Raw genomic sequence first — 57671 nt, forward strand, 5'->3', positions numbered from 1 at the left:
CGAAGGTTTCTTGACTGTAGCCCAGGACTTTGCGCCGCTCAGCGAGTCTCACGCGCGGCGTGGCCCCGGAGACGTGGCTGCGGGCCGCGTACGCGGATGCTCCGGTGGTGACGCAGATCAACGATGGCGAGGACCCCGACGAGGGGGAGCGCTGGCCTTCCTGCTCGGCCTCTGCTCCCTCGATCGTGCTGCGGATGCTCGACATGCTCAATCCGCTGCCGAGCCATCGCGTTCTGGAGATCGGCACAGGGACCGGATGGAACGCCGGGCTGCTGGCCCACCGCCTGGGCGGTGATCAGGTGATCACCATGGAGGTGGACCCGGCGCTGTCGATGCAAGCGGCGGTCAACGTGATGAACGTTCGCCTGGACCCGCACGTGGTCTGCGGCGACGGATCGGCCGGCTACGCGCCCGGCGCACCGTACGACCGGATCATTTCCACCTGCTCGGTGCGGTCGGTGCCCCCCGCCTGGCTGGCGCAGACTCAGCCGGGAGGAATGATCCTCACTCCGTGGGAAACCCCCTGGTTCTGCTACGGCCTGCTGCGGTTGGAGATGACGCGCGAGAGGAATGCATGGGGGCGATTCCACCCGCACTCGTCGTTCATGCTGATGCGCGACCAGCGCACTGACCTGCGTATCTACCGAGACGTTGTCCGCGATGAGCATGTGCCGCGCGAGTCGGAGACGCGCCTGTCCCCGTGGGCGGTAACCGGGGATGACTGGGCTGCCCAGTTCGCCCTCGGACTCCAGCTTCGCGATGTCTGGCGGACGTGGCACGAAAGCCCCGGTGTGGAGGGGGTGGCCTCGCGCCTGTGGCTGGCGACCACTGATGGGGCTTCGTGGGCGGCTGTCGACTGGGACGGGCACACCGATGAGCGGTTCATGGTGTGGGAGCACGGCCCGCGCGGCCTATGGTCGGAGGTGGAGGCAGCCTACGACTGGTGGAGCCACGTTGGCAGTCCCGGCCCGGAACGCTTCGGCATGTCCGTGACTCCGGACGGCCGGCACACCGCTTGGCTCGACTCCCTTGGCCACCCGGTGCCCGTGCTCGGCTGACTGCCGCATTCCCCACCGGCCATCCAACCAGCCCTGAAGCCCCCGCCCGACCGGCGGCGGCTTGGCCATTCCCAATTCCAACTAGTCCGTCGCGCGCGTAAGCCGTCGCTCCTACCCAGAACGGGCAGGCGCGGGCCTTCACCATAGAAGGGGCCTCCCGGAAGCGGGACGCCCCTTCTGAACTGCTACTTCACCGACTTGGCGGTGGGTGTGGGATTTGAACCCACGGTGACATCGCTGCCACGACGGTTTTCAAGAGGGTGCTGCGGGAAGTGTTTGTGTCGTGCCTGACCTGCTTGTTCCCCGCCCTCGGGGCCCCTCGCCGCTGCTGGCGGTCCACACCTGGTCCACTGGGTCTGGCTCGAGAGAGGTCGCTTATGCCAGCGAATTCCGGACCGCTTCGGCGAGCATAGACGCGCGTACATCGTCAGACCCGCTGATGATGTGGTTCATCGCGTAGCCGAAGGCGATGCCGTGCTCGGGATCCGCGAAGGCAAGTGAGCCACCACGGCCGGTGTGGCCGAAGGCGTTCGGGCCGGTCATGAGGTTGCCCTCGGTGGGGAGCATGTAGCCCGTGCTGAATCGGCTCGGGATCACCAACACCTGGTCCTTCCCGCTGGCCTGCTCCTTCGTCGCCGACGCCAAGGTCTCCGGGGCGAGTAGGCGCACACCGTCGACCTCGCCGATCAGCGCGGCGTACATGCGGGCGAGTGCGTGCGCGGTTCCGATGCCGTTGGAGGACGGGAGTTCTGCGGCCTGCACCTCCGGCGAATCGAAGTCGATCACGGCAGGGTCGGTGACCGCGAACGCCCGGTTGCTGAATGAATTCGGGTCGCGCCAGGCAGCGACCTGTTCGCGGAGTTCCTCGGGAATCGACTCGGCCGGCACCGTCGTAAGGTCTACGGCCGGTCGCCGGTACGCCATGCGGCTCACTCGATCGCGTTCGCTCGCCGGCAGGCCGATGAAGAAGTCCAGCTCGAGGGGGCGCGCGATCTCGTCGGCGAAGAAGCGGCCCGGCGAGCGGCCGGAGACTCGGCGGATCACTTCGCCGACCAGCCATCCCCAGGTCCGTCCGTGGTACCCGTGTGCAGTGCCCGGAGTCCACAGCGGGCGCTGGGCCGCCAGCGCTGCTGCCAAGGGGTCCCAGGCCAACGCCTCCGACAGAGGGAGTGGTTGATCCAGGGCGACCAAGCCGGCCTGGTGGGACAGCAGCCAGCGAACGGAGATGTCCGCCTTGCCGTTCGCCGCGAACTCCGGCCAGTACTTCGCCACCGGCGCGTCAAGGTCGAGCATGCCGCGCTCGGCCAGCATGTGCGCTGCGGTCGCGGTGGCTCCCTTGGTCGCCGAGTAGACCAGTTGCAGGGTGTCCCGTGTCCACGGACGGCCGGTCTCGGGATCGGCGACGCCACCCCACAGGTCGACCACCGGCCGGCCGTGCCAGTAGACGCACACGGCCGCGCCGATGTCCCCGTGCTGGGTGAAGTTCGCTATGAACGCCTCGCGGACCGGTTCGAACCCGGGCGCTACCTCACCGTCGATCGTTGTCATGCCGCTCATCCTGGCAGCTGGGCTGCCCGTTCTGGCAGTGCAAGTGGGCCGTGCTCAAAGGCGTTCGGCATCGGTGCGCACGACAAGGGCGACGCGTTCGCCCCTCGTGATCGGCCGTACGCCGTGGGTGTGGTCGCGGGTGGCCGGGAAGGCGACCAGGCTGCCGCAGGGGGGCTTGATCTCCTGGGCGGGGTTCTCGAAGAACAGCTCGCCGCCGCCGTAGGAGTCCGGCGTGTTCAGCCAGACCACGAGGGTGAGGTCACCGCCGACGATGGGCTGTCCGTTGCTCCTGGCCCGTTCGCGCTCGATGTCGGTGACCTCGTCGTGGTGGGCGACGAAGCCGACGCCGGGGCCGTAGCGGTAGACGACCGCCGGCTGGGTGGGTATCCGCTTCGGGATGACCTCGAAGTGGTCGCGGACATGTGCGGCACAGTGGGAGAAGACCGCCTCCTCCAGGTGCGTCGGGACCTCTACGTACTCGCTCTTGCGCAGCGATTCGTCGATGACGCCCTGATAGGTGCGCGGGCGGGCGGTCTGGTTCTTCACGTGGTCCATCAGCACTCCGCAGAGGCTGAGGGGGATGGCGCTCTCCACGACGAGCGGTAAGCGGCTCTTCCAGGTCACGGGGTGGTCTCCTTCCACCAACGGGTGCCTTCGGGCGAGTCCTCAAGGACGAAGCCCTGCTTGGTGAGCTGTTCGCGGATCACGTCGGCCTCGGCGAACTTCTTCGCCGCGCGAAGCCGGTCGCGTTCCTTGACGAGTTCTTCGACGGCCGTGTCGCTCTGGGCGGCGCCGGGGATGTCGAAGCTTCCGAAGAGGTTGTTCACGTCCTCGATCAGCCGCAGGGCGGCCGGCCCGGCTGGTTCGTCCATGCGGTTCTGCTCGCGGATGTACTGGAAGAGGACGGCCAGGGCGCCAGGGGTGTCGAAGTCGTCGTCCAGGCGCTCGCGCATCTCGTTCCAGGTGTCGGTCGCGCGGGCGGTGTTCGCCGGGCTATCGGTGTGGGCGGGATCGATGGTCCGAGCGAAGTTCTCGACCCGGCGCCGGGCCCCTCGGGCCTGCTCCAGCGTGGAGTCGTTCAGCTCCATGGAGGAGCGGTAGTGCTGGGAGAGGAACGCGTAGCGCAGGGTCCGGGCGTCCGTCCGGGTGAGGGCGTCGCGGATGGTGAGGAAGTTGCCAGTGCTCTTCGACATCTTGTCGCCGTCGACGCGTAGCAGACCGGTGTGCATCCAGTAGCGGGCCAGTGGCTCAATGCCCGAGGCGGCTTCCATCTGGGCGACCTCGGCCTCGTGGTGCGGGAAGATCAGATCCACTGCGCCGCCGTGCAGGTCGTACGAGGGCCCGAAGAACGTCTCGGTGATCGCGGTGTCCTCGATGTGCCAGCCCGGCCGGCCCGGGCCCAGCTCGGTCTCCCAGAACGGCTCGCCGTCCTTGCGCCCCTTCCACAGGGCGAAGTCACCCGGATTGCGCTTCCTGGCGTTGTCGTCGATCCGCGACACCGAGTCCTCGGGACGCAGGTCGGTGCGGCCGGAGAGCTTGCCGTACTCCGGGAACGAGGCCAGGTCGAAGTACCAGCCGTCATCGAGCTGGTAGGCGTGGCCGCGCTCGATCAGCCGCTTGATCTGGTCCACGATCGCGTCGATGTGGTCGTGGGCCCGCGCGTGGACGTCGACGCGGGTGTTCCCCAGTGCGGCCATGTCCTCCAGGTACTGCTTCTCGAAGAGGGCCGCGATCTCCTCCGGCGGGACGCCCTCCTCCGCCGCCCGTCGGATGATCTTGTCGTCCACGTCGGTGATGTTCTGGAGGTACGTGACCTTGTACCTGCTCGCTTCCAGGTACCGGGCGATGAAGTCGAACTGCGTGTACGTCTTCGCGTGCCCGACGTGGCTGGGGCCGTAGACGGTGGGTCCACACACGAACATCCGCACCTCGGCCTCCCGCTCGGGGCGGAACTCCTCGGTCTGGCCGGTCAGCGTGTTGTGGACCTTGATCGACATCATGCCTCCTGTATAAGCGGATCACGCAGCGTACTGACGCCCGGACATAAGCGTCTAACTGGAGCCGCCGCACTCGTCGAAGGGGACGAATCGCGGAGACGGCTGGTCGGCGAAGACCGCCGCCTCGCCCCCGAGGAGGTGGTGGTTGGCCTGCTGGTACGCCTTCCGCACGGCCTCGATCGCCCCGGGGCTGAGGTCCATCCCAGCCGTGCGGCAGAACTCCCCCAGGGCCTCGCACCGCCGCTCCAGGTCGACCATCGACAGCGGGTCGCACTGCTGGGCCTCGATCAGCAGGTTCTCCTGCTCGCCGCCGATCAGACCGAGGGCTCCGAGGGAGTACAGCTTCCACTTCATGTTCGGCAGCAGCCAGCCCGATCGCGCGTACATCCAGTCCACGACCTCATCCAGCGCCCCCGACAGGACGAAGTGGCCCGTGGGAACCCCGACCCGCCGCGCCATGCGCAGCGGGATCTCACGCACGTCCCAGGTGATCCGGTTGTACAGCCGGTGGGTCTCGCCCTCCAGCCGCTCAAGCTGCTCCCGCGTCTTGTGGGAGATCAGCGCGCCGAAGGCGTCCTCGCGGTCGAGCAGCGGCTCGCCCTTGTTCCCGTAGGCATCGCACTTGTCGCTGTTCCACGTCGTGCGCGGGTCGGCCTCGTACTGGAACAGGAGCTGGTGGACGTTGACCTCCATGCGTCCCCAGGGGACCGGCAGGTGGAAGCTGAACTCCGGGATCCAGGCGGGGAGCCGGTCGCGGACCAGGGCGTAGGTGTCCGCCGGCCGCGGCCTCCACTCGTCCTCCTTGAGCGGGACATCGAGGATGACGGCCAGGTCGAAGTCGGAGTCGGTGCTGAACCGGGTGACGTTGCGGGGGGCGACCGCCGAGGAGGACAGGACGTAGAGCGCCTGGACCTCGGGCATCGTCTTGAGTGTGTCGAGCAGACCCCCGGCCGCGGCGCGGGCCTGCATTCTCAGGTTTTCCACGGGAACTCCCTGGTCAGATGATCGGGCGATCCATCACGGAGCGGAGCGCGGGAACGAGCTCCGGCGCGACGCCGCCGTAGGTGCGCTGGATGTGTGCGAGGGAAGGGCTGCTGTTGCCCTCGATGACCACGGGTCCGCCGGGCGTGAGAGCGATGTCCCAGCCGATGAAGGGCACTTGCGGGAACAGACGGGCACAACGCTCGGCCAGCTCTCGGACCTCCGTCATGCGGGAGATCCGGCGGTCGGCGAACGCCACCGAACTGACCCCATGGCGGGTGTGAGCGGTCAAGTACCGGTCGTAGCCATGGCGGTCGAGTCTTCCGTCGGGGTGAACACGGATCTGCATGCCGCCCACGGCCGAGTTGTCCGTGGTGCTCTCGGCGCCGCCGAGCTTCAGCATCACGTAGAGGACCGCGGACGTGCCTTCACGCAGCAGAGTGATCACACGGAACGTGTTGAGGACGTACGGGTTCAGCACGTCCAGGTCGGGGTGCTGCGGCACGTGCTGCTCCACCAGCCACGTACCCCACCGCTGCGCGTAGGCCGGGAGGTCGAAGCCATCCTCGCCAGGCCGCACGATCACGACGCCGGATCCACCGCTGGAGTAGCGGGAGGGCTTGAACACCACGCGCCCGAAGCCGGAAACGCGATCGAGGACGTCCGGCAGCGACACCGCCTCACCGTCGGACGTCACACCCGCGCGGTGATCACCGCTCGCGATCAGTGCGGGCTGCGGGATGTCGGCCGAGGCGAGGATCTTCTTGCAGGACGTCTTGTCGTCCAGGTCGATCGTGTCCCGGTTCACGCGGGGAAGGAGCCGGTGGAACAGGGCCGCCTCCGGCAGGTACGAGCAGGCTCGTTCGGCGGACACCTCGCGCCGGTATCCGCCGTAGCGGAAGTAGTGGAAGGGCAGGCACCGCCACCGTGCGGAGACCTTCATCAGGTCACCCGCGATACGGGCCATGTTCTTCCGGTCCTCGTCGCGCAGCATCGCGGGTAGGTGCTCGCTCCGCATCTGCCGAACCTGGTAGGGAAGAAACCGCACGCCAGATACTCGGGGAAGAACCCGGGTGCGGAACCACTCCTCGGTCACGGCCTGGCTGTGATTGAAGCCGCGGTTCGCGGTACGTCTCACGGTGCTCCTCCCGTTTCTCAGTGGTCCGGGGTTCCGGCGATGGCCAACGTGACGACGAGCGCACTGACGACGATCACGTAGGCCACGACAGCGAGGCGCTGCCTCATCGGGCGGGCCCGATGTTGTCCGCCGCAGTCGACCAGGCGATGCCGCGCGCGGGCTGGATGTGGGCGATGCGGATGAGCCGGCCGCCGTGCGTCTCGTGGACGACTGCCGTCAGCTCACCTTCACCCCGGCTCGCGACGTCACGGACCAGGCAGTGAAGGAGGGGGTGGGCCTCCCGGCCTTCGGCGTCGACCGGATTCACTGCTCGGACTCCTCACGGGCGTTCGACACGCGGCGGAGGAACTTCTCCCATCCAGACTCGGCACGGGCGCGGAGGGCCGGGCTCGGACCGGTCGGCGGCTCGGGAACCGTGTGCTGTCGTCCGCTGGCACCAGGCGTGCGGAGGGGCAGAGGCTGGCTCATCAAGACCTCCTCGGGGCTGGTGCAGCCCGTCACCCACGTCAGGGACGCCGATGACGGGCTGCTGTCCTGGGAGCCGTCCGGAGCAGGGCGGGGGGAGCCGGTTTACCCAGGTGCTCAGCTCCGAACGGCGTGAGACCCAGTGAACGGCCGTGGACCACGGGCTCGGAACGTTTCTCGGGGGTTTCTCCAGCGAGAGAAACCCCCGTTTCTCGCACGCGGAGTAGCCTCCTGACTACCAACCTGAGGGGAGGGGTGGGATGTCTGACCCGACGGCTCTGCATCCGCTGACCTACGTGCGAGAAGGCAAGGGCTGGGGCAAGGCCGAGTTAGCTCGGCGCATGCGCGAACGCGGTGCCGAGATGGGCCTACCACTGGCCACCAACCGGACGACGGTGTGGAAGTGGGAGCAGGGACAGGCGCCCGACGCGGACACGCAACAGGTGCTCGCCGACCTGCTGGGCGTCCCCGAGGACCACGTACGCTCAGCGGCCTGGCCGCGATGGCTGCCTGCCTGGGAGTCGACGGCTCTGGCGGCCCCATGGACTCCGGCCGGCACCGTGAAGGTATTCGCTGATCTGGTCAGGAGTGGCCACATGGATCGTCGGGGCTTCCTGTCCATCACCGGCGCCGCGCTGACGGGTGTCGCGGCCAACTGGGCAGCCGCACCAGAGGCGTTCGCCTCGGCATTCGACGGCGACCGCGTCACCGACGCGATGGTGACCACCATCGAAGCGCGCGTGGACACCCTCCGCTCGCTCGACGACCAGATGGGCGGCGCCCGCCTCCTGGACCAGGCCACCAGCGACCTCGCGCTGATCACCACCCTCCTCGACCACGGGCGCTACACCGACGCCATCGAACACCGCCTGTACGCCACGGCAGCCCGGGTGTCCTACCTGGCCGGATGGATGGCCTACGACAAGGGCCTCCGCTCCCTCGGCCAGCGCTACTACGTCGGTGCTCTCCGCAGCGCCCACAGCGCCAAGGACGACGGCTTCGGCGCCTTCATCCTGGCCGAGATGGGCGTCCACATCTCCGACTCGGGCGACACGGCCGCGCGCGTGAATCTGATCGACACCGCCATCGGCAACGCCCCGTCGGCCCTACCGCCGGCGGCGACCTCGTACCTCTACCTCCACCAGGCCGAGGCCCTCTCCAGGGACACCCAACACGAGGCGGCTGGCAAGTCCCTCAACCGGGCCTACGACCTGTGGGGCACCCACCGCGAAGGCGACCGCCCCGACTGGCTCGGCTGGTACGGCGAGGCCCAGCTCAAGTCCACCGAGGGCAAGATCATGCTGCGCTCCGGCTTCCCCGAACGCGCCACCAGCGCCCTCGCGGTGGCAGTGGACCAGGCAGTCCCGCGCGACCGAGCCGTGCGCTCCGGCCGCCTTGCCACGGCGCGGCTGGCCGCCAGGGACCTGGACGGAGCGTTGGAAGCCGCCACCGTCGGCCTGGAGCTGCTGGAGAGCCGCGTCCGCTCCGACCGAGCGTACGTCCGGTTGACGAAGTTCAGCGCCTATCTGGGGCCGCACGCAACGGTGCCGTCCGTCCGGGAGTTCCGCGAGCGGCTTCGGGCTCTTCCGGCTGTCGCCTGACAGCGTTCCCGTTACGTCTCCGTCCTCGGCGCAGCCCTCCAGCGTCAGGGCCAGCACGCATCAAGTCCCGTCCCTGTCCCAACGGTTGACGATAGGCGCGCGCGTTGACCTCGCGGTCGGCCGGAGCGGCTTTGGCCGGTGTCCTGTTCGGGTTGGGGTCGGGCATGTTCAGGGGGCCGTACGCTGGCCCGGCAACTCGGGCAGGCTTTGGCCGTGCGCGGCCAGGGGCACCGGGGCGAGCACCTGGCCGCGTTCTTCGGGTGCATGTACTACGCCGCCATGCGGCCGGAGGAAGTCTCCGTGCTGAGCGTCAACCAGTGCACCCTTCCCGAGAGCGGATGGGGCCGACTCGACCTTTCGGGCGCCCGGCCGCAGGTGGGCTCTGGCTGGACCGACGACGGAAAGCCGTACGAAGAGCGCGGGCTCAAGCACCGCGCGCGAAAGACCGTCCGCCGCGTGCCGATTCCGCCCGTCCTCGTGCTGCTACTGCGTGAGCACATCGAGCAGTTCGGCACAGGGGACGACGGCCGTCTCTTCCGCGCCGTGCGCGGTGGCCCTGTCCGTTCGCAGGAGTACGGCGCCGTATGGAAGGAAGCGCGCCGCCGCGCCCTCACGTCGGCTCAGGTGGCCTCCCCGCTCGCGCATATCCCGTACGACCTGCGGCACGCCTGTGTGTCTTTCTGGCTCCGCTCCGGGGTGAGCCTGGCAGAGACCGCCCGCCGGGCGGGGCAGAGCATCGCCGTACTTCAGCGCTACTACGCCAAGGTGCTGGACGGAGAGGAGGACCGGATGAACGAGCTGATCGACCAGGGCTTTGCCGAGCAGGCGGACGAACGGCTGGCACCCTGACTTCTCCGGATCCTGGCCCCAGGTTGGCCGTAGCCCTTGTCAACAGTGGGATACCGGCGACACAGGCTGAACGCAGATGGGTGCTTCTCATCGAGATGCACCCCATCTGACCAGCTCTTACGGTGACCTGCGTGGTGGGTGGGATACATGCGCATACTGGAGACACAGCACCAAACAGGATGGTCAATCATGACCCGACTGAAGCGCTACCCCAACGCACCGCGAAGCGACTTCATCATCGAGGTGGCCAAAATTACCAAGACGATCGGCGCCCAATTGCTCTGGGCTCCGTGGAGCTTCACTGTCATGAACATCCGTACCGGCGAGTTCGCCTGTAGCGGTACTGCCCTTACCGAACGCCAGGCATACAAGCAGGCAGAGTACGAGATCAAACGGATCACCAAGCCCCATCGGCAGCCCATACCGAACTGGAAAGGGTGAAGGACCGCTCACCACGGCGCCGGTCCGGGCTCCAGCCGCTCATTCCGTCTAGCAGCGTCACCATCTTCTGGGGGCAGCGAGCGCGGAGTTCGTCGTACTCGACATATCACCCATGTCCGCCAGCAAGGCCAGCACCAGTCCTGGCCACAGGTTGGCCGTACACGCTGGTCAACAGTGGGATACCGGCGAGACAGGGTGAGACAGGCTGAACGCAGAAGGGGTGCCTCCGTCTCGGAGACACCCCTTCTGACCAGCACCTACGCTGACCTGGGCGGTGGGTGTGGGATTTGAACCCACGGTGACATCGCTGCCACGACGGTTTTCAAGACCGTTCCCTTAGGCCGCTCGGGCAACCCACCTCGCGTCACCGGCACGCGGTGGCGTGAGGAACAGCCTAGCCGGTCAGCTGTCGTCGCCCTTGCGCTGGCCCAGGGTGACTTCGGCTGTCGACGTCTTGCCGTCGCGCTCGTACGTGAGCGTGACCTTGTCGCCCGGCTTGTGGGTCCAGATCTCGCTGATCAGGGTCGGGCCGCTGTCGATCACCCGGTCGTCGAGCTTGGTGATGACGTCGCCCGCCTTCAGACCGGCCCTGCCCGCCGGGCTGTCCGACGGGACCGCCTCGGTGCCGCCCGTGCCGCGGTCCGCGATGACCGCGCCGCCGTCGCTCTTCGGGTCCATGGAGACCGTGGCGCCGATCACCGGGTAGACCGGCTCGCCGGTCTTGATCAGCTGCTCCGCGACCGTCTTCGCCTGGTTGACCGGGATCGCGAAACCGAGGCCGATGGAGCCCGCCTGGGACTGGCCGAAGCCGCCGGTGCCGGCCGACTGGATGGCCGAGTTGATGCCGATGACGGCGCCGCGCGCGTCGAGCAGCGGGCCGCCCGAGTTGCCCGGGTTGATCGACGCGTCGGTCTGCAGGGCGCTCATGTACGACGCCTTGCTGTTCTGGCCGTCGCCCGAGGCCACGGGGCGGTTCTTGGCGCTGATGATGCCGGTGGTGACCGTGTTCGACAGGCCGAAGGGCGCTCCGATGGCGATCGTCGAGTCGCCGACGGAGACCTTGTCGGAGTCGCCCAGAGGCAGCGGGGCGAGGCCGGAAGGGGCGCTCTTCAGCTTCAGTACGGCGACGTCGTAGCCCTGCGCGCGGCCGACGACCTCGGCGTCGTACTTCTTGCCGTTGGAGAAGGTGACCGACAGTTCGCCGCCGTCCGCCGCGGACGCCACCACGTGGTTATTGGTGACGATGTGACCTTCCTTGTCGTAGACGAAGCCGGTTCCCGTGCCGCCCTCGCCGTCGCCGCCCTGCGCCTCGATGGTGACCACGCTCGGCAGCGCCTTGCCCGCGACCGCCGCTACGGTTCCCGCGTCGCGCTTGAAGTCCTTCGTGTCACCGGACGCGGAGACGGTGGTCGAGTCGGTCGGGCTGTCGTTGCGCTCGGCGGCCCAGTACCCGATGCCACCGCCGACACCGCCCGCGACCAGTGCGGCGGCCAGCACTCCGGCGACCAGGCCGCCGGCGCGCTTCCTGCGGTGAGCGTGAGGTACGGGCGCCATGTGCGCGCCCCACGCGGGGCCGCCGCCGTCGCCGCTGCCACCGCCGCCGTAGGGGTGAGCGGGCGGGGGCGGCGGCCATCCGGCGCCGCCTGTGGCCGTGGCGGGAGCGGGGGCCCCCGGCCCGGCTGCCTGCGAAGACTGCGGTTGCGGGACCGGCATGTAGCCCGGCTGAGGCTCGGGCGTCGCCTGTCCCTGCGTGGTGGGGTTGTGTACGGGCTGGGCAGGGGTGGGGGACGCCGGCTCCTGGCCGGGGTCCGCCGGATTCGTACCCGTGGAGTCGGAGGCGGGCCCGGGAGCGGCCACCGGCACGGGAGGTGCTGAAGGGGCGGCCGGAACCGCAGTGCCCTCGTTCTCGGTGCTCACAGCTCTCTTCTCCTCGGTCCCACGTCGGTCTCGGTCAACGTCACCACTGTCACTACTGTCACCACTGTGCAAGTGTCCGCTGTCAGCTTTTCCCACCGCGCATCAGAGGACCGTAAGCGGTTCCTGTGCATCCAGGGAACATCCTTTACACCGGACAAAACGGCCGCATCCCCAGAAGGTCCGACCGTCCGTTCCCGGGACGCGTTTTCCCGCCTACCCATCCGCGGTGACACCATGACGCGGTGACTCACGCACGGCAGCACACCATCCAGGTCGTCGCTCACCGCGGCGCCTCCGAGGACGCCCCCGAGCACACCCTGGCGGCGTACATGAAGGCGATCGAGGACGGCGCGGACGCTCTCGAATGCGATGTACGGCTCACCGCGGACGGACACCTCGTCTGCGTCCACGACCGTCGGGTGAACCGCACCTCGAACGGCCGCGGCGCCGTCTCCGCCCTCGAACTGGCCGACCTCGCCGCCCTCGACTTCGGCTCCTGGCGGGACAGCGAGGAATCGCCGGACTGGGACCCGGCGCGCGGACACAGCCCTGGCGAGTTCACCTCCGTACTCACGCTGGAGCGCCTCCTCGAACTGGTCTCGGACGCCGGGCGCCGCGTCGAGCTGGCCATCGAGACCAAGCACCCCACACGCTGGGCGGGCCAGGTCGAGGAACGGCTGCTCCACCTGCTGAAGCGCTTCGGCTTCGACACGCCCGTGGCCGGCGAACCCTCGCCCGTACGCATCATGAGCTTCTCGGCGCGCTCGCTGCACCGGGTGGCGGCCGCCGCGCCCGCCATCCCGACGGTCTACCTGATGCAGTTCGTCTCGCCGCGCCTGCGCGACGGACGGCTCCCGGCCGGCTCGCACATCGCGGGCCCCGGCATCCGGATCGTCCGCAACCACCCCGGTTACATCGCGCGGCTGCACCGCGCGGGCCACCGCGTGCACGTCTGGACGGTGAACGAGCCCGAGGACGTCGATCTCTGCGTGCGCCTCGGCGTGGAAGCGATCATCACAAACCGCCCGAAGCAGGTTTTGTCCCAACTGGGACGCTCATAACAGCCGCCACAGGGAGTGCACCGGCGCGTTCGGGCCGCATTCGATCGTTACGAGTGCGTCACTGACCGGCGCCTGGCCGGTTTCCGGTCCAGGCCATTGGGGCATCCACTCCGTGGCGTGGGGCGAAGGAGGTCTCGGGGGTGGCGTTTGTGGTGGCACGGGAAGTGCCCACGTCGTCGAGCATGGCCGTACCCCATGGCCCTGCGGGCGTGGGCGAAGCAAGACGCCGTATGCGCGACGAACTGCGCATCAACGGGGTGTCCGATTCGGTCATCGACGATGCCGTACTGATCCTTTCCGAACTGCTCAGCAATTCCTGCCGTCACGGCAGGCCCCTGGGCCAGGCGGAGGTCGGCGACGGTGACATTCGTGCCGCATGGCGCGTCGACTCAACAGGCAGGCTGACCGTCGAGGTGACGGACGGAGGTGGTCCGACCCGACCGGTTCCGGCCACGCCCTCGGTCACCGCGCGCGGCGGCCGAGGGCTCAACATCATCACGGCACTGGCACAGGACTGGGGCGTACGGGACAGCTCGACCGGCGAGGTCACCGTGTGGGTCGACGTCACCGAGGGGCACCGGCGCGAGGACTTCGCCACGCGCGTCGTGGTCCCCGGTTCCGGGCTGGACTTCGCGGACGCGTTCGAAGACCTCGACTGACTTCGCTGACGTCGTTCTGACTTCGCCGGCGTCGTTCTGACTTCACTTCGCTGACGTCGTCCGACTTCGCCGGCCTTGTACGGCTTGGCCGGTCCTCGCAGGGGCGGGCTCAGCGGCTAGGCTCGCGCCCGACACAGCACTGCCGTGAACGGGAGAAGCCAAGCCATGGCCAAGAAGCGCCCCCAGCCCGCAAGGGGTACCAAGCCGCAGGCTCAGGTGGCCGACGGGGAGGTGCCGGTCGTAGGGGCCCGCGAGCCCTGCCCGTGCGGTTCCGGCCGTCGCTACAAGGCATGCCACGGCCGTGCGGCCGCGCACGCCGTCACCGAACTGGTCCAGCGCCCCTTCGAGGGCCTGGCCGGTGAGAGCGACTGGGTCGCCCTGCGCGAGCTGGTGCCCGCCGCCACGGCGGCGCTGACGCTGAAGGACGGGCTGCCCGACGGCGTCCCCTCCGTCACGCTGGCGACCGTACTGCCGATGGCCTGGCCCGCCCTGCGCCGCGACGACGGCTCCGTCCTGCTCGGCCTGCAGAACGACACCCCCTCCGGTGACCTCAGCCGCGACCTCGCGGACACCCTGCTGCGCGCGCTGACCGCCAAGCCGGGTACGCCGGTCGCGGCGGAGCGCGTCCCGGCGGACGGTCCGCGCCTCCAGGACCTGCTCGACGCGGACGCACCCTTCGAGCCCGACGTGCACACCGGCTTCGAGTTCTGGGTCCCCGACGCGGAGAACGCGACGCCCGAGGTGAGCGCCTCCCTGGAGCGCGCCAACGCCGCCGCGATCCCCACCGTCAGGCTGACCGGTGTCGACGCCGCGTACTGGTGCGAGACGCCCGACAAGAACCACCTGCGCTGGGTCATGCCGTACGCCGAGGACCAGCTCCTCGACGCGCTCGCGCGGCTGCACGCCGCCGGTACGTCATCCCTCGGCGAAGGCACCCGTCTCGTCGGCTCCTTCCGCGCGCACGGCCTGATGGTTCCGGTCTGGGACCTGCCGAGCGGGACAGGGGCGCAGGACGTCGAGAAGCCCGCCGCTCAGTTCGCCGAACGGCTCGCCGCGGCTCTGGCCTCCGACGCGCCGCTGACCTCGGAGGAGCGCCGCGCGCGGGGCGGTCTCACCAACCGGCAGGTGACGCTCAGCTGACGGCGGCAGTTTCTGTCAGTCGATCGGTGACTCCGGTCACAACCCTCGTATCGGCAGGTAAATCCCTGTCTGAATAAGGGAGATCGAATTTGCCAACCGCAGATCTCTTGTTACCGTTCTAAGTGCCCGGTCGCTGGTGCATCCCCCGTCGCCAGCGGCCGGGTCTTTCTTATCCCCGCCCCGGCCCGTCAGGTGTCGCACCGACCGGTCAACGGGGCGCAGGCGCAGCCGAGTTGCTGCCGGAGCGCAGCAGCAACGGCCCGTCTCCCGCCGCGGCGAACTCCGACACCGCCGAATATTCACCGGCTTTTCCGCGCGAAGGCTCACGCGGTGTTTCGCACACCCCTGGTTCGTCCTCCGCGCTCACCGCGCAATGCATCTGAACGGTCCTGTCGGCAGGGCCCATCAGGGTGAGTACGGCTCGGAGTTCCGCCCCCGTCGCATTGCGGTAGTACGTACGCGCCCACGTGCTGCCGCGCTCGGTCAGTACACAGGTCTGGCCCTCGACGCCTTCCGGGGAGCTGAGCTCCGGACCGCACTGCGCGGACGCGTCGCCCAAGGAGACGGGCGAAGGGACAGAGGCAGGGACAGAGGCAGGGGCGGGGGCAGAGTCGGGGGCTGACGAAGGGGCGTTCCCGGCAGCGGTCGCGGGAGCCGCCTTGGCGTCGTCGGGTGCGGGCACGGGCTCGGGTTCCGCGGACGCGCCGGCCAGCGGCAGCAGGACGGTGAACACCACGACGGCCGCGAGCCCGGTCATGCGGAGGTTCAAGGCGGTCCCACCTGTCGGCTGCCGGAAATTCTTGACGGTGGGCCGAAGATATCGACGGATGCCCCCCGGCACGGGAGCCGCGCCCGGTCGCCTCGCAACACCGGCCCCCTCACACCCGTACGAGTGAGCCGGCGGGGCGTCTTCGTGAAGAAGACCGCCGCCGCCGGCTGTCGCGTCCCGGGAACGCGTACTCAGTACGCGAGCCGGCTGCCGCCGTCCGGTGCGCCGTTGCTCGCCGCGACCAGCGCGTCCACGACCGCCTCGACATCCGGCAGCCAGGGTGCGGCCGAACCGGTGATGGGCTCTGCCCTGCCCGGACGGAGCCCAGAGCCCGGGAAGGACGGCGCCCGCTCCCACCACACCTGCCCGGCTCCCGTCTCCGAGGGCGGAAGCACCAGATAGCCGCCCTGCCCGTGGAACCGCAGCGAACTGGGCACCCGGTCCTTGGCGTACAGCAGCTCGCCGAGCCGCTCCAGGGAGTACGGGGCGACCAGCAGCGACCAGCGGGTCGCGGTCGCGACGACCGGGCCCAGGCGCATACCCATGCCGTCGAGCGCTGTCAGCGCCACCGCGCCGGCGACCGCGGGGAGGCTGATCGCGCACGGCGCTGCTCCGCCGGTGGCCAGCACGACCGGCGCCGTCGGCCGGTTGGTCCACCACCAGCGGATCATGCGTTCGTCGGTGGTGGCGGCCAGAACGCCCGGGTCGAAGGGGTGCGCGCCGGGAACCACGCATTCGGGATCGGGGCAGGCACAGCTCTGTCCCGGGCCGCCGCCGCTGCCTCTGCCGCGGCCATGGGATGGTTTCAGGCCCACTCCGGGGAGCACGGGCCACTGCCAGGCGGTGGCACAGGTCAGCGCCGCGCCGAGTTGGGCAGGCCCCTCACCTCGCCGGAACCGGAGGAGCCCGCGTCGCTTTCCGGGGATCTCGCGCATGAGCGCTCGTTCCTTTCCGTTGAACGCCGAGGTCCATATCACACCATGTGTGCATATCTTCACTGAGCGTGCACGTCACGTACTGGCTGCGTACTGGTGGTGCATCGCCGCATTTTTCAGCCTGCGGCACGGGCAGCCCGTTGGGGCCGGGCGTGAAACGTAGCGGAGGGTGGCGCACACATGGCGCTGAACTGATCCGAAGTAGATCCGTAGTGGTGCTGTCCCGCTACTCGGGGATGGGACGCGGCCCACGGCGGTTAAGACGCCCAGGCCCGCCGCCAGGTTCCGGGCGGTCCCAACTGCCCCTGACCATCACCGATTAGGTACCCAGCGCGGTCGATATGACGCGCTGTCGAGCGCCCTCAGTCGACCGCAAATTGCTGCCGCGTGTGGCATTTTTAGGCCAAGTTGGCTATCCCACAGACACCAAGAGTCCCACGTTGACAATGCTGGACATCCCCTTACTTGTACGTGTACATGTGGATGCATTGATAGCGGCGCAGAATGACATGGGGGTTTGCGATGCTATTGAGCAAAACGCACCAGCGGGAAAGCCCGCGATCATGAGCGCCCCGCACGTGCCGAAAGTGGCTGGAATCGATCCAGTGGTTCCTCCCCCCGCGCACACTGTCGCGCCCCATCCGTCTCCCCCTGTCCCATCCGCCGCTGCCGGCGCGGTGCTTCAGGACCGGCTCGCGGGCTGGGTCTCCGACCTCACCACCCTCCACGAACTCACCGAGCGCCTGGTCCGCACCCACACCCTCGACAGCGCACTGCACGAACTGCTCCGCGCCGGCGCCGCCCTCGTGGGCGCCCGCCGCGGCCTCGTCGTCCTCGAACCGGCCGACGAACTCGGCCCGCCCACCACCGTCGGCCTCGGCCTCGCCCGCGCCGACCTCGGCCACATCGAGACCGTGCCGCGCGGCTCCACGTCGTACGGACGGCTCCTCGACGGGCTTCCCGGCAGCCCCCACCCCAGCGAGATCGCCCACCCCGACCTCCTCGGCGAAGCCGGACTCGACCCGCGCCACCGCGAAGTCGCCGCACGCCTCGGATACGCCGCCAGTTACGCCCTGCCCCTGACCACCGAAACATCCGGGCGGCTCGGTGCCGCCGTCTGGCTGTACGACGAACCGGCCGAACCCGCCGAACGCCGGCGCCACCTCGCGGGCCTCTACGCGCGCTACGCCGCCGAACACCTGGCCCGCCTGCTGGAACTGGAACACGCCCGCGCACAAGTGGCGACGGTCGCCGGGGAACTGCTCCCCAGCAGACTGCCCCGCGTCCCCGGAGTACAGCTCGCCGCCCGCCACCGCACCGGACCCCACGGCGGCGGCGACTGGTACGACGCCCTGCCACTTCCCGAAGGCGCTCTCGGGCTCGCCGTCGGATCGGTCTCGGGATCGGGCCCCAGCGCGCTCGCCGCGATGGGACGGCTGCGGGCCAGCCTCCGGGCGTACGCCGTCATGGAGGGCGAGGACCCCGTCGCCGTACTCTCCGACCTCGAACTGCTCCTGCGGCTCACCGAACCGGCCAGGTCGGCCACCGCCCTCTTCGCGTACTGCGAACCCGCCCGGCGCAAGATCGTGCTGGCCGGCGCCGGACACAGCCCCCCACTGATCGTCGGCGACCGGCGCACCGAATACGTCGAGACCTCCCTCTCCGCGCCACTGGGCATGCTGTCCTGCTGGGAAGCGCCGAGCGTGGAATTGTCACCCGCACCCGGCGAAACGATGCTGCTCTACACCGACGGGCTGCTCCAGCGCACCGGCGACCCCATGGACCGTGCCTTCGCACGGCTGCACGCGGCCGCCGCCAGCGTGCCCAGGACCGTCAGGAACGACCCGGAAGCGATCACCGACCACGTACTGCGCACCCTGCTGCCGAACGGCGCCGACACGGCGGACTCGGCGGACGACATCGTGCTGCTCGCCGCGCGGTTCGACTGATTCCTCACAGTTGTCCACAAGGCCCTGGGCCGTCTTCGCCTCGCACATACGATGGAGGGCGGTCCAGCGTCGTATCGAGGAGACAGTCGTGTCCGAAGAGCTCATGCCGGAGACCCCGGAAGAGACCGAAGAGCCGATCAAGCAGCGGAAGAACGGCCTGTACCCGGGCGTCTCCGACGAGCTCGCCGAGAACATGAAGACCGGCTGGGCCGACACCGAACTGCACGGACTCGCGCCGATCGCACAGGCCGGCCACACCGCCGACCGCCGCGCCGCGCTCTCCGCCCGCTTCCCCGGCGAGCGCCTGGTGATCCCCGCGGGCAACCTCAAGACCCGCTCCAACGACACCGAGTACGCCTTCCGCGCCTCCACCGAATACGCCTACCTCACCGGCGACCAGACCCAGGACGGCGTCCTCGTACTGGAGCCGAGGGACGGCGGCCACGACGCGACGATCTACCTGCTGCCCCGCTCCAACCGCGAGAACGGCGAATTCTGGCTCGACGGCCAGGGCGAGCTGTGGGTCGGGCGCCGCCACTCCCTCAGCGAGGCCGAGCAGCTCCTCGGGATCCCCGCCAAGGACGTCCGCGAGCTGGCCGCCGCGCTGAAGGAAGCCACCGGACCCGTCCGCAACGTCCGCGGACACGACGCCGGCATCGAAGCCGCGCTGACCGACAAGGTCACCGCCGAGCGCGACGAGGAACTGCGCGTCTACCTCTCCGAGGCCCGCGCCGTGAAGGACGACTTCGAGATCGGCGAACTCCAGAAGGCCGTCGACTCGACCGTCCGCGGCTTCGAGGACGTCGTCAAGATCCTCGACAAGGCCGAGGCGACCAGCGAGCGCTACATCGAAGGCACCTTCTTCCTGCGCGCCCGCGTCGAGGGCAACGACATCGGCTACGGCTCCATCTGCGCCGCCGGACCGCACGCCACCACTCTCCACTGGGTGCGCAACGACGGCGACGTACGCTCCGGCGACCTGCTGCTGCTCGACGCCGGCGTGGAGACCCACACCCTCTACACCGCCGACATCACGCGCACCCTGCCCATCAACGGCACCTTCAACGACCTCCAGCGCAAGATCTACGACGCGGTGTACGAGGCACAGGAAGCCGGCATCGCCGCCGTCAGGCCCGGCGCCAAGTACCGCGACTTCCACGACGCCTCACAGCGCGTCCTCGCCGAGAAGCTCGTCGAGTGGGGCCTCGTCGAAGGCCCCGTCGAGAAGGTCCTGGAACTCGGCCTCCAGCGCCGCTGGACCCTGCACGGCACCGGCCACATGCTCGGCATGGACGTCCACGACTGCGCCGCCGCCCGCCGCGAGACGTACGCCGACGGGACCCTGGAGCCCGGCATGTGCCTGACCGTCGAGCCCGGCCTGTACTTCCAGGCCGACGACCTCACCGTGCCCGAGGAGTACCGCGGCATCGGCGTACGGATCGAGGACGACATCCTCGTCACCGACGACGGCAACCTGAACCTGTCGGCCGCGCTGCCCCGCCGCTCGGACGAGGTCGAAGCCTGGATGGCGCGGGTCAAGCAGGCCTGACGTACAACGCCCACCGGAACCACACCCGCGAGGGCGTGCCGCTCAAGGCCTTCAGGACACCTTGAGCAGCGCGCCCTCGCGCCATTTGAGGATCTTGTCGAAACTGACCACGGCGCCGTGCCCCGGCCTGTTCCGGAAATGCACGTGGTCGGCCAGCTGCTCGATCAGACACAGCCCCCGCCCGCTCTCCGCCGAGGTGCTCGCGGGACGCGGTGCGGCGCGATACCCCCGCCGTGAAGGGGGAAATCCCGGCCCGGAGTCGGCGACCTCGATACGGCATTTCTCGCCGTCCAGATAAGCGGTCACGCGATATTCCTCGCAAGGCGTCCCGGAATGCTCGTCCCCGCCGTGCTCCACCGCGTTCGCGCACGCTTCGCTGAGCGCGACCGACAGGTCGTAGGAGATGTCCGGATCCACCCCCGCCGTCTCCATGGTGCCGAGCAGAAGGCGCCGGGCGAGCGGGACGCTCGCGGCTTCGCGCCGCAAGTGGAGAGACCACCAGATGCTCATGCTCCAGCCTCCTGGCTGCGGCTCGACATACGGATACGTATTGCCGCAAGCAACCCCTCATAAGCCTGGAGTGAACGTGATTGCCCTCATTCGGCCGACGCGCCCACTCCTTACGCCGGTGTATACGCTCCCGGACCTGCCGTAGGAATGCCGCAGACGCAATGCGATGATGTCGAGGCCATGTCTACGTCCGTCGCACACGCCGGAGCCCGTCTGCGGCTGCTCAGGACCGCGGTGTTCACCGCGGTCTGTGTCGTGCTGTCCGCGACCGGACATGTCATGGCGTCCTGCGCCACCGTCCCCTGGTGGACGCTGGCACTCGGCGCCGCCGCCGTATTCGGCCTGGTCGCACCACTCGCCGGACGCGCGCGCTCCATGCCCGCCATCGCCACCGCACTGGCCTGCGGACAGCTCGCCCTGCACGCCCTGTTCGGACTCGGCCAGCACAGCCCGGCCCTCGAAAGCGCGGCCACCGACACCTCACTGCGCGCCTTCGCCGCGAAACTCGTGTGCGGCGCCGGCGCACTGCCGCTCAGCACCACCGAAGCACGCCGCATCATCACCGAAGCGGGCATCGACCCCGCGTCCGTACACGCGGCGCAGCAGCACCTCGCGCGCGCGGCGTCCCACCACACCGGCGCCGCCGAACCGGCCGCCGGACTGCTGCCCACCCTCCCCATGCTGCTCGGCCACCTGCTGGCCGCCGTCGCGACCGGGTGGCTCCTGCGGCGCGGAGAGACGGCACTGACCCGGCTGGTCCTGCTGTCGGCCCACGGCGTCGCGGAAGGCGCGCTCGTACGGTCGCTGCGCGCCGCACTGGCGCTCGTACGGTCGCTGAACGCCGGCCCGCTCCCCGCAGCACCCGCGCGCCGGCCGCGCCCCGGGCACACCCCCTTCGTCACCTCCCTGCGGCCCGCCGGGGAAGCCCTCCAGCACACAGTGATCAGGCGCGGACCGCCCACGGCGGCGCTCGTTCTCGCAGCCTGACGCGGCGCACTCCCCGGCGTAACACACGCAACACCACGGGAGCGGCGCCGCGATGCCGGTGCGCACCCGCGCACCGGAGCGTCATTCACCTCTGCCGTGGAGTGTTCCCCGCATGAACGTCACCCGTATGTCCGTCGTCTCTGCCGCCGGTGCCGCCGCCGCGTCCGTCCTGCTGTGCGCGGGAACGGCCTTCGCGCACGTCGGCGTACAGCCCGTCGGCCCCGCCGAAAAGGGCGGCTACGCCACCGTCAACGTCAAGGTGCCCAACGAGCGGGACAACGCGTCGACCGTCAAGCTCGAAGTGTCCTTCCCCACCGACCACCCGCTGTCGTCCGTCATGCCGCAGCCCGTGCCCGGCTGGAAGACCGAGGTCACCAAGACCAAGCTCGACAAGCCGCTCAAGGTCCACGGCAAGGAAATCAACGAAGCCGTCTCCAAGATCACCTGGAGCGGCGGCAAGATCGGACCCGGCGAGTTCCAGCAGTTCCCGCTCACCCTCGGACAGCTCCCCGAGGACGCCGACCAGCTCGTCCTCAAGGCCCTCCAGACGTACGACAACAAGGAAGTCGTCCGCTGGATCGAAGAGCCCAAGGAGGGCGAGGAGGAGCCGCAGTCGCCCGCGCCCGTACTCAAGCTGACCGAGCCCACCGGCGGTGACCACCACGGCGCCACCGGCAAGGAAGCGGACACCGCCAAGGCCGGCCACGACGCCGACAAGAACGAGACGGCGGCCGCCGGCGACACCACCAGCAGCGACACCACCGCCCGCGTCCTCGCCGTCCTCGGCATCATCGTGGGCGTCGCGGGCGTGGCCTTCGGCGTTCTCGCCGGCCGCCGCCGCACGTCCTGACGCCCCACCCCCTCAACGGAACACCGGGACCTACCTCCATGCGCAAGAAGAACGCGCTCGCCGTGGCGCTCGTCGCCACAGCCGCGCTCACCCTGTCCGCGTGCGGCGGCGACAAGACAGACAGCGGCTCCAAGCCCGTCACCGACGTCTCCGCCGACATGAACGACAAGGCCGCGACCGTACTCGACCGGCCGTTCAAGAAGCCGGACCTCGTCCTCACCGACACCCACGGCAAGAAGTACGACCTGCGGGAGCGCACCAAGGGCAAGCCGACGCTCATCTACTTCGGCTACACCAACTGCCCCGACGTGTGCCCGCTGACGATGAGCAACATCGCCATCGCCTCCAAGAAACTCCCCCAGGCCGACCGGGACAAGCTCCAGGTCGTCTTCGTCACCACCGACCCCGAACGGGACACCCCCGAGGCGCTCGGCAAGTGGCTCAAGGGCGCGGGCGACCCCACCTTCACCGGACTCACCGGCGACTTCCCGACCATCCAGGCCGGCGCCCGCCAGATGGGCATCGGCATCGACCCGCCCAAGAAGGAGAAGGACGGCTCCGTCGTCTCCATGCACGGCGCGCAGGTCATCGCGTTCTCCCCGAAGACCGACGCCGGATACGTCCTGTACAGCGAGGACACCACGGCCGAGGACTACACCAAGGACCTCCCCAAGCTCATCAAGGGGCAGAACCCGTGAACCGCCGCCGCCCCACCACCACCCTCGCGACGGCCACAGTCCTGGCCGCCGGCCTCGCACTGGCGGGCTGCTCCTCCACGAGCGACGACAAGCCCGAACTGAAGGTCAGCGGGGCGTTCATGCCGGAACCCGTGATGGACGACATGGCCGCCGGCTTCCTCACCGTCAAGAACGACAGCGACATCGCGGACAAGCTCACCTCCGTCACCAGCGACATCGCGGGCGAGGTCCAGATCCACGAGACCAAGAACCAGAAGATGCGCGAGGTCACGTCCTTCGACATCCCCGCCAACGGCGAACTGGATCTGGAGCGCGGCGGGAACCACCTGATGTTCCTGAAGCTCAAAAAGAAGCCCAGACAGGGCGACACGGTGTCCGTGGAACTGCACTTCGAGAAGACCGGCCCGATCAAGACCGACCTTCCCGTCAAGGAGTCCACCCACAACCCCAAGAAGCAGTGAGGGACTGACCCACCATGCCGGCAACCGCCCCGCGCTTCGGAGCAGCCGCAGTGATCAGGCTGCTGCTCATCACCACGGCACTCCTCGGCACACTGCTCGCAGGAGCCGCACCCGCGTCCGCGCACGCCGCGCTCACGGGAAGCGACCCGAAGGACGGGGCGGTCGTCGCCACCGCGCCCAGACACATCACCCTCACGTTCTCCGAAAAGATCGCGCTCGGGGACGACTCGATCCGCGTTCTGCAACCGAGCGGGAAACGCTCCGACACCGGTCAAGTACGCGACATGAGCAGCGGAAGCGTCGTCCAGTACGGCGTCCGCCTGCACACCGGACTGCCCGACGGCACGTACACCGTCGCCTGGCAGGCCGTATCCGCCGACAGCCACCCCATCTCCGGCGCCTTCACCTTCTCCATCGGCGCCCCCTCCAAGACCACCGTCGCCCTGCCCGAACAGCCCGCGGGCGGCGGCCTCGTCGGCGCGCTCTACGGCATCGCCCGCTACACCGCGTACGCCGGCTTCATCCTGCTCGTCGGCGGAGCAGCCTTCATCCTCGCCTGCTGGCAGCGCGGCGCCGCAGAACGGCCCCTCCAGCGCCTCGTCGTACAGGGCTGGATCACCCTCACCGCGTCAACACTGGCGATGCTGCTGCTGCGCGCCCCCTACACAGGGTCGGGAAAACTCGCGGACGCCTTCGACCTGAGCGGGCTCAAAGCCGTACTGGAAACCAAGACCGGGGCCTCACTCGTCTCACGGCTGCTGCTGCTCGGCGCGGCCGCACTCTTCGTCGCCGTGCTGTTCGGCGCGTACGCGAAGAAGGACACCCCGCTGGACGAGAAAGAGGCGAGCGAGAAAAAGGACCTCACCTTCGGGCTAGCCCTCGGCGGCGCGGTCCTGGCCGCCGGCATCGCGGCCACCTGGGCGCTCTCCGAGCACGCGTCGACCGGCCTCCAGCCCGGCATCGCCATGCCCGTCGACGTACTGCACCTGCTGGCCGCCGCGACCTGGCTGGGCGGCCTCGCCGCGCTGCTCATCGCGCTCTACCGGGTGCCCGGCATCGAACGTACCGCCGTACGGAAGTTCTCCCGCGTCGCCTTCGCGAGCGTCGCCGTGGTCGCCGCGACCGGGACCTACCAGTCCTGGCGGCAGGTCGGTTCCTGGTCGGCGCTGACCGGGACGGCGTACGGGCAACTGCTGCTCGTCAAGATCGGACTCGTCGCCGTCCTCGTCGGCATCGCGTGGTTCTCCCGGCGCTGGACCGGGCGGCTGGCCGAGAACACGGCGCCCGAGGAGCAGGAGCGGGCGGAGACCGCCGCACCCGGCGAGGAGACACAGGACACCGCCGAGGAGCCCGAGCCCGTCACCGTGCCCGAAGACCCCGCGCGGGCCGCCCAGCTCGCCCGGCAGAGGGCCGCGGTGGCCACCGCACGCGTCAAGCGGGTACGGGACGCCGACCCCCAGCGCCTCGGGCTGCGGCGCTCCGTGCTCGCGGAGGCCGCGGTCGCCGTCGTGCTGCTGGCCGTGACGACCGTACTGACCAGCACCGAACCCGGACGCACCGAGATGAAGGAGGCCGGGAGCGGCGAGACGGCCACCGCCGCCCCCACGGACCCGGTCGACGTCCGTATCCCCTTCGACACGGGCGGCGAGGACGGCAAGGGCACCGCCAGGGTCGAACTCGACCCCGCGCGCTCGGGCAGCAACACCCTGCACCTCTGGCTGGAGCGGCCCAACGGGCGCGCCATGGACGCACCCGAAGTGAAGGTCGCGTTCACCAACAACGCCAAGGAGATCGGGCCGCTGCCCGCCACCCCCGACCGCATCGCCACCGGACACTGGAGCGCGAACGGGGTGCAGATCCCCATGCCGGGGACGTGGGAGGTCGAAGTGACCGTACGCACCTCCGACATCGACCAAGTGACCGTCAAGAAGAACGTGAAGATCGGCTGACCGGCGTGAGCGACAACGGCGTGAGCGACAACGACATCTCCAGGAGGCGGCTGCTCGCCACCGCGGGCGCGACCGGCGCCGCCGGCCTCGTGCTCGGCGGCGCCGGCGGCGCGGGCGTGTACGCCGCGGCCACCGGCTCCGGCGCGTCCCCGGACGCGAAGGCGCTGGCGTCCGTCGGCTCGACCGCCGCCCCCTTCCACGGCGAACACCAGGCCGGCATCACCACACCCCTCCAGGCCCGCGGCCACCTCGTCGCCTTCGACCTCGCACCCGGCGCCGGACGCAAGGAGGCCGCGGCGCTGCTGCGCCGCTGGTCGGCCGCCGCGCGCACGATGATGGCCGGCGAGCCGTTCGGGGACACCGACTCGGGAGTGGCGCTGGACGCCGGACCCTCCTCGCTGACCGTCACCTTCGGCTTCGGCCGCACCTTCTTCGCCCGTACGGGACTGAACGGCCGGCGCCCCGCCGCGCTCGACCCGCTGCCCGACTTCTCCTCCGACCACCTCGACGCACGGCGCAGCAACGGCGACCTGTGGGTGCAGATCGGCGCCGACGACGCACTGGTCGCCTTCCACGCCCTGCGCACGATCCAGCGCGAGGCGGGTGACGCCGCCCGGGTGCGGTGGCAGATGAACGGTTTCAACCGTTCCCCGGGTGCGACCGCACAACCCATGACCGCCCGCAACCTGATGGGACAGATCGACGGTACGGGCAACCCCAAGCCGTCCGACGCCGACTTCGACCAGCGGATCTTCGTACCGGCCGACGGGGGAGCCGAGGGACCCGAGTGGATGGCGGGCGGCTCGTACGCCGTCGTACGCCGCATCCGGATGCTCCTCGACGACTGGGAGAAGCTCGCGCGCGGCGAACAGGAAAGGGTCATCGGACGGAAGAAGAGCGACGGAGCCCCGCTGACAGGCGGCAGCGAGACCACCGAGCTCGACCTGGACAAGACCGGCCCTGAGGGCAAGCTGGTCATCCCGTCGAACGCGCACGCCCGTATCTCCGCGCCCGAACAGAACGGCGGCGCGGCGATGCTGCGACGGCCGTTCTCGTACCACGACGGGATCGGTGCGGACGGCACGCCCGACGCGGGACTGCTCTTCATCTGCTGGCAGGCGGACCCGCTGCGCGGCTTCGTGCCGGTGCAGCGCAAGCTCGACCGGGGGGACGCGCTCTCGCCGTTCATCCGGCACGAGGCGAGCGGGCTGTTCGCGGTGCCGGGCGGGGCGCGGGACGGGGAGTACGTGGGACAGCGGCTCCTGGAGTCCTGACAGCCGGGAGTCCGCGTTCCGCACGGCCGTCCCGTACGGCGCATTAATACGGCCCTCCCGTACGGCGCATTAAGGTGACCGTATGTCGGCAACGCGCTATGCCTATCTCGGTCCCGAAGGCACCTTCACCGAGGTCGCCCTCCGTACGCTCCCTGAGGCCGCCACCCGGGAACTGGCCCCGATGGTGTCCGTGGCGGCCGCACTCGACGCCGTGCGCAACGGTGAGGCGGCGGCCGCGCTCGTACCGATCGAGAACTCCGTCGAGGGCGGGATCACCGCCACCCTCGACGAGCTGGCGTCGGGTGAACCGCTGATGATCTACCGCGAGGTGCTGCTGTCGATCAGCTTCGCGCTGCTGGTGCGTCCCGGCACGAAGCTCTCCGACATCAAGACGGTCACCGCGCACCCCGCCGCCCAGCCGCAGGTGCGCAACTGGATGGCGGCGAACCTGCCGGACGCGCTGTGGGAATCGGCGGCCTCGAACGCGGACGGCGCGCGGCTGGTGCAGGAGGGCCGGTTCGACGCGGCCTTCGCGGGTGAGTTCGCGGCGGCGAAGTACGGCCTGGAGCCGCTGGTCACCGAGATCCATGACGCGGTGAACGCGCAGACGCGCTTCGTGCTGGTGGGGCGGCCCGCGCGGCCGGCGGCGCCGACCGGGGCGGACAAGACGTCGGTGGTCCTCTGGCTGGGCGACGACCACCCGGGCGCACTGCTCGAACTGCTCCAGGAGTTCGCGGTGCGCGGGGTCAACCTGATGCTGATTCAGTCGCGGCCGACCGGTGCGGGTATCGGCAATTACTGCTTCGCCGTGGACGCCGAGGGCCATATCTCGGACCGGCGGGTGGGCGAGGCACTGATGGGGCTCAAGCGGATCTGCCCGAAGGTGCGGTTCCTCGGGTCGTATCCGCGGGCCGGTGTGGCGGTCGATGACGTGCGGGCGCTGCGGCCGGGCACCTCGGACGCGGAGTTCGTGGCGGCCGCCGACTGGCTGGCGCGGAGCCAGGACGGGCGGGCCTGACGGGCCCTGCGTGCCTCCGGCTGCTGGTCCTGCCTGGAGATTCAGGTTATCCACAGAAGTTGTCCACAGGCGCGCTTCTCGACCTGGGGACAAGTCGACAACGTACCCCGACATCGTCGACAAATCTGCTCAGAGGGCTCCCTTCTGTTCACAGGGCGGCAGGTCGGGCTCTGTCACCCCAATTCCATTGATCGACTCTTTAGAGCGAGTAATTCCCACCCGAATGAGCGTGTGAAGGGGGTTTGAACCGGGAATCACTCGCCCTTCACGCGCCTTTCGGAATGATCTTCTCCGGCATCCACAGATCTTTCGCACAGCCTGTGGATAAGTCACCGGGCCCGCCCATTCCTGTGGACAACGGGGTCGCCAACTCCCGCTTCCCGCAAGGAAAAAGCGTCAAGGGGGTGCCCGGAAAGTGCCCTGTTTCAGGGAATAGTGCCTGTTTTATTGACGTGCGCCGCAGGCTCCGGGGCGGCCGTCCTTCACCATTCCCAATTTGGGCATTACGGGCAAAGCGCCACGCAATGCGATATCAAGTCGATCGGCGGAAGCGGGCGCAGGTAGCCTGGTGGGGTGATTGACCTTCGCCTGCTCCGTGAGGACCCCGACCGTGTGCGCGCCTCCCAGCGCGCCCGTGGAGAGGACGTCGCCCTCGTCGACGCCCTCCTCTCCGCCGACGAACGGCGCAGGTCGTCCGGCGTCCGCTTCGACGAACTCCGCTCCGAGCAGAAGTCGCTCGGCAAACTCATCCCGAAGGCCTCCGGCGACGAGAAGGCCGAGCTGCTGAAGAAGGCCGGCGACCTCTCCGCCGCCGTCAAGGCCGCCGACGCCGAACAGGACAAGGCCGCCGAGGAGTCCAAGCGGCTGCTGCTCCAGCTCGGCAACATCGTCCACCCCGACGTCCCCGTCGGCGGCGAGGAAGACTTCGTCGTACGCGAGACGATCGGCGCCCCGCGCGACTTCGCGGCCGAGGGCTTCGAGCCCAAGGACCACCTGGAGCTCGGCGAGGCGCTCGGCGCGATCGACGTCGAGCGCGGCGCCAAGGTGTCCGGCTCGCGCTTCTACTACCTGACCGGCATCGGCGCGCTCCTCGAACTCGCCCTCGTCAACGCGGCGATCGCGCAGGCCACCGAGGCCGGCCTGGTCCCCATGCTGACGCCCGCGCTGGTCCGCCCGCGCGCCATGGAGGGCACGGGCTTCCTGGGCCAGGCCGCCGAGAACGTGTACCACCTGGAGAAGGACGACTACTACCTGGTCGGCACCTCCGAGGTCCCCCTCGCGGCGTACCACATGGACGAGATCATCGACGCCGACAAGCTGCCGCTGCGGTACGCCGGTTTCTCGCCCTGCTTCCGGCGCGAGGCCGGTACGTACGGGAAGGACACCCGTGGCATCTTCCGGGTGCACCAGTTCGACAAGGTCGAGATGTTCTCGTACGTCGACCCGGCGGACTCCGAGGCGGAGCTGGACCGGCTGCTGGCGTGGGAGAAGCAGTGGCTGTCGTCGCTGGAGCTGCCGTTCCAGGTGATCGATGTGGCCAGTGGTGACCTGGGTGCCTCGGCCTCGCGCAAGTTCGACTGCGAGGCGTGGATCCCGACGCAGGGCAAGTACCGCGAGCTGACGTCCGCGTCGAACTGCCTGGAGTTCCAGTCGCGCCGGCTGTCGATCCGGATGCGCGACGGAAAGAAGGTGCAGCCGCTCGCGACGCTGAACGGCACGCTGTGCGCCGTACCGCGCACGATCGTGGCGATCCTGGAGAACCACCAGCAGGCGGACGGTTCGGTGCGGGTTCCGGAAGTGCTGCGTCCGTACCTCGGAGGACGAGAGATCTTGGAGCCCCTCTCCAAGTGAGCACCGCCACCGGTCCGTTCCCCGGCCCCTTCCCGTACAAGCTTGTCGCGACCGACCTCGACGGGACGCTGCTGCGCTCCGACGACACGGTCTCGGCCCGTACGCGCGAAGCGCTCGCCGCCGCCACGGCGGCGGGCGCGGCCCACATCGTCGTCACCGGCCGCTCGGTTCCGTGGACCCGGCACATCCTGGACGATCTCGGCTACGAGGGCCTCGCGGTCTGCGGCCAGGGCGCACAGGTCTACCACGCGGGTGATCAGCGGCTGCTGACGTCGGTGACGCTGGACCGGCAGCTGGCGGGGCTGGCGCTCGCCAAGATCGAGGCGGAGACCGGCCCGCTGGCGCTCGCCGCGAGCCGCGACGGCCTGGACGGTGAGGTGCTGGTCGGGGCGGGCTACCGGGTGCAGGAAGGCCCGCTTCCGTACGTGGCCCTCGTCGACCCGTCCGACCTGTGGTCGGCGCCGCTGAACAAGGTCTACATCCAGCATCCCGACCTGGACGACGACGAGCTGGCGCGGGTCGCGCGTCAGACGGTCGGCAGTCTGGTCGACGTGGTCATGGCGGGTCCGGGCGTGGTGGAGCTCCTCCCGCTGGGCCTGAGCAAGGCGACGGGCCTTTCGCTGGCGGCGCGGCGGCTGGGGCTCAAGGCCTCGGACACGATCGCCTTCGGGGACATGCCGAACGACATCCCGATGTTCGGCTGGGCGGCGCACGGCGTGGCAATGGCCAACGCGCACGACGAACTGAAGGCCGTGGCGCACGAGATCACGGCGTCCCATGACCACGACGGCATCGCGGTCGTCCTGGAACAACTGCTGAGCGGCTGAAGTCCGCTTCTGCCGCCTTCAGTCGGCTTCTGCCGGCTTCTGTCGGCTTCTGCCGGCTTCTGTCGGCTTCTGCCGGTGGCGAGTGTTGGCCGGGTCGGCACGTCACCGGCCAACACTCCTCCCCCGTGAGTGGTGCGTCACCCAGTGTGCCTGGACCTTGCGGTCGGCGTCACCCTCTTTTCCGAGTTGTAGGATGATCGGGCAACCGGGTGAATCGGTAGAGCGTTCAGCAGAGGGAAGCGGAGGCGGCCATGGCGCTGCGGGCGGCGGGACGGCAGTCCCTCGTGGACACCGTCGTGGACCAGCTGCGGGCCCAGCTGGCCGAGGGCGAGTGGGCCGTCGGCGACCGCATCCCCACCGAGCACGAGCTCGCCGGGCAGCTCGGCGTCGGCCGCAACACGGTGCGCGAGGCGGTGCGTGTGCTCGTGCACGCCGGGCTCCTCGAATCGCGCCAGGGCAACGGCACGTTCGTACGCTCGGCCGCCGACCCGGCAGCGGTACTGCGCGGAATGCGGCACGCGAACGTACTGGACGTGCTGGAGCTGCGGGTCGCGCTGGAGGCCGAGGCGGCGAGGCTGGCGGCCGTACGACGCGACGAGGCGGATTTGCGTACGCTGCGCCGCGTCCTCGCTGAGCTGCATGAGCAGGGGGACCGGGCCGCAGACGCCGACCTGGCCTTCCACCTCGGTGTCGTCGAGGCGACGCACAACGCCGCGTTCACCGAGGTCTACCGCTTCTTCTCCGCTCAGGTGCACGAGACGCTGGTCACCTCGCTCGGGGATCAGGAGATGCCGCCGATCGACCTGGCGGCGCACGGGGCGCTGATCGACGCGATCGAGGCGGGTGACCCGGCGGCGGCGGAACGGGCCGCTCGGGCTGTGCTCCAGGTGCCGATCGACGTGGTGACGGCCTTGATCATCCGCTGACCCGACTTCCTGTCCTCAACACCCTCCCCTCAGTAACACCCTTTCCTCGAAAGGTGCTTGCTTTGTCACGCCCGGATTCCGATCAACTCCTCCTGGATGCCGAGGCCGACGTACGGCTGTCGCCTCAAGGAGCCGCCGCGAGACGGGCGTTGCTCGCCCGTCCGGTGGTGCTGCTGATCGGGATCGTGCTGGCGTCCGTGAACATGCGGGCGGCGCTGGCGAGCGCGTCGCCGCTGGTGAGCGAGATCAGCGAGACGTTCGGGCTGTCGTCGACGGCGACCAGTCTGGTGACGTCGGTGCCGGTGCTGTTCCTCGGCGTGGGGGCGATGGTGGCGCCGTGGCTGGGGCGGCGGTTCGGCACCGAAGTGGTGCTGTTCTGCGCACTGTTGCTGCTGGGCGTGGGGATTGTGGTGCGGGTGGTGCCCACTGTGCCGACGTTGTACGGCGGCAGCCTGGTCATCGGCCTGGCGATCGCCCTGCTCAACGTCCTGATGCCGGGCCTGATCAAGCGGGACTTCCCGGGCAGGGCCGCCTCGATGACGTCGGTCTACACCGGCGCGATGATCGCGGGGGCGACGGTCGCGGCGGCCGCTTCGGTGCCGCTGGAGAAGGCGTTCGGCGACAGCTGGGAGGCGTCGCTGGCGTTCTGGTCGCTGCTTGCCGTGGTCGCTGCCGTGGCGTGGCTGCCGCAGGTGCTGATCGCCCGTGGCCGTACGGGGCACGAGGTACGGGTGGCACCGAGGGGTGAGGCCCGTACCGGCGGCCGCAGCGTGTGGCGGTCGGCGCTGGCGTGGCAGGTGACGCTCTTCATGGGGCTGCAGTCGCTCTGGACGTACGTCCTGATCGCCTGGATGCCGACGATCTTCACGGACCACGGAATGAGCCGTTCCACGGCTGGTGTGGTCTTCGCCTTCAACAACCTCATCCAGGTCGCGGGCGCGTTCGGTGTGCCGCTGCTGGCCGGACGCATGCGCAGCCAGCGACCGCTGATCGTGCTGGTCACGACCATGGTCGCGGCCGGTTACGCCGGCCTGATGCTCGCCCCGGTGTCCGGCGCGTGGCTGTGGTCGGCGGTGCTCGGCGTCGGCCAGGGCGGCGCGGTCGGCCTCGCGCTGACGCTGATCGTGCTCCGCTCGGGCGACGCGGTGACGGCGGCCCGGCTGTCGGGGATGGCGCAGACGGTGGGCTACCTGCTGGCCGCGGTGGGCCCGGTGGCGGCGGGCGCGGTGTATGAGGCGACCGGAAGCTGGACGCTGCCGATCGCCCTGATGCTGGGGGTGTGTGCGGCGGCCCTGGTGGTGGGTCTGTACGCGGCGCGGGACCGGAAGGTGTAGCAGGCTGGTCCTCGTGACGAAACCTGATGTCCGTGTGCGCAGGGTGTACGACCCGCCGTCCGCCGATGACGGTACGCGCATACTGGTCGACCGGCTGTGGCCGCGCGGCCTGAGCAAGGAGACGGCGGAGGTCGACGAGTGGCCGAAGGCCCTCACTCCGTCGGCGGAACTGCGCCGCTGGTACCACGGTCCTTCGGGCGAGTTCGAGAAGTTCGCCCGGCGTTACGAGTCCGAGCTCGCCGCCCCGGAAGCGGCCGCTGCCCTGGAGGACGTACGTACGCTCGCGAGGGCGGGCCGGATCACCCTGCTCACCGCCGCCAAGGACCCGGACCGCAGCCACACCGCCGTACTGCGGCGGCTGCTGCTGGCCTGAGGTCCTCGACGGCGGCGATGTATCAGCGGCGCCCACCCCGCTTGCCGCACTGACCGCACTGACCGCGTTGGCCGCGTTGGCCGCGTTCCAGTGCGCTCAGCCGGTGACAGACGTTCCGGTTACTCCTCGCCGGCGAGCTTGAGCGTGCGGAGTTTCTGGCCCGCGTACCAGGTCGCCGCCGCCGTCACCGCCGCCAGCAGCACCACTGCCGTCGGCAGGGCGACGTCCGAGGTGATCGTGCCGTTCGCGCCGATGCGTTCCGCCAGGGACAGCGCCCACTGCTGGACGCTGAGCGTGCGCGCGCCCGGGACGAGGCTGCCGAAGAGCGTCTCCCAGACCAGCGCGTAGACGAGGCCGAAGACCACCGCGTGGCGGCTGACCGTACCGAGGAGGAGGAAGATCGCGCTGTACGCGATCGACGCGACCAGCGCCGCGACCGTGTAGGCGATGGCGATCTGACCGCCGTTGCCGTTCAGGATCAGGCCCGCGACGAACGTGGGGATCGCGGAGAAGGCCATCGTCACGGCGATCGCGACGATCAGCTTGGTGAAGATGATCGTGGGCCGCTTCACCGGCTTGGCGAGCAGGTAGACGATCGAGCCGTCGTCGATCTCCGGTCCGATCGCGCCGGTTCCCGCGATCACGCCGATCAGCGGGACCATCGTGGCGATCGCGAAACCGCCCAGGACGTCGGACGCGATCTGGTCGTCCGCGCCCGCGAGCAGCCGTACCGAGACCGCGATGGCGATCAGCAGGGCCGGCAGGACGAAGAGGATGGCGGCCCTGCGGCGGCCGAGGAGGGCCCGGTAGGTGAGCCGGGCGACTGTGGGTTCGTAGATCATCGCTGCAAGCTCCTTTCAGGCCGCTACGAGGTAGGAGAAGACCGATTCGAGCGACTCGTCGGAGGGCGAGACCGTCATCAGCCGGATGCCGTGCGCGCGGGCGACCTGCGGGAGCAGTGCGGTGAACCGGCCGAAGTCGACGGCCTGGATGCGCAGCGCGCCTTCCGCCAGGTCCACTTCGATGCCGGCCGTGGACGGGTCCGCGATGAGTGCCGCGGCGAGCGCGCGGTCGTCGCTGGAGCGTACGAGATAGCGGTGCGGGCGGTCCGTCATCAGGCGGCGGATCTTGCGGAAGTCACCGGAGGCCGCGTGCCGTCCGGCGACGATCACCTCGATGTGCGAGGCGAGCTGCTCGACCTCCTCCAGGATGTGAGAGGAGAAAAGGACCGTACGGCCCTGCGCGCCCATCCGCCGCAGCAGGTCCATCAGCTGCATGCGCTGGCGCGGGTCCATGCCGTTGAACGGCTCGTCCAGGAGCAGCACCGACGGGTTGTGGACGAGCGCGGACGCCATCTTCACGCGCTGGCGCATGCCCTTGCTGTACGTCGCGATCTTGCGGTCCTGCGCGTACTCCATCTCGACGGTCGCGAGCGCCTGCTGGGCCGCCCCGGCGGTCAGGCCGTGCAGCTCGGCGTTGGCGACGACGAATTCGCGTCCCGTGAGGAAGTCGTACATCGCCTCCCTCTCGGGCACGATTCCGATCTCCTTGTAGACGGACTCGTTGCGCCAGATCGGTTTCCCGTCGAGAGTGACGGTGCCCGTGGAGGGGGCGAGGAAGCCGCCCATCATGTTGATGAGGGTGGACTTTCCGGCGCCGTTGGGGCCGAGCAGTCCGGTCACACCCGGGCCGACGCGCATGGTGATGTCGTTGACGGCCACCACATTTCCGAACCAGCGCGAGGTGTGGTCGATGTCGATGGTGGTCACAGTCCGGCCTTTCGGTAGCGGCGCATCAGCACGGCGTACGAGCCGACGACGAGCGCGAGAACGGCGAGCAGGTAGACCACGCCACTGCCGGCCGAGGGGCCTTCCCTTCCGGGGAAGGCCGATGTGGCGCCGAGGAAGGCGGTCTGTACGCCGTCGATCAACGTGAGGGGCGAGAACAGGCCTAGCCACTCGACCGCTCCGGTGGAACCCTGGTCCCAGGCGATCACCTGGACCGTGGACACCGCGCCGTACGAGATGGTCAGTACGGCGATGACGGCGGCCACTCCGAAGCCGCGGCGCGGGGTGAGGGCGGCCGTCACCAGGCCGAGGCCGGCGAAGAGTACGGACAGCAGTGCCACGGAGACCAGCCCCTGTGCGAACGCCTTCGTCTGGTCCGCGAAGTCGAATTCGGCGAGAAGCGCACCGGCGTACAGGATCACCAGGGGGGTCGCCGTGAGGATGAAGAGGGCCGACGCCATCGCCGCGTACTTGGCGAGGACGTAGTCGACGCGCTCGATGGGGCGTGAGAAGTACAGCGGGACGGTCTTGAAGCGCAGGTCCCGCGAGACGGACTGAGGGGCCTGGGAGGCGAGGTAGAGGCCGATGACGGCCTGCATGACGATCGCGTACCGCGTGTACTTCACCGGCAGGTCGGTCATGCCGGGGCCGGCCACGGCGACCGCGACGATGATCGCCGCGACCAGGCACATGACCGCGAAGAGGATCATCGGCAGCACCTTGGACTTGGCGCTGCGGCCCAGTCCGTACGCGCCGCGCAGCGACTGTGAGAAGAGCGAGCGGCGTGCGTACGCGCGGCCCAGGCGCGGTCCGTCGTACGACCGGTAGCCGATGTTGTGGATACGGGTCGGGTCGGTCGTGCCCGGCGGTGTCGTGAGGTCAGATGCCATCGCGGCCGTCTCCCTTCTGCTGCACGGCGTGCGGTACGGCGTGCTGCGCGGCGGCGACGGGCTCACGGGGGGCGGCCTCGGCGTCCGTTTCGGTGTGAGCGTCGGTGCGGAAGACCTCCGCGATGTGGTGCCGGCGCTGTTCCATCCGTACGAGCCCGACTCCCAGGTCGGCGACGGTGTCCCGCACCAGGTCGTACGTCTGCTCGCCGGTCGCTTCGACGAGCAGGATGTGACCGGCGCCCGGCAGACCGTCCTCCACGCGCGCGTGGAGCTTCGCTCCGGCGGCGGTCAGTGCCTCGCGCAGGGCGCGCGTGCCGTCCGGGTGGGTGTCGCTGTCGGTCACTTCGACGGCGAGGGTGGCGGTGGTCTGCGTGAAGTCGCTGGTGGAGCTGGAGCGCAGCAGCGTGCCGCCGTCGATGACGACGACGTGGTCGCAGGTGCGCTCCAGCTCGCCGAGGAGGTGCGAGGTGACCAGGACCGAGATGCCGAAGTCGGTGTAGATACGGCGGATGAGGCCGAGCATCTCGTCGCGGCCGACCGGGTCGAGGCCGTTGGTCGGCTCGTCGAGGAGGACCAGCTTCGGGTCGTGGACCAGGGCCTGGGCCAGCTTCACGCGCTGCTTCATGCCGGTCGAGTAACCGCCGATGGGGCGGTAGCGCTCCTCGTACAGGCCGACGTGGCGCAGTGTGTCGGCGGTGCGCTCTCGGGCGGCGGTCGGCGGGAGCCCCGACATGCGCGCCATGTGGACGACGAACTCGGTGGCCGAGACGTCGGGTGGCAGCGCGTCGTGCTCGGGCATGTAGCCGACCTGCTCGCGGATGGCGCCGCCACTGGTGGCGACGTCCAGGCCGAGCACGGCGGCCGTGCCCTCCGTGGCGGGGGACAGACCCAGCAGGATTTTGATCAAAGTGGACTTGCCGGCTCCGTTGGCGCCCACCAGGCCGGTCACACCGGGTCCGATGTCCAACGAGAGCCGGTCAAGAGCGGTCACCCTCGGGAACCGCTTGCTCAGGCTTTCGGTCGCGATCACAGTCACGTTTCGAAGGTAGTGGCGCGGGCCACACCAGGCGTCAGACCAGACGGCTGGATCCGTGTCCGACTCCAGGCGTACGGGCCCGTAGGGGGCACCGGCCGCCGCATCAAGTTTCCCCAGGTAACGCAGACCCCTTGACGTCGCCGCCGGGCATTGTCACATTCATCAGTGTCAAGTTACGAACGCGTACCGCAACACGGGACGGACGGGTGGCATGGCCTCAGCAGCAGTCTCAGCAGTCTCTGCGCCGCAGAGCGAACTCACCGCGGAATTGCGGGGGTTCCGGGAGGTGCAGCGCCTCGCCTACGCCTGCGCGGAAGCCGTCGCGGCCCAGCTCAAGCCGGGGGTGACGGAGCGCGAGGCGGCGCGGATGCAGCGCGACTGGCTGCGGGAGCGAGGGGTGAAGGACTGGTTCCATCTGCCCTTCGCCTGGTTCGGGGACCGTACGGCCTTCGTGAACTTCCGGGTGCCGCTGCAGTTCTTCCCCACGAACCGGCGGCTGGAGGCGGGGATGCCGTTCATCCTCGACATGGCCCCGGTTTACAAGGGCTTCACGGCCGACATCGGCTACTCGGGATGCCTCGGCCTCAACCCGGTGCACGACAAGCTCCTGTCCGATCTCGAACCGCACCGTGAGCTGATCCTGCGCGAGGTGCGCGAGCGCCGGCCGCTGCGGGAGATCTACGAGGACGTCGAGCGGCTCATGACCCGCCAGGGATACGCCAACCGGCATCGCGCCTACCCCTTCGGCGTCATCGCCCACAAGGTCGACCGGGTGAAAGAGCGCCGCTGGTCGCCGCATCTCTTCGGGTTCGGCACGCAGTCGCTCAAGGGGCTGGCGAGCGACGCGCTGCACGGGCACCGCGAGGGCTGGTCGCCGCTGTGGAGCCCGTACACCTTCTCCGACCACCCGCCCCAGCCGGGCCTGTGGGCGGTCGAACCGCACCTCGGGTTCCGGGGCACGGGCGTCAAGTTCGAAGAGATCCTGGTGGTGACGGACTCCAGGGACCCGGTGCAGAGCGCGTTCTGGCTCGACGACGACCTGCCGCACGTGCGGCGCTGGGCAGAGGAGAAGTCGGCGTGAGTATCGAGGGAGCCACCGAGCGGTGGGTGCGGACGGGCGGAATCGAGCTGTGCGTCGCCGAGCTGGGCGACACGGCGCGGCCGACCGTACTGCTGGTGCACGGCTATCCGGACAGCAAGGAGGTGTGGGCCGCGGTCGCCGCGCGGCTCGCCGAACACTTCCATGTGGTGCTGTACGACGTGCGCGGACACGGGGGGTCGAGCGCGCCCAAGCCGCTGCGCGGCGGCTTCACGCTGGAGAAACTGACGGACGACTTCCTGGCGGTCGCGGACGCGGTGAGCCCCGGCAAGCCGGTCCACCTGGTCGGGCACGACTGGGGGTCCGTGCAGGCCTGGGAGTTCGTGACGGTCAAGCGCACCGAGGGCAGGATCGCCTCCTTCACGTCGATGTCCGGCCCGTCCCTGGACCACTTCGGGCACTGGATCAAGAAGCGGATGGCCCGGCCGACCCCGCGCAGGGCCGCCCAGCTGCTCGGGCAGGGCGCCAAGTCCTGGTACGTGTACATGCTGCACACGCCCGTGCTGCCGGAGCTGGCCTGGCGCGGGCCGCTCGGCAAGCAGTGGCCCAAGATCCTCCAGCGGGTGGAGAAGGTGCCGGCCGGTGACTACCCGACGGCCTCGCTGCCGCAGGACGCGGCGCACGGCGCCTGGCTCTACCGGGACAACGTCCGCGCCCGGCTGCGCAGGCCGCGCGCCGACGCGTACGCCCACGCACCCGTCCAGCTGATCACGCCGACCGGCGACATCTTCCTCTCACAGCGGCTGTACGACGAACTGGAGCAGTGGGCACCGCAGTTGGTGCGGCGCTCGCTGCCCGCCAAGCACTGGGTGCCGCGCACCAGGCCCGACCAGCTGGCGGCGTGGATCACCGAGTTCGTCACGGCGAACGAGGACACCGCGGCCGGAGTGGCACCCCGGAACACGGCGGCGGGCGGACCGTACGCCGACCGGTTCGGCGGGCAGCTCGTCCTGGTGACGGGCGCGGCCGGCGGCATCGGGCGGGCCACCGCCTACGCGTTCGCCGAGGCGGGCGCGCGGATCGTGGCCGTCGACCGGGACGCCGAGGGCGCGGCCCGTACGGCGGAGATGGCGCGGCTGATCGGAGCCCCGAAGGCGTGGGCGGAGACGGTCGACGTCAGCGACGAGCAGGAGATGGAGAAGCTCGCCGAGAAGGTCGCCACCGAGTACGGAATCGTCGACGTCCTGGTCAACAACGCCGGGATCGGCCTTTCCGGCTCCTTCCTCGACACGACGCCCGAGGACTGGAAGAAGGTCCTCGATGTGAACCTGTGGGGCGTCATCCACGGCTGCCGCCTCTTCGGCAGGCAGATGGCCGACCGCGGCCAGGGCGGCCACATCGTCAACACCGCCTCCGCGGCGGCGTACCAGCCGTCGAGGGCACTGCCCGCGTACAGCACGTCGAAGGCGGCGGTGCTGATGCTGAGCGAATGCCTGCGGGCGGAGTTCGCCGGCCAGGGCATCGGGGTCAGCGCGATCTGCCCCGGTTTCGTGAACACCAGCATCACCTCGACCGCACGGTTCGCCGGGGTCTCGGCGGACGAGGAGAAGCGCCGGCAGCAGAAGACCGCCCGCCTGTACGGACTGCGCAACTACCCGCCGGAGAAGGTCGCCGACGCGGTCCTGAAGGCCGTCGTACGCAACCAGGCGGTCGTGCCGGTGACCCCCGAGGCGCGCGGCGCCCACTTCCTGTCGCGCTTCGCACCGAGGACCCTGCGCGCGATCGCCCGGATGGAGCCGCCGCTGTGAGCACCGAGGACAGCGCAGAGTTCGATCAGAAGCAGGTCATCGCACCACGCCGGGTCTCGTTCGACTGGCGCGATACGCCGCTGCACTGGATACCGGACGAGCCCACCGCCACGCACGTGATCAACGTCCTGCACCTGCTGCTGCCGGCGGGGGAGCGGTGGTTCGTCAGGGTCTTCAAGGAGGCACTGCCCCTGGTCCGTGATCCTGAACTGCTCCAGGACGTCAAGGGGTTCATGGGGCAGGAGGCGACGCACAGCGTGCAGCACGCGTACGTGCTGAACCACCTGGCCGAGCAGGACCTGGACACCGGCGCGTACACGAAGCACGTGGACTTCCTCTTCGAGAAGCTCCTCGGCGAGGCCCCTCCCCTCGGCGTGCCGATACCGGCGCGGGAGTGGCTGCGCTTCCGGCTGTCGCTGGTCGCCGCGATCGAGCAGTTCACCGCGGTCCTGGGGAACTGGGTGCTGCACGCCGAGGGCCTCGACCACGCCGACCCGGACGCCGTGATGCTCGACCTGCTGCGCTGGCACGGCGCCGAGGAGGTCGAGCACCGGGCGGTGGCCTTCGACATGTACCAGCACTGCGGCGGCGCGGGGCTGCCCCGGTACGCCCGCCGCATCGAGGGCATGGTGGTGGTCGCCCCGGTGCTGCTGTGGTTGTGGGTGTGGGGCGCGGCGTATCTGATACGTCACGACCCGCAGCTCGCGGGCCGGCTGCGGTACTCGCTGCGCGAGCACAACAGGGCGGTCGCCAAGGGTCTGCTGCCGACCTGGCGTGAGCTGGGCTCCGCGATACCGCGCTACTTCCGGCGGTCGTACCATCCCTCGCAGGAAGGCTCGCTGCGCAAGGCCGTCGAGTACCTCGCGACCTCGCCCGCGGCCCGGGCGGCGGCGGGGGCGGTGGGGCGGGCGGCCCTGTCATAGGCGAGGGGACGGCTGTGGGGAGTGAAGGCGTGAGCGTGTCCGGGCAGGCGGCGGCCGAGTACCGGATCGAGGACCTCGCGCACCTGAGCGGCGCGACGGTCCGTACGATCCGCGCCTACCAGGACCGCGGGCTGCTGCCCAGGCCGGAGCGGCGCGGCAGGTCCAATGTGTACGGGGACACGCATCTGGCCCGGCTTCACCAGATCGCCGGCCTCCTCGAACGCGGCTACACCCTGGCCAGTATCAAGGAGCTGCTGGAGGCGTGGGACGCGGGGAAGGGCCTCGGCGGGGTGCTCGGGCTCGTCACCGAGGTCAGCGGTCCGTGGACGGACGAGGAAGCGGACCGGATCTCGCGGGCCGAGCTGGACGAGCGGTTCGGCGGGAAGCCCGACGACGACGCGGTGGAGGAGGCGGTGGAGCTCGGGGTGCTGGAGCGCGTTCCGGGACGGGACGACGAGTTCCTCGTACCGTCGCCGCAAGAGCTGGCGGTGGCAGTCGAGTTGCACGCGGCGGGCGTGCCGCTTCCCGCAATCTCCGGTCACTTGCGTGAACTTCGCGGTCAGGTGGAGCACATCGCCGCCCGGTTCCTGGAGTTCACGACCGAGCATGTCTTCGCCCGCTACCTCGGCCACCGCCCGCCGACGGACGCGGACGCGGCGGAGGCGGCGACGCTGGTACGGCGGCTGCGGCCGCTCGCCCAGCAGACGGTCGACGCGGAACTGGCCCGCGCCATGCGGCTGTTCGCCACCCGCCATCTCCAGCAGCACCTCGGTGCGGGCGTTCCGCCCGTGACCGACTCCGAGCCCACCACGGTGACACTCCCCGAGGAAACAATGCGGGCCGTACAGAGTCTGGTTGGTCCCGGCAATGCTGCGGCCTTCGTCGCTGCGGCGACCGAACGAGAGGTACAGGCGCGGACATTGGACGCACTTGCCGCACATCACCTCAATCCGGGGCCAGTTGACCAAATGCCCTGAAATCAAATGGGAGTTATCCACAGAGACGTCAAATCCCTTGTGGAGAAGGCTACTTACCTGTGGATCAAACTCACTCGCCCAAATAAGTGGCGTGACGCTCGTCTCGCCGGGCACTCTGACGCGATGGACGAAAGACGCACCACAAAGGTGTCGAAGTACCTCTCGAAGCATCTGCGGCACCAGCCCGGACGCATCGGGATCACGCTCGACGAGAACGGCTGGGTGGAGATCGACACCCTCCTGCGGGCCGCGACCGCGCACGGCTTCCCGATCTCCCGCACCGAACTCGACCACGTCGTCGCCGTCAACGACAAGCAGCGCGGTCGACGGCCCCCTGATCCGCGCCAGCCAGGGACACACCGTGGACGTCGACCTCGGCCTCCCCGAGGCCGAGCCGCCCACGTGCCTCTACCACGGCACCGTCGCCCGCAACCTCGAAGCCATCCGGGCCGAAGGCCTGCGCCCCATGGCCCGCCACGACGTCCACCTCTCACCCGACCGCGAGACCGCCGCCCGCGTGGGCGCCCGGCGCGGCCGCCCCGTCGTCATCAGCGTGGACGCCGGGGCCATGCACCTCGCCGGCCACGTGTTCCGGGTCAGCGCGAACGGCGTCTGGCTAACCGCTTTCGTACCGCCGGAATTCCTGCCCTTCCCCGGCTGAGGCGCCCGCCGGGCACCCTGGACGACCGGCCTCAGCCCAACGTCAGCGGGCGCAGCCCGTGCCGCTCGGCCGCCGTGCGTTCGGTCGCGGACATCGGCAGCCGCCCGGTCGCCTTGCGCAGAAACGTCGTACGGTCCCAGCCGGCCCCCGCCACCACCACCGGCTTGTCGTACGGCCGCCCGTCCAGCAGCAGTCGCGCCACCACGTCCGCCGCCTCGCCGGTCGCCCACGGCCGGTGGCCGAGCCCCTCGGCCACGTCGAAGCCGTGCACGCACACCTCGACGACGCGGGTGACGAGGAAGTCGGACAGCAGCATCGGGTCACCGTGCCGGGTACGGACCTGGCGTTCCGGCGGCTCCTTGGCGCAGGCGGCGGCGACAGCCCGCCAGACGGCGTCGAAGTGCTCGGCCAGGGCCCGGCCGTCGTCGTACACGGCGGCGGACTCCTGGGCCGCGCCGACCCGTACGTCGTTGACCGCCGGCGAGAAGCGCTCGTCCGGTGCGTAGTAACCGGCGGCCGTCACCAGCACCTCCGACGGCTCGGGCTCGGGCTCCGCCAGCATGTCGCCGACCCGGCCGACGGTGGTCGTCAGGTGGGCGAACACCTCGCGCACGGTCCAGGGGTCGCACGGGCTCGGCCTGTCCCACTCCCCTTCCGGGATCCCGCAGACCTTCTCGTACAAGCGCTGCGACTCGGCCCTGAAGGCCGCCAAAACCGTTTCCCCGTCCATACGGACCAGCCTAGGCATCCGGGAACGGCCTACAGCGCGAAAACGAACGCACTCCCGGCCCGGACCTCAGGCACCGAGCTGAGCGAGCCCCTCCGTCGCGATCCGTTCGAAGACCTTCTCGTCGGCCGCGAAGTCCGAGTCGGGGATCGGGGCGTGGAGCACGATCTCGGTGAAACCGAGGGCGAGGTGCCTGCCCGCGAAGTCGACGAAGGCGTCGAGGGACGCCAGCGGACCGTTTCGCTCCGGGGTGAAGCCGGTGAGCAGGATCTTGTCGAGCTCGCCGGCGTCCCGGCCGATTTCGGCGCAGGCGGCGCCCAGCTTGGTCATCTGGCCGCGGATGGCCTCCAGCGACTCGGCCGGCGTACCGGACTCGGATACCTGCGGGTCGCCCGTCGTCACCCAGGCCTGGCCGTACCGGGCAGCGAGCTTCAGCCCGCGCGGGCCGGTCGCGGCGACGGCGAAGGGCAGCCGCGGCCCCTGAACGCAGCCGGGGATGTTGCGGGCCTCGACGGCGGAGTAGTGCGTGCCCGCGTGGGTGACGGCGGGCTCGGTGAGCAGCCGGTCCAAAAGCGGCAGGAACTCACCGAAGCGGTCGGCGCGCTCGCGCGGGGTCCAGGGCTCCTGGCCGAGCGCGGTGGCGTCGAACCCGTTGCCGCCTGCGCCTATGCCGAGGGTCATGCGGCCGCCGGACACGTCGTCCAGCGTGATCAGGTCCTTGGCGAGGGTCACCGGGTGCCGGAAGTTCGGGGAGGTGACGAGCGTGCCAAGACGCATGCGCGAGGTCGCGCCGGCGGCGGCGGTCAGGGTCGGCACGGCGCCGAACCACGGGCCGTCGCGGAAGGTCCGCCAGGACAGGTGGTCGTACGTGTACGCGGTGTGGAAGCCGAGCTGCTCGGCCCGCTGCCAGGCGTCACGGCCGCCCTGCGACCAACGGCGGATGGGAAGTATGACGGTACTCAAGCGCATCCCCCGACCCTACGTGGAACCCCGTCCGTGCTGGGACGGGTTCGGAGGGCCGGGGGCTGCGATCGGATGCGTCAGGTGAGGTTGTTGAGGTTGCGTTCCACCGCCCGCAGCAGCCGGCGCGCCTCGTCCGTCCCCTCCTCGCTCAGCCCGGCCGCCAGCTCACGCAGGCCGGCGAGCGCGTTCTCCTTGCGGCCCAGGAATTTCTCGGTCCATGCCAGACGCAGCGAGCAGTCCACTCGCTCCGGCAGCGCCTGCGCGCCGGAGGCCGCGAACGCGTCGACCGCCTTCTGCCAGAGGGCCGCAGTCTCCCGGCGCACGGCGACGCCGTCGCCCGCAGCGCCCTCGCCACCGTCGCCCTCGCCCTCGTCGTCCTCCTCCCCCTCCTCGTCATCCTTGTAGAGCTCGTCTTCCAGCAGTTCCGCCAGCTGCGCCCAGGTACGCGCCCGCTCCACCAGAAGATCGTCCGGGGCACCCTCCAGCGCTTCGAGCGCCTGGTCCATCAGAGCCCGCGCCCGTACGACGGCTTCCGCGTCCGGTCGATCGCCGCCCACCTCCAGCCAGGCGAGCGAGCGCAGCGCCCTGACGTACGGGAGGGTGTGACCTGTCGGACGCCACAGCTCCAGCGACCTGGCGTACGCCCGCTTCGCCTCCTCCGTCAGCCCGCCACTCGCGAGGCATTCCGCGGCCAGGGACGCCAGGCCGGCGTGGCGCACCGGGTCGTCCCAGCCCTTGGCCACCTCGGCGGCGCGGAGGTACTGCTCGGCCGCCCCGCGTGAATCGCCGAGGCCGCGCAGGTTCACGGCGAGCGTCTCGCGTGCCCGCACGGCCCGGTCCTCACCCTGCTCCAGCAGGTCCGGCAGCGCGGACTCCAGGACCTCGGCGGCCTCCGCCGGCCGCCCGCTCTCGCCGTACGCCTGGGCCAGGACCAACCGCGCGTACGCGCCGGCGCCCGCCGTGTCGCCGGCGGCGTCGAACCAGTGCGCGGCTTCCAGGGCGTACGTCGCCGCCTCCTCCTCCTTGCCGTCCTGGCGGTAGAGAGCCTCCGCCAGCGCCAGGCGTACAGAGCCCTGCTCCGCGGGGTCGGTCAGCTCCGCGCTGTGGGCGACGGCGGCACGCGCCGACTCCTCGGCTTCCACGAAACGGCCGTGCATCATCCGCAGCCTGGCCAGCCGGCTCAGTGGCTCCGCGCTCTCCCAGACGCGCCCCGTGCTGACGGCGCGGGCCGCGGCCGACGAAAGGAGAGCCTCGACGCGTATCCAGTCCCCCTCCTCCCAGGCGTCCTGGGCCAGCATGATCTCGGCGTCGGCCAGCATGTCGTCCACGCCGTCCACCGCGCCGGTGCCGCCGTGCGGGGCGTACCGCTCCAGGAAGCCGGAGAGCGCGGCCGAGGCCGGGTCGCCGTCCTCTTCGCCGCCGCCGTGGTGCTCGTGGCCGTGTGCCTGATGGGCCAGGAAGGAGCCGATCTTGATCCGCATGAGGTCCACGCTCGCCATCCGGCGCAGCCGCGTCGTTTCCGCCGGGGCCAGTGCCTCGGCGGAGGCGGCCGCCACGTCGAGCAGCCGCAGCACCTCCTGCGCCTCGGCGCCCTCCTGGAGTGCGGCGAGCGCGAGGTGCGTCTCGCTGAGCACGGCCCCGGCGGGCTCGCCTGCCGCGCGATACGCCTCGGCCGCGTCCGCGAAGAGCTTGCGCGGCGGCTTCTCACCCTGCCGCCCGGCCAGCACAGCCCGGTACGACAGAAGATCCGCGGCAAGCAGCGCGTCCGGCTCATAGCCCCCGTCCGCGCCGGCCCGGGCCACCGCCTCCGCGACCCGCGCCCACGCCGCCGTCCGGCCGGGATGCCCCAGAGCACGCAGCCTCCGCGCCTCGGCCACCAGCGCCTGTACGTCGCCCGCCCCCGCCGGGGCAGGGACCGGGGCCCCCGCCGGGGCAGCGACCGGGACCAGGGCCGGGGCAGCGCCCACGCCCCCCGGCGCGCCTCCGGTCAGGGCCTGACTCCGTACCCCCAGCGGCAGCGCGTCCAGCAGCGGCTGCCGCTCCAGCCGCTTCGCCCGCGCGTCGGACACGACCGTGCTGCCGTTGCGCTCGTCGAAGAGCTTCGCCCGCGCGAGGCCCAACGGCGCCAGCAGGCTGTGCAGTTCACTTACGGTGCGCTGCTCGCCCTCGTACGCGACGGTCGGCCGGTCGCCGTGCCCCAGGGTGATCAGGCGGCCCAGCAGTACCAGCACGCCGGTGACGAAGCCCAGCCGCCCTTCGAGCTTCTCACTGCTCCCGAGATGCGCGCCGTGCTCGGCCAGCAGCTCCAGGCCGCGTGCCTCGTTGCCGGTGAGCGCGCAGAACTCGATGTGCAGGCCGATGGTGGACAGGAGGCTCTCGTTGCCCTTGGCCATCCGGTAGCCGCGCAGATGGTTTGCGCGTGCCTCGTCGGGACGGCCCAGCGCGACCAGGGGCAGCAGGGACTTGGCGAGCACCCGGTGCGGCTCCTCCGCGCAGCTGAGCCGCCCGGCGAGGACCGGTTCCCAGGCCTGGAGGGCCTTTTCGTACTCGTCCTGCGCCGCCCAGTAGCGGCCTCGGTCGTTGAGCTCGCACGCGTGGCAGTCGCTCATGCGGTTCCGCTCGGCGGCGGTCCACGCCTCGAAGGCGCGCGCGGCCCGCTCGACGTCGCCCCTGTTCTCCGCGACGTGCAGCTCCACCTTGCGCACCGGGCCCTCGGAGTAACCGGCGATCCGGTAGCGGCGCTCCATCTCGCCGAGCCACTTCTCGATGGAGGCCATCGGCACCTCGGGGCGGCTCAGCATCCCGGAACTGGCCCACTTGAAGTACCAGTGCAGGTTGTGGGCGTCGCCCTGGTCGAAGTCGGACGGGTCGCGGTCCCACTCCTGGAGCAGCCTGGCGAACGGCACCAGCATCTTGCCGCTCTCGGTGCTGAATTCGTACGCGGTGATCAGGCCGAACAGCGCCTGGCGCAGCAGGTCACGGTCGCCGGTCTGCTCGGCCGCCACGACGAGCTCTTCGCCGCGCGCATTGCGCAGCGGGCCGTTCGGGGCGCTTCTGTTCTCCCGGATCGCCTGGCGTACGGCGTCGGGGGACGGGGGCATGGAGCTGGTCACTGCTGGTCCTCCGAGGGCGCGGCGGGCGGGGTGGCGGCAGTCGGGTGGGTGCCGGTGGGGTGGGTGGCCCACTCCAGGAGTCCGAGGAAGGCCCGGTTGAGAAGGGAGGTGTCGCCGGGGCGCAGGGGCCGCTGTGCCATCAGCAGGGCCTGTCCGTACAGCGACTCGACGGCGGTACCGGCCAGTTCGGCGTCGGGGATCGCGGCGATCCGCCGGACCAGCGGGTTGTTGTGGTTGAGGACGAGGCGGGCGCGGGGTGCGGAGCCGCGCAGCGCTCCGAGGATGTCGCTCCACAGCGCGTCGGCGTCGGCCTCGGCGTCGGCGCGGTCCCGCTCGTGGCGGGCCTCCCGGTCGTCGAGGTGCAGCGCGGGCACGGTGACCGGCTGGAAGGCGCGCAGCGCGACGTCGCAGCCCAGCGGGTCGAGTCTGGTGCGGGCGGTGGCGAGGAAGCCGGCCAGCGCGAGTTCCTGCTGCTGCCCGACCGGGTCGAGGTGCGCGGTGACGGCGCCCCCGTCGAGCTCGGTGACCTTCACGCCCTCCTTGATCTGCGGGAGGAGCGCGATGAGGTCGGCGTCGTACGTGTAGCCGCAGTTGACGACTCCGAGGCCGTGCGCGGCGGCGATGGGGGCGACCTGGCGGAACTCCTCGACCGTGCGCGTGAAGTGGACTTCGGGGTGGGCGCGGACGAACTCGTCGAGGGTGACGCGGCCGTCGCTGGTCTCGAACGGCAGCCACGGCAGCATCAGTTCCAGCAGTTCGGCGTCGTGCCGGGCGAGGGACTTCACACCGAGGTGGTGCACGGTGAGGAACGCGGCGAGCCGGTCCGGGTCGCCGGCGGCCAGCTCGGTCAGCCACTGCCTGATGCGCACGCCCAGCGCCTCGCGTACGGCGGCGAGCGTCTCGTCGTCGTACAGGTTCTCGCGGGACGCGGTCGGCCGCAGCGTGTCCGTGTCGAGGACGACGCGTACGAAGAAGGCCCATTCGGGCAGCAGGTTGTCCGCCCGGTCGGTGAGCAGCATGCCCTTCAAGTACACCCGGTGCGAGGCGCGGTGGGCGGGGCTGGTCGCGGCCGGCAGGACGTACGCGACGCCTCGCACGCCGGCCACGGGGATGTCCAGGTCGATGGAGTCGAGCGGTGTGAAGCCGAAGACCTTCGCGCAGTGTCCGGCCAGGGCGACCCTGCGTGCGGTCGGTGTCGGGTGCGGGCGGTCCCAGACGGCGGGCCGGTCGGTGATCTCGCGGACGGCGCCGTCGGGCCCCGTGAAGGTCACCTCGTACGGAAGCAACGAGCCGAAGTCCCGCGCCAGTTCCTCGACGCGCCTGGGCGCGGCCCATTCCTCCGCGCCGGGCCTGGGCTCCAGGTGGACGGTGGTGCCGGGCTCGGGCCGTGCCTCGTGGGGGAGCGTACGGACGGTGTACGAGCCGTCGTCGGTGGCCAGCCACTCGACGGGCGGCTGGTCGGGCGTGCGCGCGGAACGCGATACGACGCGGATCTGGCGGGCCACGACGAAGCAGGCGAGCAGCCCGATGCCGAACTGGCCGAGGAACTCCTGCCGCGCGCTTTCGAGCCCGTCGCGCTTGGAGCTGCGGCCGATGGTGGCGAGGAGGGTATGCACCTCGTCGGCGGTCAGGCCGATGCCGGTGTCCTCGATGCTCACGGCGGATCCGGTGGCGGTCAGCCGGATACGGACCGGAGCGGCCGGGTCGTGCGCGAGGCGCGCGGTCGCCGCGTCCACCGCGTTCTGCAGGAGCTCGCGGACGTAGACGCGCGGACTGGAGTAGAGGTGGTGGGAGAGCAGGTCGACGAGACCCCTGAGGTCCACCTGGAAGGTGTTCACGCAGGCGCCGTCTTCGGCGGCCGCTTCGGCAGCCGCATCAGCAGCGGCAGCGTCAACCGGATCGGCAGCGGCGTTGGCGGCGGCATTCGCATTGGACTGGGCAGCAGGCAGGTTCATTGGCTCACCTCGCGCGCAGGCGCGGGGTCGGGCGATCGCGGGGTCCCCCCCTCACGAATCGCGATGGATGCCCGGCCCTCGCTGAGTGGCACGCACACACACGCACAGACACGAGGTGTACACGCAAGCACAGGGCTCGGAGTTAATGGCAATCGTAGGGGTGGGCACTGACAATGCCCAAGGAGATTGATCCCGGCCGACCGCCGGAGGCCCTCCCGGATGTGGGCCCGGCGGGCCGCTTCCCGGCGGATCTCAGATGTGCGCCCCGTCGCACGCCCGTGCATCCCATACGGGAAGATGGATCTGTGACCTCAGCTACCGACCCTCAGCAGGCCCGGCCGGCCCCGGCCGGCACCACCACCCCGCGGCTGATCGCGACCGACCTGGACGGCACGCTGCTGCGTGACGACAAGTCCGTGTCGGACCGTACGATCGCCGCGCTCGCCGCCGCCGAACGGGCCGGCATCGAGGTCTTCTTCGTCACCGGCCGCCCGGCCCGCTGGATGGACGTCGTCAGCGACCACGTCCACGGCCATGGCCTGGCGATCTGCGCCAACGGCGCCGCCGTCGTCGACCTGCACGCGGGCGGGAAGCTGATCCAGGTCCGCCCGCTGGCCCGCGAGGACGCGCTCGCCGTCGTACTCGCGCTGCGCGCCGCCGCCCCCGGCACCTCCTTCGCGGTCGAGCTCGCCACAGGCATCCACTACGAGCCCGGGTACCCGCCCTTCCACCTCGACCCGGGCGCGACCGTGGCCACCGCCGAAAAGCTCCTCGCGGAGGGCACCCCCGGCTCCGGGGCCCCGGTCGTCAAGCTGCTCGCCCACCACGCCGAGCTGTCCCCCGACGACTTCCTCACCCTGGCCCGCGCGACCACGGACAAGCGTGCGTCCGTCACCCGGTCCAGCCCGACCGCCCTGCTGGAGATCAGCGGTTACGGCGTCTCCAAGGCCAGCACCCTGGCGCAGTGCTGTGCGGAGCGCGGCATCTCGCCCGCCGAGGTGGTGGCCTTCGGGGACATGCCGAACGACGTGGAGATGCTGGCCTGGGCGGGCACGTCGTACGCCATGGGCAACGCGCACCCGGACGTGGTGGCAGCGGCGTCCGGCCGTACGGTCGCGAACAATGACGACGGCGTCGCAGTGGTCATCGAGCGGATCCTGGCCGCCCTGTAGCCACGCGAGGCCCGATAGCCGCGCACAGCGGGGCGGGGCCCTCAGAATCCCGCCCCGCGCTCGCGCATCCAAGGCGCCGGATCGATCCCCGACCCCAGGTGGGGAGTGAGCCGTACCTCGAAATGCAGGTGCGGCCCCGAGGAGTTGCCGGTGGTGCCGGCCTGCCCGATCCACTGGCCGGTACGCACCCGCTCCCCCTGGTCGACCATGACTCCGGCCAGGTGCGCGTACTGCGAGTAGTAGCCGTCCGGGTGTCCGATCACCACCTCGATCCCGAAACCGCCGCCGCAGGAGACCGAGGCGACACGGCCCTTGCCGATGGCCCGCACCGGTGTGCCGATGTCCACGGCGAAGTCCTGCCCGGTGTGCCGGTTCCTCCAGCGGGCGCCTTCACCGCCGAACCCGGCGGACAACTCGTACTCCTCGACAGGCGTCACCCACGCGCGCGAAGTGCGCGGTCCCCGCTCGCCCAGGCGTACGGCGCCGGCGCAGCGCCCCGCCGCGACACTGCGGTCCGCCTCGCCCTGCAGCTTCCACCGGGCGTCTTCGAGCTTCGCCGTGATGGCCCGCTTGACCGACGCGAGCTGGTCCGTACGGGCGTCGAGGTCGAGCCAGGTGGCGCTCGCCAGCCGCTCGCCCTCGGCGAGCCTGTGCTCGGCGCGCCTGGCCCGGTCCAGCATCCGGGACACGGCCAGCTCGGCCTGCCGGGCGAGGCGGTGACCGTCCATCAGCTCCTGCGGGTCGTCCGCGAGCAGCAGCTTCGCCGTGTACGCGATCCCGCCGCCGCCGGCGCGGTACTGGGCGCGCGCGACCCTGCCGACGTCCCCGCGCAGCCGCTGGATCTCCTTGCGCTCGCGCGCGAGCAGCCGCTCCAGGCGCAGCGCCTTCGCCCGCTGCTCCTTCGCCTCGCGCCTGCCCTGCTCGTACGTCGCGGAGGCGCGGGCGGCCTGTTCGTACAGCCGCGCAACCTCAGCGCCGATGACGGGTCCGTCGGAGGAGGCGTCACCGGCGGGAGCGGCCGACGCGGCGGAGTGGGCGACTGCGGGCGCGGGAGCGGCGAGTACGGCTGCGGCGGCAGGCGCGGGAAGGCACAGGAGCACGCACAGCACCGGCACGAGCAGCCGTTGGCAGGGTCCGAGGTGCATCCACGGATGGTGTCTTGGCCACCCCCCGATCGCGTGCACCAAGGTCACGCCACCGGGGTGTCGTCCCGCCATCCGGCCTACCCTGGGGCCTCCAGCGGTACCCGAGGACCCGCCCGCAGCGGCATCGCGCGGCGGCTCCCGCAGAAGAACGCGCAGGGGAATCGCGCAGCCGCTCCCGCAGAGGATCCCGCAGCGGCTCCCGCAGAAGATCACGCAAGGAACCGCGCAGGGGCTCCCTCAGCGGATCGCGCAGCGGCTCCCGCAGGGATCCCGCAGCGGCCCCTACAGCGGCGCCTCCCACACCACCGTCGTGCCCCCGCCGTCCTCACCGAGCCCCGGCCCGCACCGGCTCGTACCGCCCAGCGACTCGGCCCGCCGCTTGAGGTTGCGCAGCCCGCTGCGCCGGCCGCCCTGCGGGATGCCGACCCCGTCGTCCGCGACCGAAAGCCGCACCCCGCGGCTCCCGTCCGCCAGTTCGGCGGTGGCGTCCACGACGACTTCGATACGGGAAGCCCGCGCGTGCCGGAAGGCGTTGGACAGCGCCTCGCGCAGCGCCGCGATGAGGTTCTTGCCGGTGAGCTCGCCGACCAGCGAGTCGACGGGGCCGACGAAGTGGTGTGCGGGCTTGAAGCCCAGGGGCACGGCCGCCATGTTGATCTCCCGCAGTACACGTGTACGCAGTCCCGAAGGCGCCTCGGCCGGGCCCTGCTGGAGCGCGAAGATCGCCGTACGGATCTCCTGGATCGTCACGTCCAGCTCATCCACCGCCCTGCCCACTCCCGTCCGCACCTCGGGCACGACGGACCTGCGCTGCGCGCTCTCCAGCATCAGCCCGGTCGCGAACAGCCGTTGGATGACCAGGTCGTGCAGATCGCGGGCGATCCGGTCGCGGTCCTCGTACACCGCGAGCCGCTCCCGGTCCCGCTGCGTCTCCGCCATCATCAGCGCGAGCGCGGCCTGCGACGCGAACTGCGCGGCCAGTGTCCGCTCCGCCTCCGTGAACGGCTTCGCGCCCCGCGCGCGGGGTGTGGCGAGGGAGCCGAGCACCCGGCCGCCGCTGTGCAGCGGCAGCAGCATGCTGGGCCCGTACCGCTTGGCCAGTCTCGTGATCAGGCGCGGGTCGCTCGCCGAGTCGCCGATGAACACCGCCTTGCCGGCGAGGAGCCGGGCCACGGCCGGGCTGTGGGGCGGGATGACCACACCGAGCGACTCGGACGGATCGTCGGCCGAGACAGCGACGATCTCCAGGCCGCCCCCCTCGGCGGGCAGGAGCACTATTCCGGCGGCCGAGTCGGCGAGGCGGCGGGCCTGTTCCGCGACGACGGTGAGCGCCTCGTCGGCGTCTGTGCCGGACAGGAGCGCGGTGGTGACGGCGACGGACCCGTCGATCCAGCGCTCGCGCCGGCGCGCCGCCTCGTACAGCCGGGCGTTGCCGATGGCGATCCCGGCCTCCGTGGCGAGCACCCGGACCATCTGCAGGTCGTAGTCGTCGAACTCGGCCCCGCCGTGCTTCTCCGCGAGGTAGAGATTCCCGAAGATCTCGCCCTCTACGCGGACGGGAACGCCCAGGAAGGTCCCCATCGTGGGGTGGTGCGCGGGGAATCCGGCGAAGCGCGGGTCGGTGGTCAGATCACCGAGGAGTACCGGCTCGGGGTCCTGGACCAGGGCTCCCAGCAGCCCGTGGTGGCCGTCGGGCAGCCGCCCGATCCGGGCGACCTGCTCCTCGCTCATGCCGTACGTCACGAAGTCGGCGAGGCCGTCGCGCTCTTCGTCGACGACGCCGAGCGCCGCGTACCTGGCGCCGGCGAGCTCGGCGGCGGTCTCGCAGATCCGGTCGAGGGTGGAGTGCAGCTCAAGGCCCGTACCGACGGACCGCATGGCCTCCAGCAGCTGGGGGACGCGCGCGGTGAGTTCGGTGGAGAGGCCCTGCAGGCTGCGGGCGGCCTGCGTGGCGGCTTCGAGGTGGTCGCTCCGGTCCGGCACGTCCTCCACTGGCATGCCTAGAGCCTAATAAGTCATATTTCAGGGCGAAAGTCGGGCTTCTTCTCCCACTCCGCGTGCTGCGAGCGGTTCGGCCGCCAGCTCCCGCTCCAGCATCCGCCGCAGCGGCCCCTCGGCCTCCACCAGCTGCCTGTACGGGCCGCGCTGTACGGCGCGGCCGTCGTCCAGCACGATCACCTCGTCCACGGCCTCCAGGCCCTGGAGCCGGTGCGTGATGATCAGCGTCGTACGGCCCTCCGTGGCCTTCAGGAGGTCGGCCGTCAGTGCGTCCGCCGTCGCCAGGTCGAGGTGCTCGGCGGGCTCGTCGAGTACGAGGACCGGGAAATCGGCGAGGAGTGCGCGGGCCAGTGCGAGGCGCTGGCGCTGGCCGCCGGAGAGGCGGGCGCCGTGTTCGCCGACCATCGTGTCGAGTCCGTCGGGCAGACCGTCCACCCAGGTCAGCAGCCTGGCGGCGGCGAGGGCGTCCCTGAGTTCCGTCTCGGACGCGTCGGTCCTGGCCAGCCTGAGGTTCTCCCGTACCGAGCTGTCGAACAGGTGCGCGTCCTGCGCGCACAGGCCGACGAGCCTTCGCACGTCGTCGCCGTCGAGTTCCGCGGCGTCCGTTCCGCCGAGCGTGTACGTCCCAGCCCGCGCGTCCAGGAAGCGCAGCAGCACCTGGGCGAGCGTCGTCTTCCCGGCACCGGAGGGGCCGACCACGGCGATGCGCCGGCCGGCCTCCAGCGTCAGGTCGAGGCCGGCCAGCGCGTCCCGATCCTGCCCGGCGTAGCGGGCGCCAATCCCCCGCATCTCCAGCGGGAAGGGCGAGGCGGGCCGGGCGGCGGGCGTCTGCGGCTCACGCACCGGCACGGGCACGTCCAGCACCTCGTACACGCGCTCCGCGCTGCACTTGACGCGCTGGCGGTACTGCACGGCGAGCGGAAGTCCGGTGACGGCTTCGAAGGCGGCAAGCGGGGTCAGTACGACCACGGCGAGCGTCACCCCCGACAGCCGCCCGTCGTGCACGGCCTGCACTCCGGCGAGCGCGGCGAACACCACGGTCAGCCCGCAGGCCAGCGAGGAGAGCCCGCCGCCGAGGGCGGTGGCGGTCGCGCCTCGCGAAGCGATCCGCGTCAGCACCCCGTCGGCTTCCCGGACCCCTGCCATACGTCGCTTGAGCGCGCCGGCGACGGTCAGCTCGGCCGTACCGCCGAGCAGATCGGCGACCCGCGTCGCCAGCACCCCGCGCGCGGGCGCCAGTTGCCGCTCGGCCCGCCGGGCACAGGCCCCGCTCAGCCACGGCACGCCCACCCCGGCGACGAGGAGCCCGGCGGCCAGTACCGCACCGGCCTCGGGCAGCAGCCAGGCGGTGAACCCGACGGAGCCCGCACCTACGAGAACGGCGCTGCCGACGGGCAGCAGCCACCGCAGCCAGTAGTCCTGCAACGCGTCCACATCGGCGACGAGCCGGGACAGCAGGTCACCGCGCCGGGTCTCGCGCAGCCCGGCGGGTGCGATCCGCTCCAGGCGCCGGTACACGGCGACGCGCATTTCGGCGAGCATCCGCAGTACGGCGTCGTGGGCGACGAGGCGCTCGGCGTACCGGAAGACGGCGCGCCCGATGCCGAAGGCACGGGTAGCGGTGACGGCGACCATCAGATAGAGCACCGGGGGCTGCTCGGAGGCACGCGAGATGAGCCACCCAGAGACGGCCATGAGCCCCACGGCCGACCCGAGCGCAAGACTCCCGAGCCCCAGCGCGAGCCCCAACCGCCCGCGCAACTCCCCGGCAGCCTCCCGAACCCGCCCCAGCACCCCACGCCCACCAACTCGCTCCCCTCCGACGGGCGGGCGCGTGGGAGACCCCTCCGCCACGAAGGGGCGCACGTCCGCACCCACACCGGTACCCGCACCCCGCCCCGCCAGGTCCCCGGCACCCCCAACAACCCGTCCCCCTTCAACGGGTGGGCGGGTGGGCAACCCGCCCGCCCCGAAGGGGCGCCCGACGGCCGCATCCGCACCCGCACCCGCGCCCCCACCGCCCGCCCCGAAGGGACGCCCCAGCTCCACCACCCGGTCCGCCACAGCCAGCAGCGCCGGCCGGTGCACCACCAGCACCACGCTGCGCCCCGTCGCCAGCCGCCGTACCGCGTCGACGATCCCCGCTTCCGTCTCCCCGTCCAGGTTCGCCGTCGGCTCGTCCAGCAGCAGCAGCGGCCGGTCGGCGAGGAACGCCCGCGCGAGGGCGAGCCGTTGCCGCTGCCCGGCCGACAGCCCCGCGCCGTCCTCCCCGAGCCGCGTCTCGACGCCCTGGGGGAGCGCCGCCACGAAGTCGTACGCCCCGGCGTCCCGCAAAGCCGCGACCACCGCCGCGTCATCCGCGTCCGGCCTCGCCAGCCGTACGTTCTCGGCGACCGTTCCCGCGAACAGATGCGGCCGCTGCGGGACCCACGCGATCCGCTCCCGCCACCGCTCCATCGACACGGTCGCGAGGTCCACGGCGCCCGGCCCGTCTCCGACGACCACCCGTCCCTCGTCCACCGGGGCGAAGCCGAGCAGGACGTTCAGCAGCGTGCTCTTGCCGACCCCGCTCGGTCCGACGACCGCGACCGTCTCGCCTTGACGCACCACCAGTGACGCCGAGTCCAGCGACGCCTCGGTCCGCCCGGCGTGCCGGACCGTCACCCCTTCCACCCGCAGCGGCCCGGAGGAAGGCGCGTCCCCGCCACCCACCGGCCCCCGCGGCTCGGTCTCCAGTACCTCGAAGATCTCCTCCGCCGCGGCCAGCCCCTCCGCCGCCGCGTGGTACTGCGCCCCGACCTGGCGCAGCGGCAGATACGCCTCGGGCGCCAGCACGAGAATGACCAGCCCCGTGTACAGATCCAGGTCTCCGTGCACCAGCCGCATGCCGATGCCCACCGCGACCAGCGCCACCGACAGCGTCGCCAGCAGCTCCAGGGCGAACGACGACAGGAACGCGATACGCAGCGTGCGCATGGTCGCCTGCCGGTACTCGGCCGTGATCGAACGGATCGACTCCGCCTGTGCCTTCGCCCGCCCGAACACCTTGAGCGTCGGCAGCCCGGCCACGACATCCAGGAAGTGCCCGGACAGCCGCGACAGCAGCCGCCACTGCCGGTCCATGCGCGCCTGGGTGGCCCACCCGATGAGGATCATGAAGAGCGGGATGAGCGGCAGCGTCCCCACGATCACCGCCGCCGAGACCCAGTCCTCGGTCACGATCCGGGCGAGCACCGCCACCGGTACGACGACCGCGAGCCCGAGCTGCGGCAAGTACCGCGAGAAGTAGTCGTCCAGCGCGTCGACGCCCCGCGTAGCCAGTGCCACCAACGACCCCACCCGTTGCTGGCTCAGCCACCCGGGCCCCAGCGTGACGGCCCGCTCAAGCAGCCGCCCCCGCAGCTCCGACTTGACCGCCGCGCTCGCCCGGTGCGCGGCGAGTTCCGTAAGCCACGCCACCAGGGCGCGCCCCAGCGCTACCACCGCCAGAAGCAGCAGCGGCGTACGCAGCTCCGTACCGTCCAGGCCGCGCTGGAACGCCCCCACCACCACCTCGGCGATGAGCATGGCCTGGGCGACGACCAGGCCCGCTCCGGCCAGGCCGAGGACCACCACCGCCCCCAGGAAGAGGCGGGTGGCGCGGGCGTACCGGAGCAGACGCGGGTCGATCGGTTTCACGTGAAACATCCCCCACTAGTGCGCATCGGCGATGTGCTGCGTGCCGATCCGCTTGCGGAACACCCAGTACGTCCAGCCCTGGTACAGCAACACCACCGGCATCGCGATCCCGGCGCACCAGGTCATGATCTCCAGGGTGTACGGCGTGGAGGACGCGTTGGTGACCGTAAGGCTCCACGCCTCGTTCAGCGAGGACGGCATGACGTTCGGGAACAGCGTCAGGAAGAGCATCGCGACCGCGGCCACGATGGTCACCCCCGACAGCCCGAACGCCCACCCCTCACGCCCGGCAGCCGTGAACCCGATCGCCGCGACGAGCGCCAGCACCGCCACAGCCATCGCGACGAAGCTCGCCGCGTCACCGTTGTCGAGCTGCGTCCAGCCCAGGAAGGCAACGGCCAGCACCCCGCTGACGACCCCGAGCTTGAGCGCCAGCTTCCGTGCCCGCTCCCGGATCCCGCCCAGCGTCTTGAGCCCCGCGAAGACCGCACCGTGGAAGGTGAAGAGCGTCAGGGTGAGGAGTCCGCCCAGCAGCGCGTACGGGTTGAGCAGGTCGCCCAGGGTGCCGACGTACTCCATGTCCGCGTCGATCTTCACGCCGCGCACGATGTTGCCGAAGGCCACGCCCCACAGGAACGCGGGCAGCAGCGAGGTCCAGAAGATCGCGTGCTCCCAGTTGGCCTG

At 70.6% G+C, this 57671-nt stretch carries 47 protein-coding genes, 1 tRNA gene and 1 pseudogene (1 of these 49 cut by a window edge); 27 read left to right on the forward strand and 22 right to left on the reverse strand.

The genetic code is table 11. From position 1 onward, the window contains the following. Positions 1-107 precede the first annotated feature (107 nt). On the forward strand, positions 108-1058 hold the full coding sequence (locus tag J7E91_RS14830; RefSeq protein WP_374224708.1) for a methyltransferase: 951 nt from the start codon (positions 108-110) through the stop codon (positions 1056-1058). 375 nt (positions 1059-1433) lie between these two features. On the opposite strand, the gene J7E91_RS14835 is transcribed toward J7E91_RS14830, so the two are convergent. From J7E91_RS14835 to J7E91_RS14860, 6 genes are all read right to left on the reverse strand, one after another. Next, a complete protein-coding gene (locus J7E91_RS14835; protein WP_214903657.1) occupies positions 1434-2606 on the reverse strand; it encodes a serine hydrolase domain-containing protein in 1173 nt (390 codons plus the stop codon). 54 nt (positions 2607-2660) lie between these two features. Further along, a complete protein-coding gene (locus J7E91_RS14840) occupies positions 2661-3230 on the reverse strand; it encodes a 2OG-Fe(II) oxygenase (RefSeq protein ID WP_214903660.1) in 570 nt (189 codons plus the stop codon). Then, positions 3227-4606, reverse strand: a complete 1380-nt coding sequence (gene cysS / locus J7E91_RS14845) for a cysteine--tRNA ligase (RefSeq protein WP_214903663.1) — start codon at positions 4604-4606, stop codon at positions 3227-3229. Before cysS ends, J7E91_RS14840 begins: the two co-directional genes overlap by 4 nt. 51 nt (positions 4607-4657) lie before the next feature. Further along, positions 4658-5587 carry a hypothetical protein gene (locus tag J7E91_RS14850; protein WP_214903667.1) on the reverse strand — a complete coding sequence of 310 codons (930 nt, stop codon included), beginning with the start codon at positions 5585-5587 and terminating at the stop codon, positions 4658-4660. A 13-nt stretch (positions 5588-5600) separates the two neighbouring features. Continuing rightward, positions 5601-6602, reverse strand: a complete 1002-nt coding sequence (locus J7E91_RS14855; RefSeq protein WP_214903670.1) for a sugar-transfer associated ATP-grasp domain-containing protein — start codon at positions 6600-6602, stop codon at positions 5601-5603. Positions 6603-6825: 223 nt separating this feature from the next. Beyond that, positions 6826-7029, reverse strand: a complete 204-nt coding sequence (locus J7E91_RS14860) for a hypothetical protein (RefSeq protein WP_214903672.1) — start codon at positions 7027-7029, stop codon at positions 6826-6828. A gap of 418 nt (positions 7030-7447) precedes the next feature. Here J7E91_RS14860 and J7E91_RS14865 point away from each other — a divergent pair, with 418 nt between their 5' ends. The 3 genes from J7E91_RS14865 (at position 7448) to J7E91_RS14875 (ending at position 10078) form a co-directional block, all read left to right on the forward strand. After that, complete coding sequence (locus J7E91_RS14865; RefSeq protein WP_214903674.1) at positions 7448-8788, forward strand: helix-turn-helix transcriptional regulator; 1341 nt, start codon at positions 7448-7450, stop codon at positions 8786-8788. A 213-nt stretch (positions 8789-9001) separates the two neighbouring features. Further along, on the forward strand, positions 9002-9637 hold the full coding sequence (locus J7E91_RS14870) for a site-specific integrase (protein WP_214903676.1): 636 nt from the start codon (positions 9002-9004) through the stop codon (positions 9635-9637). A gap of 189 nt (positions 9638-9826) precedes the next feature. After that, positions 9827-10078 (forward strand): hypothetical protein, encoded by a 252-nt coding sequence (locus J7E91_RS14875; RefSeq protein WP_214903678.1) that lies wholly within the window; start codon positions 9827-9829, stop codon positions 10076-10078. A 272-nt stretch (positions 10079-10350) separates the two neighbouring features. Here the strand turns inward: J7E91_RS14875 and J7E91_RS14880 are convergent. Further along, a tRNA-Ser gene (locus J7E91_RS14880) sits at positions 10351-10437 on the reverse strand. 43 nt (positions 10438-10480) lie between these two features. Then, the gene (locus tag J7E91_RS14885; RefSeq protein WP_214903680.1) at positions 10481-11995 is read right to left on the reverse strand and encodes a S1C family serine protease; all 1515 of its coding nucleotides are present in this window, start codon (positions 11993-11995) and stop codon (positions 10481-10483) included. Between the two features lie 242 nt (positions 11996-12237). Between J7E91_RS14885 and J7E91_RS14890 the strand changes: the two genes are divergently transcribed. From J7E91_RS14890 to J7E91_RS14900, 3 genes are all read left to right on the forward strand, one after another. Then, complete coding sequence (locus J7E91_RS14890; protein WP_214903683.1) at positions 12238-13056, forward strand: glycerophosphodiester phosphodiesterase; 819 nt, start codon at positions 12238-12240, stop codon at positions 13054-13056. A 95-nt stretch (positions 13057-13151) separates the two neighbouring features. Further along, the gene (locus tag J7E91_RS14895; RefSeq protein WP_214903951.1) at positions 13152-13715 is read left to right on the forward strand and encodes an ATP-binding protein; all 564 of its coding nucleotides are present in this window, start codon (positions 13152-13154) and stop codon (positions 13713-13715) included. Positions 13716-13880: 165 nt separating this feature from the next. After that, positions 13881-14855, forward strand: a complete 975-nt coding sequence (locus J7E91_RS14900) for a DUF5926 family protein (protein ID WP_214903686.1) — start codon at positions 13881-13883, stop codon at positions 14853-14855. Between the two features lie 960 nt (positions 14856-15815). Here the strand turns inward: J7E91_RS14900 and J7E91_RS14905 are convergent. After that, positions 15816-16559 (reverse strand): bifunctional DNA primase/polymerase, encoded by a 744-nt coding sequence (locus J7E91_RS14905; RefSeq protein WP_214903690.1) that lies wholly within the window; start codon positions 16557-16559, stop codon positions 15816-15818. A 446-nt stretch (positions 16560-17005) separates the two neighbouring features. Between J7E91_RS14905 and J7E91_RS14910 the strand changes: the two genes are divergently transcribed. Together J7E91_RS14910 and J7E91_RS14915 are read left to right on the forward strand one after the other, a co-directional pair. Continuing rightward, positions 17006-18508 (forward strand): PP2C family protein-serine/threonine phosphatase, encoded by a 1503-nt coding sequence (locus J7E91_RS14910; protein WP_214903954.1) that lies wholly within the window; start codon positions 17006-17008, stop codon positions 18506-18508. Positions 18509-18611: 103 nt separating this feature from the next. Next, positions 18612-20057, forward strand: coding sequence for an aminopeptidase P family protein (locus tag J7E91_RS14915; RefSeq protein ID WP_214903957.1), 1446 nt, complete (start codon positions 18612-18614; stop codon positions 20055-20057). Positions 20058-20108: 51 nt separating this feature from the next. On the opposite strand, the gene J7E91_RS14920 is transcribed toward J7E91_RS14915, so the two are convergent. Beyond that, the gene (locus J7E91_RS14920) at positions 20109-20567 is read right to left on the reverse strand and encodes an ATP-binding protein (RefSeq protein WP_214903707.1); all 459 of its coding nucleotides are present in this window, start codon (positions 20565-20567) and stop codon (positions 20109-20111) included. 180 nt (positions 20568-20747) lie between these two features. On the opposite strand from J7E91_RS14920, the gene J7E91_RS14925 reads away from it, so the two are divergent. From J7E91_RS14925 to J7E91_RS14980, 12 genes are all read left to right on the forward strand, one after another. After that, a complete protein-coding gene (locus J7E91_RS14925; protein WP_214903710.1) occupies positions 20748-21554 on the forward strand; it encodes a hypothetical protein in 807 nt (268 codons plus the stop codon). A 112-nt stretch (positions 21555-21666) separates the two neighbouring features. Next, a complete protein-coding gene (locus tag J7E91_RS14930) occupies positions 21667-22404 on the forward strand; it encodes a YcnI family protein (protein WP_214903713.1) in 738 nt (245 codons plus the stop codon). A gap of 38 nt (positions 22405-22442) precedes the next feature. Continuing rightward, on the forward strand, positions 22443-23102 hold the full coding sequence (locus tag J7E91_RS14935) for an SCO family protein (protein ID WP_214903716.1): 660 nt from the start codon (positions 22443-22445) through the stop codon (positions 23100-23102). Further along, a complete protein-coding gene (locus J7E91_RS14940) occupies positions 23099-23563 on the forward strand; it encodes a copper chaperone PCu(A)C (RefSeq protein ID WP_214903719.1) in 465 nt (154 codons plus the stop codon). The genes J7E91_RS14935 and J7E91_RS14940 overlap by 4 nt, the downstream gene beginning before the upstream one ends. Before the next feature lie 14 nt (positions 23564-23577). Further along, positions 23578-25512: a copper resistance protein CopC gene (locus J7E91_RS14945; protein ID WP_214903724.1), complete on the forward strand. Its 1935-nt coding sequence runs from the start codon at positions 23578-23580 to the stop codon at positions 25510-25512. Between the two features lie 5 nt (positions 25513-25517). Beyond that, positions 25518-26786 (forward strand): iron uptake transporter deferrochelatase/peroxidase subunit, encoded by a 1269-nt coding sequence (gene efeB, locus J7E91_RS14950; protein WP_308376559.1) that lies wholly within the window; start codon positions 25518-25520, stop codon positions 26784-26786. An 82-nt stretch (positions 26787-26868) separates the two neighbouring features. Continuing rightward, a complete protein-coding gene (gene pheA, locus J7E91_RS14955) occupies positions 26869-27804 on the forward strand; it encodes a prephenate dehydratase (RefSeq protein ID WP_214903729.1) in 936 nt (311 codons plus the stop codon). Between the two features lie 573 nt (positions 27805-28377). Further along, positions 28378-29655, forward strand: a complete 1278-nt coding sequence (gene serS, locus J7E91_RS14960; protein ID WP_214903731.1) for a serine--tRNA ligase — start codon at positions 28378-28380, stop codon at positions 29653-29655. Continuing rightward, positions 29652-30482, forward strand: a complete 831-nt coding sequence (locus J7E91_RS14965) for an HAD family hydrolase (RefSeq protein ID WP_214903733.1) — start codon at positions 29652-29654, stop codon at positions 30480-30482. Before serS ends, J7E91_RS14965 begins: the two co-directional genes overlap by 4 nt. Positions 30483-30733: 251 nt before the next feature. Then, complete coding sequence (locus tag J7E91_RS14970) at positions 30734-31408, forward strand: FadR/GntR family transcriptional regulator (RefSeq protein ID WP_214903735.1); 675 nt, start codon at positions 30734-30736, stop codon at positions 31406-31408. Positions 31409-31470: 62 nt separating this feature from the next. Next, on the forward strand, positions 31471-32742 hold the full coding sequence (locus J7E91_RS14975) for an MFS transporter (protein ID WP_214903737.1): 1272 nt from the start codon (positions 31471-31473) through the stop codon (positions 32740-32742). A 13-nt stretch (positions 32743-32755) separates the two neighbouring features. Further along, positions 32756-33115, forward strand: coding sequence for a DUF488 family protein (locus J7E91_RS14980; RefSeq protein ID WP_308376562.1), 360 nt, complete (start codon positions 32756-32758; stop codon positions 33113-33115). 119 nt (positions 33116-33234) lie between these two features. Here J7E91_RS14980 and J7E91_RS14985 read toward each other — a convergent pair whose 3' ends face one another. Genes J7E91_RS14985 through J7E91_RS15000 form a run of 4 tightly spaced genes read right to left on the reverse strand, consistent with a single transcriptional unit; the run spans position 33235 to position 36822 of the window. Next, positions 33235-33954, reverse strand: coding sequence for an ABC transporter permease (locus J7E91_RS14985; protein WP_214903962.1), 720 nt, complete (start codon positions 33952-33954; stop codon positions 33235-33237). A gap of 18 nt (positions 33955-33972) precedes the next feature. Further along, on the reverse strand, positions 33973-34884 hold the full coding sequence (locus J7E91_RS14990; RefSeq protein ID WP_214903740.1) for an ABC transporter ATP-binding protein: 912 nt from the start codon (positions 34882-34884) through the stop codon (positions 33973-33975). Next, entirely contained in the window at positions 34881-35792 is a 912-nt protein-coding gene (locus J7E91_RS14995) for an ABC transporter permease (RefSeq protein ID WP_214903743.1), read from the reverse strand. The genes J7E91_RS14990 and J7E91_RS14995 overlap by 4 nt, the downstream gene beginning before the upstream one ends. Then, positions 35782-36822, reverse strand: a complete 1041-nt coding sequence (locus tag J7E91_RS15000; protein ID WP_308376587.1) for an ABC transporter ATP-binding protein — start codon at positions 36820-36822, stop codon at positions 35782-35784. The genes J7E91_RS14995 and J7E91_RS15000 overlap by 11 nt, the downstream gene beginning before the upstream one ends. Before the next feature lie 217 nt (positions 36823-37039). Between J7E91_RS15000 and J7E91_RS15005 the strand changes: the two genes are divergently transcribed. The 5 genes and pseudogenes from J7E91_RS15005 (at position 37040) to J7E91_RS15025 (ending at position 42236) form a co-directional block, all read left to right on the forward strand. Then, positions 37040-37909 carry a M24 family metallopeptidase gene (locus J7E91_RS15005; protein WP_214903745.1) on the forward strand — a complete coding sequence of 290 codons (870 nt, stop codon included), beginning with the start codon at positions 37040-37042 and terminating at the stop codon, positions 37907-37909. Beyond that, the gene (locus J7E91_RS15010; protein ID WP_214903748.1) at positions 37906-39675 is read left to right on the forward strand and encodes an SDR family oxidoreductase; all 1770 of its coding nucleotides are present in this window, start codon (positions 37906-37908) and stop codon (positions 39673-39675) included. The genes J7E91_RS15005 and J7E91_RS15010 overlap by 4 nt, the downstream gene beginning before the upstream one ends. Then, a complete protein-coding gene (locus J7E91_RS15015; protein ID WP_214903751.1) occupies positions 39672-40598 on the forward strand; it encodes a metal-dependent hydrolase in 927 nt (308 codons plus the stop codon). The genes J7E91_RS15010 and J7E91_RS15015 overlap by 4 nt, the downstream gene beginning before the upstream one ends. Positions 40599-40633: 35 nt before the next feature. Further along, complete coding sequence (locus J7E91_RS15020) at positions 40634-41575, forward strand: MerR family transcriptional regulator (RefSeq protein ID WP_214903965.1); 942 nt, start codon at positions 40634-40636, stop codon at positions 41573-41575. Positions 41576-41698: 123 nt separating this feature from the next. Beyond that, positions 41699-42236 (forward strand): annotated as a pseudogene (locus J7E91_RS15025) (RNA 2'-phosphotransferase). 31 nt (positions 42237-42267) lie between these two features. Here J7E91_RS15025 and J7E91_RS15030 read toward each other — a convergent pair. The 4 genes from J7E91_RS15030 to J7E91_RS15045 all read right to left on the reverse strand — a co-directional run bounded on the left by J7E91_RS15030 (position 42268) and on the right by J7E91_RS15045 (position 48994). Then, on the reverse strand, positions 42268-42966 hold the full coding sequence (locus J7E91_RS15030) for a maleylpyruvate isomerase N-terminal domain-containing protein (RefSeq protein WP_214903755.1): 699 nt from the start codon (positions 42964-42966) through the stop codon (positions 42268-42270). A gap of 66 nt (positions 42967-43032) precedes the next feature. Beyond that, a complete protein-coding gene (locus tag J7E91_RS15035) occupies positions 43033-43932 on the reverse strand; it encodes an LLM class flavin-dependent oxidoreductase (protein ID WP_214903758.1) in 900 nt (299 codons plus the stop codon). Between the two features lie 71 nt (positions 43933-44003). Beyond that, positions 44004-47039, reverse strand: a complete 3036-nt coding sequence (locus tag J7E91_RS15040) for a lipopolysaccharide assembly protein LapB (RefSeq protein ID WP_214903761.1) — start codon at positions 47037-47039, stop codon at positions 44004-44006. Continuing rightward, positions 47036-48994, reverse strand: coding sequence for an HSP90 family protein (locus J7E91_RS15045; protein ID WP_214903763.1), 1959 nt, complete (start codon positions 48992-48994; stop codon positions 47036-47038). Before J7E91_RS15045 ends, J7E91_RS15040 begins: the two co-directional genes overlap by 4 nt. Before the next feature lie 305 nt (positions 48995-49299). Between J7E91_RS15045 and J7E91_RS15050 the strand changes: the two genes are divergently transcribed. Then, positions 49300-50166 carry an HAD family hydrolase gene (locus tag J7E91_RS15050; RefSeq protein ID WP_028814691.1) on the forward strand — a complete coding sequence of 289 codons (867 nt, stop codon included), beginning with the start codon at positions 49300-49302 and terminating at the stop codon, positions 50164-50166. Positions 50167-50207: 41 nt separating this feature from the next. Here the strand turns inward: J7E91_RS15050 and J7E91_RS15055 are convergent, their stop codons facing one another. From J7E91_RS15055 to cydB, 4 genes are all read right to left on the reverse strand, one after another. Continuing rightward, on the reverse strand, positions 50208-51311 hold the full coding sequence (locus J7E91_RS15055) for a M23 family metallopeptidase (protein WP_214903766.1): 1104 nt from the start codon (positions 51309-51311) through the stop codon (positions 50208-50210). Between the two features lie 282 nt (positions 51312-51593). After that, complete coding sequence (locus J7E91_RS15060) at positions 51594-53309, reverse strand: GAF domain-containing protein (protein WP_214903768.1); 1716 nt, start codon at positions 53307-53309, stop codon at positions 51594-51596. A 24-nt stretch (positions 53310-53333) separates the two neighbouring features. After that, complete coding sequence (gene cydD, locus J7E91_RS15065; RefSeq protein ID WP_214903770.1) at positions 53334-56987, reverse strand: thiol reductant ABC exporter subunit CydD; 3654 nt, start codon at positions 56985-56987, stop codon at positions 53334-53336. Between the two features lie 15 nt (positions 56988-57002). After that, positions 57003-57671, reverse strand: the 3' portion of a protein-coding gene (gene cydB / locus J7E91_RS15070; protein ID WP_214903775.1) for a cytochrome d ubiquinol oxidase subunit II. Its footprint extends 333 nt past the window's final position; 669 of the gene's 1002 nt are visible here — the last part of the coding sequence; the start codon falls outside the window, past its right edge — the gene reads right to left on this strand; its stop codon occupies positions 57003-57005.

The organism is Streptomyces sp. ISL-99 (genome assembly GCF_018614005.1).
Classification (GTDB): Bacteria; Actinomycetota; Actinomycetes; order Streptomycetales; family Streptomycetaceae; genus Streptomyces; species Streptomyces flavidovirens.

Excerpts from the sequence above, each read along its gene's own strand:
- J7E91_RS15055 (WP_214903766.1), bottom strand. The coding sequence starts at position 51,311 with ATGCACCTCGGACCCTGCCAACGGCTGCTCGTGCCGGTGCTGTGCGTG.
- J7E91_RS14935 (WP_214903716.1), top strand. The coding sequence starts at position 22,443 with ATGCGCAAGAAGAACGCGCTCGCCGTGGCGCTCGTCGCCACAGCCGCG.
- J7E91_RS14910 (WP_214903954.1), top strand. The coding sequence starts at position 17,006 with ATGCTGGACATCCCCTTACTTGTACGTGTACATGTGGATGCATTGATA.
- J7E91_RS14995 (WP_214903743.1), bottom strand. The coding sequence starts at position 35,792 with ATGGCATCTGACCTCACGACACCGCCGGGCACGACCGACCCGACCCGT.
- J7E91_RS14875 (WP_214903678.1), top strand. The coding sequence starts at position 9,827 with ATGACCCGACTGAAGCGCTACCCCAACGCACCGCGAAGCGACTTCATC.
- J7E91_RS14945 (WP_214903724.1), top strand. The coding sequence starts at position 23,578 with ATGCCGGCAACCGCCCCGCGCTTCGGAGCAGCCGCAGTGATCAGGCTG.
- J7E91_RS15045 (WP_214903763.1), bottom strand. The coding sequence starts at position 48,994 with ATGAACCTGCCTGCTGCCCAGTCCAATGCGAATGCCGCCGCCAACGCC.
- pheA (WP_214903729.1), top strand. The coding sequence starts at position 26,869 with ATGTCGGCAACGCGCTATGCCTATCTCGGTCCCGAAGGCACCTTCACC.
- J7E91_RS15035 (WP_214903758.1), bottom strand. The coding sequence starts at position 43,932 with ATGCGCTTGAGTACCGTCATACTTCCCATCCGCCGTTGGTCGCAGGGC.
- J7E91_RS14925 (WP_214903710.1), top strand. The coding sequence starts at position 20,748 with ATGTCTACGTCCGTCGCACACGCCGGAGCCCGTCTGCGGCTGCTCAGG.
- J7E91_RS14900 (WP_214903686.1), top strand. The coding sequence starts at position 13,881 with ATGGCCAAGAAGCGCCCCCAGCCCGCAAGGGGTACCAAGCCGCAGGCT.
- J7E91_RS14970 (WP_214903735.1), top strand. The coding sequence starts at position 30,734 with ATGGCGCTGCGGGCGGCGGGACGGCAGTCCCTCGTGGACACCGTCGTG.
- J7E91_RS14920 (WP_214903707.1), bottom strand. The coding sequence starts at position 20,567 with ATGAGCATCTGGTGGTCTCTCCACTTGCGGCGCGAAGCCGCGAGCGTC.
- J7E91_RS14865 (WP_214903674.1), top strand. The coding sequence starts at position 7,448 with ATGTCTGACCCGACGGCTCTGCATCCGCTGACCTACGTGCGAGAAGGC.
- J7E91_RS14835 (WP_214903657.1), bottom strand. The coding sequence starts at position 2,606 with ATGACAACGATCGACGGTGAGGTAGCGCCCGGGTTCGAACCGGTCCGC.
- J7E91_RS14930 (WP_214903713.1), top strand. The coding sequence starts at position 21,667 with ATGAACGTCACCCGTATGTCCGTCGTCTCTGCCGCCGGTGCCGCCGCC.
- J7E91_RS14855 (WP_214903670.1), bottom strand. The coding sequence starts at position 6,602 with ATGCGGAGCGAGCACCTACCCGCGATGCTGCGCGACGAGGACCGGAAG.
- cysS (WP_214903663.1), bottom strand. The coding sequence starts at position 4,606 with ATGATGTCGATCAAGGTCCACAACACGCTGACCGGCCAGACCGAGGAG.
- J7E91_RS15005 (WP_214903745.1), top strand. The coding sequence starts at position 37,040 with ATGGCCTCAGCAGCAGTCTCAGCAGTCTCTGCGCCGCAGAGCGAACTC.
- J7E91_RS15030 (WP_214903755.1), bottom strand. The coding sequence starts at position 42,966 with ATGGACGGGGAAACGGTTTTGGCGGCCTTCAGGGCCGAGTCGCAGCGC.
- J7E91_RS15060 (WP_214903768.1), bottom strand. The coding sequence starts at position 53,309 with ATGCCAGTGGAGGACGTGCCGGACCGGAGCGACCACCTCGAAGCCGCC.
- J7E91_RS14905 (WP_214903690.1), bottom strand. The coding sequence starts at position 16,559 with ATGCGCGAGATCCCCGGAAAGCGACGCGGGCTCCTCCGGTTCCGGCGA.
- J7E91_RS14915 (WP_214903957.1), top strand. The coding sequence starts at position 18,612 with ATGCCGGAGACCCCGGAAGAGACCGAAGAGCCGATCAAGCAGCGGAAG.